This window comes from Flavobacterium sp. TAB 87, from assembly GCF_001529295.1.
In the GTDB taxonomy this organism is placed as follows: Bacteria; Bacteroidota; Bacteroidia; order Flavobacteriales; family Flavobacteriaceae; genus Flavobacterium.
In genome coordinates this window covers 57,672-115,342 of sequence record NZ_LLWK01000037.1, presented here as the reverse complement: position 1 = coordinate 115,342, position 57,671 = coordinate 57,672, and the positions used below count along the sequence as shown (strand labels likewise).

54 protein-coding genes (2 of these 54 cut by a window edge) are annotated in these 57,671 nt (G+C 33.8%); 23 read left to right on the top strand and 31 right to left on the bottom strand.

Translation table 11 applies throughout. The features are described from left to right. From gatB/aspS to AP058_RS09725, 8 genes are all read left to right on the top strand, one after another. On the top strand, nt 1-1,374 hold the 3' end of the coding sequence (gene gatB/aspS / locus AP058_RS09755; protein ID WP_066309886.1) for a bifunctional amidotransferase subunit GatB/aspartate--tRNA ligase AspS. 1,956 nt of this gene lie to the left of the window's left edge; only the last 1,374 of its 3,330 coding nucleotides appear in the window; its start codon lies beyond the left edge, outside the window; its stop codon occupies nt 1,372-1,374. A gap of 301 nt (nt 1,375-1,675) precedes the next feature. Then, nucleotides 1,676-2,893 (top strand): ABC-three component system protein, encoded by a 1,218-nt coding sequence (locus AP058_RS09750; RefSeq protein WP_066309883.1) that lies wholly within the window; start codon nt 1,676-1,678, stop codon nt 2,891-2,893. Further along, entirely contained in the window at nt 2,890-3,330 is a 441-nt protein-coding gene (locus AP058_RS09745; RefSeq protein ID WP_066309880.1) for a three component ABC system middle component, read from the top strand. The genes AP058_RS09750 and AP058_RS09745 overlap by 4 nt, the downstream gene beginning before the upstream one ends. Continuing rightward, on the top strand, nt 3,327-3,974 hold the full coding sequence (locus AP058_RS16690) for an AAA family ATPase (protein WP_082706626.1): 648 nt from the start codon (nt 3,327-3,329) through the stop codon (nt 3,972-3,974). Before AP058_RS09745 ends, AP058_RS16690 begins: the two co-directional genes overlap by 4 nt. A gap of 59 nt (nt 3,975-4,033) precedes the next feature. Then, nucleotides 4,034-5,173: a DUF3732 domain-containing protein gene (locus AP058_RS09740; RefSeq protein WP_197413398.1), complete on the top strand. Its 1,140-nt coding sequence runs from the start codon at nt 4,034-4,036 to the stop codon at nt 5,171-5,173. Between the two features lie 383 nt (nt 5,174-5,556). After that, nucleotides 5,557-5,784, top strand: coding sequence for an addiction module component CHP02574 family protein (locus AP058_RS09735; protein ID WP_066309878.1), 228 nt, complete (start codon nt 5,557-5,559; stop codon nt 5,782-5,784). Next, nucleotides 5,781-6,065, top strand: a complete 285-nt coding sequence (locus tag AP058_RS09730; protein WP_066309875.1) for a type II toxin-antitoxin system RelE/ParE family toxin — start codon at nt 5,781-5,783, stop codon at nt 6,063-6,065. Before AP058_RS09735 ends, AP058_RS09730 begins: the two co-directional genes overlap by 4 nt. A gap of 97 nt (nt 6,066-6,162) precedes the next feature. Continuing rightward, nucleotides 6,163-6,531, top strand: a complete 369-nt coding sequence (locus AP058_RS09725; RefSeq protein ID WP_066309873.1) for a type II toxin-antitoxin system HigA family antitoxin — start codon at nt 6,163-6,165, stop codon at nt 6,529-6,531. Between the two features lie 66 nt (nt 6,532-6,597). On the opposite strand, the gene AP058_RS09720 is transcribed toward AP058_RS09725, so the two are convergent. Beyond that, entirely contained in the window at nt 6,598-7,056 is a 459-nt protein-coding gene (locus AP058_RS09720) for an RNA methyltransferase (RefSeq protein ID WP_066309871.1), read from the bottom strand. A gap of 472 nt (nt 7,057-7,528) precedes the next feature. Between AP058_RS09720 and asnB the strand changes: the two genes are divergently transcribed. From asnB to secDF, 4 genes are all read left to right on the top strand, one after another. Next, on the top strand, nt 7,529-9,142 hold the full coding sequence (gene asnB / locus AP058_RS09715) for an asparagine synthase B (RefSeq protein ID WP_066309869.1): 1,614 nt from the start codon (nt 7,529-7,531) through the stop codon (nt 9,140-9,142). Nucleotides 9,143-9,432: 290 nt separating this feature from the next. Continuing rightward, the gene (gene gyrB, locus AP058_RS09710) at nt 9,433-11,376 is read left to right on the top strand and encodes a DNA topoisomerase (ATP-hydrolyzing) subunit B (RefSeq protein WP_066309867.1); all 1,944 of its coding nucleotides are present in this window, start codon (nt 9,433-9,435) and stop codon (nt 11,374-11,376) included. 48 nt (nt 11,377-11,424) lie between these two features. Beyond that, complete coding sequence (mdh, locus tag AP058_RS09705) at nt 11,425-12,360, top strand: malate dehydrogenase (RefSeq protein WP_066309863.1); 936 nt, start codon at nt 11,425-11,427, stop codon at nt 12,358-12,360. Nucleotides 12,361-12,586: 226 nt separating this feature from the next. After that, complete coding sequence (gene secDF / locus AP058_RS09700) at nt 12,587-15,562, top strand: protein translocase subunit SecDF (protein ID WP_066309861.1); 2,976 nt, start codon at nt 12,587-12,589, stop codon at nt 15,560-15,562. A gap of 643 nt (nt 15,563-16,205) precedes the next feature. Here secDF and lgt read toward each other — a convergent pair. The 5 genes from lgt to AP058_RS09675 form a co-directional block, all read right to left on the bottom strand. Further along, a complete protein-coding gene (gene lgt, locus AP058_RS09695; protein WP_066309858.1) occupies nt 16,206-17,135 on the bottom strand; it encodes a prolipoprotein diacylglyceryl transferase in 930 nt (309 codons plus the stop codon). Nucleotides 17,136-17,200: 65 nt separating this feature from the next. Next, nucleotides 17,201-17,449, bottom strand: a complete 249-nt coding sequence (yidD, locus tag AP058_RS09690; RefSeq protein ID WP_066311093.1) for a membrane protein insertion efficiency factor YidD — start codon at nt 17,447-17,449, stop codon at nt 17,201-17,203. Nucleotides 17,450-17,527: 78 nt separating this feature from the next. Continuing rightward, nucleotides 17,528-19,009 carry a cysteine--tRNA ligase gene (gene cysS / locus AP058_RS09685; RefSeq protein ID WP_066309856.1) on the bottom strand — a complete coding sequence of 494 codons (1,482 nt, stop codon included), beginning with the start codon at nt 19,007-19,009 and terminating at the stop codon, nt 17,528-17,530. 77 nt (nt 19,010-19,086) lie between these two features. Continuing rightward, nucleotides 19,087-19,758 carry a GTP cyclohydrolase I FolE gene (gene folE, locus AP058_RS09680; protein WP_066309854.1) on the bottom strand — a complete coding sequence of 224 codons (672 nt, stop codon included), beginning with the start codon at nt 19,756-19,758 and terminating at the stop codon, nt 19,087-19,089. Between the two features lie 191 nt (nt 19,759-19,949). Continuing rightward, on the bottom strand, nt 19,950-21,143 hold the full coding sequence (locus AP058_RS09675; protein ID WP_066309852.1) for a pyridoxal phosphate-dependent aminotransferase: 1,194 nt from the start codon (nt 21,141-21,143) through the stop codon (nt 19,950-19,952). Nucleotides 21,144-21,254: 111 nt separating this feature from the next. Between AP058_RS09675 and AP058_RS09670 the strand changes: the two genes are divergently transcribed. Further along, nucleotides 21,255-22,583: a PDZ domain-containing protein gene (locus tag AP058_RS09670; protein WP_157492679.1), complete on the top strand. Its 1,329-nt coding sequence runs from the start codon at nt 21,255-21,257 to the stop codon at nt 22,581-22,583. Nucleotides 22,584-22,625: 42 nt separating this feature from the next. Here the strand turns inward: AP058_RS09670 and AP058_RS09665 are convergent, their stop codons facing one another. Then, the gene (locus AP058_RS09665; RefSeq protein ID WP_066309849.1) at nt 22,626-23,012 is read right to left on the bottom strand and encodes a DUF1573 domain-containing protein; all 387 of its coding nucleotides are present in this window, start codon (nt 23,010-23,012) and stop codon (nt 22,626-22,628) included. A gap of 163 nt (nt 23,013-23,175) precedes the next feature. Here AP058_RS09665 and AP058_RS09660 point away from each other — a divergent pair, with 163 nt between their 5' ends. Beyond that, nucleotides 23,176-25,809, top strand: a complete 2,634-nt coding sequence (locus AP058_RS09660; protein WP_066309848.1) for a valine--tRNA ligase — start codon at nt 23,176-23,178, stop codon at nt 25,807-25,809. A 64-nt stretch (nt 25,810-25,873) separates the two neighbouring features. Here AP058_RS09660 and AP058_RS09655 read toward each other — a convergent pair whose 3' ends face one another. The 5 genes from AP058_RS09655 to AP058_RS16680 all read right to left on the bottom strand — a co-directional run bounded on the left by AP058_RS09655 (nt 25,874) and on the right by AP058_RS16680 (nt 33,078). Continuing rightward, nucleotides 25,874-27,196, bottom strand: coding sequence for an APC family permease (locus AP058_RS09655; RefSeq protein ID WP_066309846.1), 1,323 nt, complete (start codon nt 27,194-27,196; stop codon nt 25,874-25,876). A gap of 113 nt (nt 27,197-27,309) precedes the next feature. After that, nucleotides 27,310-27,537: a hypothetical protein gene (locus AP058_RS16685; protein WP_157492677.1), complete on the bottom strand. Its 228-nt coding sequence runs from the start codon at nt 27,535-27,537 to the stop codon at nt 27,310-27,312. A gap of 292 nt (nt 27,538-27,829) precedes the next feature. Continuing rightward, complete coding sequence (locus tag AP058_RS09650; protein ID WP_066309843.1) at nt 27,830-28,309, bottom strand: DUF6265 family protein; 480 nt, start codon at nt 28,307-28,309, stop codon at nt 27,830-27,832. A 206-nt stretch (nt 28,310-28,515) separates the two neighbouring features. Next, entirely contained in the window at nt 28,516-30,807 is a 2,292-nt protein-coding gene (locus AP058_RS09645) for a type IA DNA topoisomerase (protein WP_066309840.1), read from the bottom strand. A gap of 420 nt (nt 30,808-31,227) precedes the next feature. Further along, entirely contained in the window at nt 31,228-33,078 is a 1,851-nt protein-coding gene (locus tag AP058_RS16680; protein ID WP_231739625.1) for an ATP-binding protein, read from the bottom strand. A 410-nt stretch (nt 33,079-33,488) separates the two neighbouring features. Between AP058_RS16680 and prfA the strand changes: the two genes are divergently transcribed. Together prfA and AP058_RS09630 are read left to right on the top strand one after the other, a co-directional pair. Further along, nucleotides 33,489-34,565 (top strand): peptide chain release factor 1, encoded by a 1,077-nt coding sequence (gene prfA, locus AP058_RS09635; protein ID WP_066309837.1) that lies wholly within the window; start codon nt 33,489-33,491, stop codon nt 34,563-34,565. Nucleotides 34,566-34,699: 134 nt separating this feature from the next. Then, a complete protein-coding gene (locus tag AP058_RS09630; protein WP_066309835.1) occupies nt 34,700-36,031 on the top strand; it encodes a DUF5723 family protein in 1,332 nt (443 codons plus the stop codon). 288 nt (nt 36,032-36,319) lie between these two features. Here the strand turns inward: AP058_RS09630 and AP058_RS09625 are convergent, their stop codons facing one another. The 11 genes from AP058_RS09625 to AP058_RS09580 form a co-directional block, all read right to left on the bottom strand. Beyond that, entirely contained in the window at nt 36,320-36,655 is a 336-nt protein-coding gene (locus tag AP058_RS09625; protein ID WP_066309828.1) for a hypothetical protein, read from the bottom strand. A 30-nt stretch (nt 36,656-36,685) separates the two neighbouring features. Further along, entirely contained in the window at nt 36,686-37,045 is a 360-nt protein-coding gene (locus AP058_RS09620; RefSeq protein ID WP_066309826.1) for a phage holin family protein, read from the bottom strand. Between the two features lie 39 nt (nt 37,046-37,084). Continuing rightward, entirely contained in the window at nt 37,085-37,375 is a 291-nt protein-coding gene (locus AP058_RS09615; RefSeq protein WP_066309824.1) for a YtxH domain-containing protein, read from the bottom strand. A gap of 54 nt (nt 37,376-37,429) precedes the next feature. Continuing rightward, nucleotides 37,430-37,582 carry a lmo0937 family membrane protein gene (locus AP058_RS16900; RefSeq protein ID WP_157492675.1) on the bottom strand — a complete coding sequence of 51 codons (153 nt, stop codon included), beginning with the start codon at nt 37,580-37,582 and terminating at the stop codon, nt 37,430-37,432. 38 nt (nt 37,583-37,620) lie between these two features. Then, nucleotides 37,621-38,253 (bottom strand): porin family protein, encoded by a 633-nt coding sequence (locus AP058_RS09610; RefSeq protein ID WP_066309822.1) that lies wholly within the window; start codon nt 38,251-38,253, stop codon nt 37,621-37,623. Nucleotides 38,254-38,275: 22 nt separating this feature from the next. Beyond that, nucleotides 38,276-38,848, bottom strand: coding sequence for a hypothetical protein (locus AP058_RS09605; RefSeq protein WP_066309820.1), 573 nt, complete (start codon nt 38,846-38,848; stop codon nt 38,276-38,278). Between the two features lie 149 nt (nt 38,849-38,997). Further along, nucleotides 38,998-40,782, bottom strand: coding sequence for a sensor histidine kinase (locus AP058_RS09600; RefSeq protein WP_066309818.1), 1,785 nt, complete (start codon nt 40,780-40,782; stop codon nt 38,998-39,000). 27 nt (nt 40,783-40,809) lie between these two features. After that, nucleotides 40,810-41,259, bottom strand: a complete 450-nt coding sequence (locus AP058_RS09595) for a response regulator (protein WP_066309816.1) — start codon at nt 41,257-41,259, stop codon at nt 40,810-40,812. A 16-nt stretch (nt 41,260-41,275) separates the two neighbouring features. Continuing rightward, entirely contained in the window at nt 41,276-41,830 is a 555-nt protein-coding gene (locus tag AP058_RS09590; RefSeq protein WP_066309813.1) for an AraC family transcriptional regulator, read from the bottom strand. Nucleotides 41,831-42,004: 174 nt separating this feature from the next. Further along, nucleotides 42,005-42,190, bottom strand: coding sequence for a CsbD family protein (locus tag AP058_RS09585; protein ID WP_066309810.1), 186 nt, complete (start codon nt 42,188-42,190; stop codon nt 42,005-42,007). Between the two features lie 97 nt (nt 42,191-42,287). Next, on the bottom strand, nt 42,288-42,761 hold the full coding sequence (locus tag AP058_RS09580; protein WP_066309808.1) for a Dps family protein: 474 nt from the start codon (nt 42,759-42,761) through the stop codon (nt 42,288-42,290). A gap of 155 nt (nt 42,762-42,916) precedes the next feature. On the opposite strand from AP058_RS09580, the gene pyrF reads away from it, so the two are divergent. From pyrF to AP058_RS09565, 3 genes are all read left to right on the top strand, one after another. Beyond that, complete coding sequence (pyrF, locus tag AP058_RS09575; RefSeq protein WP_066309807.1) at nt 42,917-43,735, top strand: orotidine-5'-phosphate decarboxylase; 819 nt, start codon at nt 42,917-42,919, stop codon at nt 43,733-43,735. Nucleotides 43,736-43,792: 57 nt separating this feature from the next. Beyond that, nucleotides 43,793-44,599, top strand: coding sequence for an ABC transporter substrate-binding protein (locus AP058_RS09570; RefSeq protein ID WP_066309804.1), 807 nt, complete (start codon nt 43,793-43,795; stop codon nt 44,597-44,599). A 313-nt stretch (nt 44,600-44,912) separates the two neighbouring features. Beyond that, nucleotides 44,913-46,391, top strand: coding sequence for a catalase (locus AP058_RS09565; RefSeq protein WP_066309802.1), 1,479 nt, complete (start codon nt 44,913-44,915; stop codon nt 46,389-46,391). A 120-nt stretch (nt 46,392-46,511) separates the two neighbouring features. Here AP058_RS09565 and AP058_RS09560 read toward each other — a convergent pair whose 3' ends face one another. Then, nucleotides 46,512-47,456 carry a LysR substrate-binding domain-containing protein gene (locus AP058_RS09560; protein ID WP_066309799.1) on the bottom strand — a complete coding sequence of 315 codons (945 nt, stop codon included), beginning with the start codon at nt 47,454-47,456 and terminating at the stop codon, nt 46,512-46,514. 110 nt (nt 47,457-47,566) lie between these two features. Here AP058_RS09560 and AP058_RS09555 point away from each other — a divergent pair, with 110 nt between their 5' ends. Continuing rightward, a complete protein-coding gene (locus AP058_RS09555; protein WP_066309796.1) occupies nt 47,567-48,046 on the top strand; it encodes a Dps family protein in 480 nt (159 codons plus the stop codon). A gap of 387 nt (nt 48,047-48,433) precedes the next feature. Further along, the gene (gene can / locus AP058_RS09550; RefSeq protein ID WP_066309793.1) at nt 48,434-49,069 is read left to right on the top strand and encodes a carbonate dehydratase; all 636 of its coding nucleotides are present in this window, start codon (nt 48,434-48,436) and stop codon (nt 49,067-49,069) included. A gap of 29 nt (nt 49,070-49,098) precedes the next feature. Here the strand turns inward: can and AP058_RS09545 are convergent, their stop codons facing one another. Both AP058_RS09545 and AP058_RS09540 read right to left on the bottom strand, forming a co-directional pair. Further along, nucleotides 49,099-50,301 carry an LETM1-related biofilm-associated protein gene (locus AP058_RS09545; RefSeq protein WP_066309791.1) on the bottom strand — a complete coding sequence of 401 codons (1,203 nt, stop codon included), beginning with the start codon at nt 50,299-50,301 and terminating at the stop codon, nt 49,099-49,101. 106 nt (nt 50,302-50,407) lie between these two features. After that, on the bottom strand, nt 50,408-50,935 hold the full coding sequence (locus AP058_RS09540; protein WP_066309788.1) for a superoxide dismutase family protein: 528 nt from the start codon (nt 50,933-50,935) through the stop codon (nt 50,408-50,410). A 221-nt stretch (nt 50,936-51,156) separates the two neighbouring features. Between AP058_RS09540 and AP058_RS09535 the strand changes: the two genes are divergently transcribed. Both AP058_RS09535 and AP058_RS09530 read left to right on the top strand, forming a co-directional pair. Then, complete coding sequence (locus AP058_RS09535) at nt 51,157-51,579, top strand: META domain-containing protein (RefSeq protein ID WP_231739623.1); 423 nt, start codon at nt 51,157-51,159, stop codon at nt 51,577-51,579. A 21-nt stretch (nt 51,580-51,600) separates the two neighbouring features. Then, entirely contained in the window at nt 51,601-52,113 is a 513-nt protein-coding gene (locus AP058_RS09530; RefSeq protein WP_066309782.1) for a DUF4251 domain-containing protein, read from the top strand. Nucleotides 52,114-52,196: 83 nt separating this feature from the next. Here the strand turns inward: AP058_RS09530 and AP058_RS09525 are convergent, their stop codons facing one another. The 5 genes from AP058_RS09525 to AP058_RS09505 form a co-directional block, all read right to left on the bottom strand. Further along, on the bottom strand, nt 52,197-53,291 hold the full coding sequence (locus AP058_RS09525) for a glycoside hydrolase family 18 protein (RefSeq protein WP_066309780.1): 1,095 nt from the start codon (nt 53,289-53,291) through the stop codon (nt 52,197-52,199). 152 nt (nt 53,292-53,443) lie between these two features. Next, nucleotides 53,444-55,237 (bottom strand): acyl-CoA dehydrogenase family protein, encoded by a 1,794-nt coding sequence (locus tag AP058_RS09520; RefSeq protein WP_066309777.1) that lies wholly within the window; start codon nt 55,235-55,237, stop codon nt 53,444-53,446. A 38-nt stretch (nt 55,238-55,275) separates the two neighbouring features. Continuing rightward, nucleotides 55,276-55,623, bottom strand: coding sequence for a four helix bundle protein (locus tag AP058_RS09515; RefSeq protein WP_066309774.1), 348 nt, complete (start codon nt 55,621-55,623; stop codon nt 55,276-55,278). A 38-nt stretch (nt 55,624-55,661) separates the two neighbouring features. After that, nucleotides 55,662-56,843, bottom strand: coding sequence for an acetyl-CoA C-acyltransferase (locus AP058_RS09510; protein WP_066309771.1), 1,182 nt, complete (start codon nt 56,841-56,843; stop codon nt 55,662-55,664). A 97-nt stretch (nt 56,844-56,940) separates the two neighbouring features. After that, nucleotides 56,941-57,671: the final stretch of a 3-hydroxyacyl-CoA dehydrogenase/enoyl-CoA hydratase family protein gene (locus AP058_RS09505; RefSeq protein ID WP_066309769.1), read on the bottom strand. Its footprint extends 1,660 nt past the window's final position; 731 of the gene's 2,391 nt are visible here — the last part of the coding sequence; its start codon lies beyond the right edge, outside the window — the gene reads right to left on this strand; its stop codon occupies nt 56,941-56,943.

Genomic DNA, 57,671 nt, shown 5'->3' with positions numbered 1-57,671 from the left:
GTTCGTAGAGCGATCGTAAACCGTCATAAAGTAATTAAATTATTGCGTGACATTTTAGATACAGAAGAATTTTTAGAAATTGAAACACCAATTTTAAGTGCAGGAACCGATGAAGGCGCACGCGAATTCATTGTTCCAACTCGTAAAGGTTCAGGGTTGTTTTATACGTTACCACAAGCACCACAACAGTTCAAACAAATGCTGATGGTGAGTGGTTATGAGAAATATTTTCAGATTGCACGATGTTTTAGAGATGAGGATTCTCGTGGAGATCGTCAGCCTGAGTTTACCCAGTTGGATATTGAAATGGCGTATGCAAGTATGCAACAAATTATTGATTTAAATAGTAAAATGTTTAATGAAATAGTGACTAAGATATACGGTAAAAAATGGATCTTACATCCGTTTGAAGTAATTACCTATAAAAACGCCATGGATTTTTACGGTTGCGACAGACCTGATTTACGCTATGGTTTAAAAATGCAAGACATCACGGAGATTGTCAAAGAAACGACTTTTCAGGTATTCAGCAAGCCAATTGATGAAGGTGGAATTGTAAAATGTATTAAAGTTTCGGCCCAAGAGCAAGGAAACAAACGTATGTCTAAAGGTCAGATCGAAACTTTGACTGCGGTTGCACAACAACACGGTTTAGGTGGTTTGGCTTATATTATTGTAAATGAAGGAGAGTTGCAATCGCCAATTATTAAGTTTTTAGGTGAAGAAATTGCAGCAGGAATCATCAAAGCAACGAATGCACAAGTTGGGGATATTGTATTCTTCTCGGCAGCAGATTATGCTACGGCAAATAAAGCTTTGGATGCGGTTCGTCAAGAAATGGGTAGAATGTTGAATTTGATTAATCCGAAGGAATTGCGTCCGGCGTGGGTAGTTGATTTCCCTATGTTCGAAAAAACAGAGGAAGGAAGATGGACGTTTACGCACAATCCGTTCTCTATGCCAGCAATTTATGATTTGCAAAAACACATGAATGGTAAAGAAGAAGAAATCGGATCCATTATCGCGCAGCAATACGACATCATCTTAAATGGGTACGAGATTGGTGGAGGTTCTGTTCGTGCACACAAATCGGAAATTCTAGAAGCAACTTATAAAAATATGGGTTACAACAAAGAAGAAATGATGAAGAGTGTAGGAACCATGTACAAAGCTTTCCAATACGGAGCGCCACCGCACGGAGGAATCGCTTGGGGAATTGACCGACTAATGATGATTTTAGAGAAAAAAGCATCCATTAGAGAGGTAATGGCTTTTCCAAAAACAGGAAGTAGTGAAGATTTATTATTCGGAGCGCCATCTCTTTTATCTGACAAAAAGGTAGAAGAAATGAATGTGAAGATAATGAGGAAATAAGTTTTAATATCTAAAAATAATTAAAAAAGGCGGATTTGTACTGAAAAGTTGAATTCGCTTTTTTTATGGGGTTGATAACAGTTTGGTTGTTGTTTCTAGGGATATTTCAATAATCCAGTTTCAACAAATTAAAAATTCATTTGAATGTTCGTAATGTTTTTTTCATATTTTAGTGAATAAAATAAAGTCTGAGTATTGTTAGACTTATACACCTAAATTTGGGTAGATAAGCTTGGTATTGTGCTAGATATATACAAGTTAGGGCTTATAAAAAAATACTGAGTCGCAACAATTTAATATTATGAGTAATAATAAAACACATACCGAAAAAACTGCTGCAGAATCAAAATCAATTGGTTTTGATTACCAGTATTATTTCTTCTTGTGGAAAGTCCTTTTGTTGCAACCGAATGAATCTGTTGGATTGGAAGTTAAAGACGATGTACATACTGATTTGAGCAACAATTATCAAGTACTTTATCAGTTAAAGCATACTATAAAGAAAAATGCAGGTGGCTCTATTGCGAATCTGGCTACCTCAGATTTAGACATGTGGAAAACATTCTCAAACTGGTCGAAGGTCATTAGCGATAAAAATGACTCAAGAGGCACAACACAAGCTCAACTTAGCTTTGTTGTGAAGACAAGTTTTGTTTTGGCAAGCAACAAATCGTCCAATGAATCAAATATAGTTGTCGCTAGAATTAATGAACTTCAAAGTGGAACTAAGAATGAAAGCGTTGTTAGGACTTATTTCGAAAGCTTAGCTAAAAGTACTACCAACCAAGATTTAAAAGGTTATATTAAAGATGTATTGAATCTGGACAAAAAGGTTTTAGAACAATTTTTATTGAATACGTTTTTTCACTTGGATGATAACGATATCATAACAAAGTGCAAAGTGGCTGTTAAGTCTAAAATGATTCCTCAGAATAAGATTGAGCAAGCATTTACAATGATAGATTCGACTTTACGCTCCGACAATTTTCTTCAAATCAAGGATAAAGTTAAAATTGAAATTTCATTTGATACATTTTATGAAAAATATAGACGCTATTTTGACATTTTCAGAAATGACACATTAATTGTACAAGAATACAAAGGAGTACTTCCAGATAAATTGGAAGATCAGATTTTCATCAAACAACTGCTAGAAATTGGATTTGTAGAAAGTGATGACTTTGAACACATAAGCCGATTAACTCTATTCAAGCTTAAATTATTAAATAATCTTGAGGACTGGAAACGTGAAGGTGAAATCACAGATTTAGAGATAAAGCGTTTTAAAGAAAACGCTTATAATTTATGGGATACTGAATTTCGTTTACAGCATATGGGAACTTTTTCAGAAGAAGAATATAATAATAAAGGTATTGAGGTTCTGCGTTCTGTGTTAAAACATTCCTTAAATCTAAGTGGGCAAGAACTTGATGTTGATATGTGCAATGGGAAGTTTTATTCACTTTCGGATGAGGCAATAATAGGTTGGCGGAAGGATTGGAAAAAGTATAATAAATGAAAGTAGACTATAATAATATTGGTATCGGAGCTCTAGCTATTGGCTCTGTATTAAGCATAAATAATGAGTTGTCACTGGCTAAGACAACTTTAATATTACCATTTATCACTCACACTGAATGTCTAAATTATTTGGCTAGAGCTACCACTCAGGCAAATAGTATTGAAAAACTAATTGCGGAGAGAATTAGTTATTTTTCAAATTTTAACATTAGATATTATGATTCATTATGTCTGTCATTTTCATCGATCCAATACTTGACCGAAATGGGTTATGCTCAGCTCCAAGGAGACTTACTTGTAAAGATAAAACCATTAGAATATAACGCAAAAATGGGTAAAAGAGCTAAAAAGATATTTCAAGCTGCCAATAATGTCTCAGAATTACTCATGGAAAATGACAATAAACTATACTTAAATTTAAGAGTTCAATTATGAATTTTAATATAAATAAAATCGTCCTGTGGCTTAACAACGGAAAAATTAGAGAGATTGAATTCAAGCCAAACAAAGTTAATTTAATAACAGGTGGAAGCCATACAGGTAAAAGTGCTATTCTTGAAATAGTTGATTATTGTTTTTTCTCAAGTAAGTCTCGGATTTCAGAAGATACGATAAACGAGAATATTTTATGGTATGGAATAAATATTTCGGTGAATGATAAAAACTATACAATAGCAAGGGAATCTTTGACAGAGGGGAAAGTTTCTAATAACTACTATTTTTCTTCCTTTGGTGAGGTACCTTTAATTGTGGTCTCAAACAATTCGGAGAATGCTATAAAATCTATTTTAGAAACAGAATTTAAAATAGATAGAGATGCAAAATTCCCAACAAATTATGGGAGTAATTACATTAAGGCAGGTACTAAGATTTCACTACGGTACTTTTTAATGTTTAATACTATATCTGGTAATATTATTGAAAATGATGAAGGTGTATTTTTTGATAAACAAAATGATATCAGATATAAAGAGGCACTTCCTCGAATTTTCGATCTAGCGGTAGGTATAGAAACCATTGAGAATATCCTTAAAAGCGAAAAAAAAGCGGAACTAGAGAACCAATTAGCTCCCTTATAAGGAAAAATAAAGCTATATCATCAAAAGCGTCAGACTTTAATCAAGAGCGTGTTGAAATTTTGCAAAAAGCCAAGGAACATAACGTGGTCAGGGAGGATGCTAAAGTTGATGAAGTAATCGTTGAACTCAACAAAGCAATTCAGGGATTTGAAACTGAACCAACTACAAATTCGGATAAAGAAAAATTAGAATCATCATTTTATTCCCTTCAACGAAAAATACGAAACCTAAAACAGTTCTCTTCGGAGTACAATAAGTATAAGAGTTCTATTAAGAACCTTGATGATAGTCTTAAACCAATTGAGTTTCTTAGAGAAAAAGATTCTGAAATAATAAAAACCTCAATATTTGAGCAGCTTGTAACTGCCTACACTAAAGATTTAAATACAATCCGCAAGTCATATAGCAATAATACTCCAATAGACAGACAGGTTAATGATAACGTCAAGGATTTAGAAAAAGAAAAAGAAATAATAAAATCAAAATTAGACCTACTACCTAAAGAAAATAAAAGTTTTGAAAGTGAAAGAGAAAAATATTTCTTTTTAGGTCAAGTGAAATCAAAACTCGAAATATTTTCATCAGAATCTTCACCTATTTTAACATCATATGATGAAGAAATTGGAGCTTTAGAAGCAGAAATAGAGCAGTTAATTGTCTTAAATACTGAGGAAAAAAGAGAGCTAACAATAAAGTTGACTGAAGAAATTATAAGTGAATACATAAAAGAATCTGATAAAGCTCTAGCAAATTATTCAACCTACCAACCTGTCTTTGACTATAAAAACAAAACATTGCTTTTACGGAAACCGAAGACCTCATACATAGAAAATGTGGGTAGCAGTTCTAATCATATGTTTCTTCACTTGTTTTTCTCGCTTGCAATGCATGAAGTCATATTTCAAAACAAGTCACCATTTGTTGCTCCTTTCCTAATCATAGACCAGCCTAGTAGACCATATTATGGTACGAACGGAAAGAGAAAAACGGATGATCCTGAGAGCGATGACTACAAAATCAAGAAAGCATTTGAATTACTTGACAGATTTATAGAAACAAGAAAAAGTAATAATGGAGATTTTCAGATGATTGTTTTAGAGCATATTCCTATTGAAACGGTAACAAATCTTAAAAACATTCATATTGTTGAAGAGTTCTTTAATGGTAATGCATTAATCCCAAAATCATATATTGAATAGGGACAAACCGAACGACCTAGATTTATCTTTAGGGATAGCGTAGAATTGTATGCTGTTACCGCTCCAATTGGTAACTAAAACAAATTAAAAAGAGGGATTTGTATCGAAAGATATAAATCGGAGTATTGAGGGGAAATGAATGTAAAGATTATGAGGAAATAAAGCTTCAATGTTAAAAATCAAAAATCAAAAATCAAAAATCAAAAATCAATTTCAAGAAGAATTGATTTAAGAGCAAATTTTCAAAATGGGCATTTCGGTGTTTGTTTTGAAAATTTGTTTTTATAAGGGTTTTAGGTTTTGAAATTGGTATTGATTTTTGCAATTGTCATTGAAATTGATTTTTTTGTATCTTTGAAAAAAGCTATTTAAATCTAATTATTATGAATGTCCAGTATATATCCGATAATTTAGGAAATAAGACCGCTGTTGTTGTTGCAATAGAAGATTGGGAAAGTATTAAAAAAAGCTACCCAAGTATTGAAAAAGTAAACGAAGATTTGCCTCAATGGCAAAAAGATATTTTAGATACTCGTTTAGCTGATTTAGACAATCCTGATAAGTTTAAATCTATTGAATACTTATTCGATGTGCTAGACGAAGAAATATGAAATACCAAATAATTTATCATACTGATGCCGAAAACGACATTAGAAGCAATAAAAAATGGTACAAAGAACAACAGATAGGTTTAGAAAAAAGTTTTGTTTTAGCTTTAAAGAAGACTATTAGTTATATTATTGAAAATCCACTTTTGTTTGAAGTCAAATACAGAAACACAAGAGTGGCATTTACGGAAAAATTCCCATTTGGGGTACATTATCAATTTGATAATATTAGCAAAATTACAATTTTCACTATTTTACATACCAGTAAAAATCCTTTCGTTTAAATAAAAATTCTCAATTTTCGAGTGTTTATTACTTTGATTAATACTTATACTTATTTCTATTGGTGTGATAAAATAAACATTAATACAATTTAGAATTATGGTAATAGCTCCTGTTAAAACAGAAAATGATTACAAGAAAGCATTGGAGAGACTTGAAGTGATTTTTGATGCTACTCCTAATTCTATCGAAGGTGATGAAGCGGAGATTTTAAGTATGCTAATTGATAATTATGAAAATCAATATTTTCCTACCGAAGCTCCAGACCCGATTGAAGCGATAAAAATTAGAATGGAAGAGATGAATATCAAGCAAAAAGACTTGGTTGGGATTATTGGAGGAAAAAGCAGTGTTTCTGAAGTTTTAAACAAGAAAAAAAGATTAATTGTTGATATGATTAGAGAACTTGAGACAATATTAAATATTTCCGCTTCTGTATTAGTGAGTAATTACAAATTGAGTAAATAAGAGAATCAATTTCAATGGTGAAGTTTATTTCTTTATTCTCATTGTAATTGAATTTTGCCATTGATTTCAAGACCTCGGCTTAATAAGTCCTCTATCATAAAGAACGATCGATCCTGCAACCGACACATTCAAGCTAAAGTGCGATTTGAATTTTACTAAAAAATGACATTTTTCAATAGCCTGTTTAGTAAGTCCATTGTCTTCAGCGCCTAATAAGTAAACACAACGTCTTGGATGTTCAAAAGTTTCTAAGTCCTCCGCATTTTCATCCAATTCAACGCCAACCAAACGTGCTCCTTTGGGTAAGTTTTTATAGAATTCGTCAAAAGACTCGTAGTGAAAGTAAGGAATAGACTTTACGGCATTGTGCGTGTCGCAAGCTTGTTTGGCGTACCGATTTCCGATGGTAAAAATAAAGCTGGCGCCTAAATTTTGTGCAGAGCGCCACAAAACGCCTAAATTTTCAGGAGTTTTGCCATTTTGAATCCCAATACCAAAATATTCAGTTATAAAATTATCATTCATACTGCAAAAATACAAACTGTTAGTAGCATTGTCAATTTTTTGATTTATTTAAAATATTTTTTTTTAGGAGCAAGAAGAGTAGGTGTTTTCAAGAACTTGAGTTTCTGCTATTCATTATATCTTTATCTTTTTAAAGCAAAAACGCAAAAGGATAGCACTGCGATCGAGGCTACAAACAAATAGTTAATCTTTTTAAATTCTGGCAAGTAGATGACTAAAAGTAAATTGAAGTTTGCGAAAATGGCGCAATTCAATGGGGGAAATAATCTCAAAAGACATGCAGATTAAAATTAATGTCTGATGTAAAATTAGGTAATGTATTTGCTATCGAGAAGTAGATAAGTACGGCCATTTATTTTAGTTTTAACTATTTGAAAATAATGGTGTGAAGTTATAATTTATTTTTAAATTTGAGTTTTATAGTAATAAGTTGTAAAAAAATACCGAACAAAGTAGTAAAATTTAAATTGATATGGGTGCAGTTTTAGCCATTATTGGAAAAGGAAAAGATCCGCAAGTAGTGAAAGAACTTTCGAAGAGAATGTCACACCGCGGACCTGACGAAAGTGGTTTAAAAGTTACCGAGAAAGGATATATTTTAAGTCATGAAAGACTTTCGACCATAGATCTAGTAACGGGTCAGCAACCCATTCAAGGAACAAGTACTGCTTGGATGGTTAAAGATGGTATCATTTACAACCATCAAGAACTCAAAGACTGCCTTTTGAAAGATTGTGTGTTTAGAACGCAAACCGATTCGGAGGTAATTGTTCATTTATATGAAAAATTCGGCTATGATTTCTGCAATAAATTAGACGGCTCATTTGCTTTTATTGTTATTGACGGCGAAGATTTTATTGCGGCGCGTGATCCAATTGGAGTTAAGCCATTGTATTACGGTTTAGACGAGAGAGGCCGCATTTACTTTTCCTCCGAAATGAAGGCTATTGCAGATCAATGTAAAACTTTTTCTACTTTTCCGCCTGGCCACTATTACACACCAAAAACGGGATTTGTAAAATATTATTTGCCAGAATACGAAGATTTTGAAGCAGCAGACCAAAATTTAGATTTAAAATTACTTCGAGATATGTTGATCGAGTCGACTCGCAAACGGTTAATTAGCGATACACCAGTAGGCGTTTTACTTTCGGGAGGTTTAGATTCTTCCATTACATCTTCTATTGCCTCTCGACTAATGAAGCAGCAAGGCAAAAAGCTAAAATCATTTGCAATTGGTTTAGATGCCAATGCGCCTGATATAGTGGCGGCGAAGCAAGTTGCTAAATTTTTAGATACCGATCATCATGAATTTTACTTTACTGTTGAACAAGGAATTGCTATTTTGAAAGAATTAATATGGCATTTAGAAACTTACGATATCACTTCGATTAGGGCCAGTGTACCACTTTATTTTTTATCAAAATGTATTGCACAATCAGGAGTGAAGGTGGTGCTTTCGGGAGAAGGAGCAGACGAGATTTTTGGAGGTTATTTGTATTTTAGAAATGCACCTTCGGCAGAAGAATTTCAAAAGGAAACAATCGAGAGAGTTCAAAAATTATTTACGGCAGATTTGCTGCGTTCTGATAAAGCAACAATGGCAAATGGATTAGAAGCTAGAGTTCCGTTTTTGGACAAAGGTTTTCTAGATGTCGCCATGCGCATTAAATCGTTTGAAAAACAACCCAAAACCTATGATGGAAAAGAAAAATATATTTTAAGAAAAGCTTTTGATACGCCCGAAGATCCATACTTGCCACAAGAAGTTTTATGGCGTCAAAAAGAACAATTTTCGGATGGAGTAGGTTACAATTGGATCGACGAGTTGGTAGCTTACTGTGCTACACAAGTGACTGATGAGCAGTTGGAAGCTGCGGCGGCTAAATTTCATTACAATGTACCTACAACTAAAGAAGCATATTTGTATCGATCTATTTTTCATGATTTTTTCCCTCAAATTAGTGCGGCACAAACCGTTCGAAAATGGATTCCGAAATGGCAAGAAAGCTTAGATCCGAGTGGAAGAGCCAATAAAGCGCATATTAAGACTTCGTTATTAACTAAAAATGAAGCGACTATTTAAAAATGACTGTCGAAATAAATATAAAATCCGAAATGAGCGTAAAATCTTGTTTCGGATTTTTTGTGTGAAGTTGATACTTTCAATTATTGCTTTTAACCAAAAAAAAGAAGATTTTATTTTAAACCGATAGGAATTACTGTTAATACTATTTTTTGTGTTCAAAATACCTTCATTTTTTGGATAATGTGTTAATAACTTAAATAGTTATAAACAGATTTTAATGGGTATATAGGCTACGATTTTATATATTTGCGTGTTAGACAAATATTACATTTTTTAGAATAAAACATATGAGCGAAGAAATCAAGAACAACAATTATTCAGCAGATAGTATTCAGGCACTTGAAGGGATGGAGCACGTAAGAATGCGACCGTCGATGTATATTGGAGACGTAGGTGTTCGTGGACTCCATCATTTGGTTTATGAAGTAGTCGATAACTCGATTGATGAGGCGATGGGAGGACATTGTGATACGATAAGTGTTACAATCAATGAAGATGGATCAGTAAGTGTTGAAGACAACGGTCGTGGTATTCCAGTAGATATACATAAAAAAGAAGGCGTTTCTGCACTTGAGGTTGTAATGACCAAAATTGGAGCTGGAGGTAAATTTGACAAAGATTCGTATAAAGTTTCTGGAGGATTACACGGAGTTGGAGTTTCTGTTGTAAATGCACTTTCTATTCATTTGCGAGCTACGGTTCATAGTAGCAACGGAAAAGTCTACGAACAAGAATACGAAAAAGGAAAAGCACTATATCCGGTAAAACAAATTGGTGAAACTACAAAAAGAGGAACCATTGTTACTTTTTATCCTGATCCAAGTATTTTTACGCAAACTGTTGAGTTTTCGTATGAAACATTATCAGGACGTATGCGCGAATTGTCTTTCTTGAATAAAGGAATTGTAATCACGTTTACAGACAAAAGAGAAGTCGATGATAAAGGTGAATTTAAACAAGAAATATTTCATTCTACAGAAGGATTAAAGGAATATATTAGATACTTAGACGGAAATCGTGAACCAATTATTGCGCATGTAATAAGCATGGATAGTGATAAAGGGGAGATTCCAGTTGAGGTAGCCTTGATTTACAATACCAGTTACGGAGAGAATATTTTCTCATATGTAAATAATATCAATACGCACGAAGGAGGAACGCACTTGCAAGGTTTTAGAACGGGTCTTACGAGGTCGTTAAAGAAATATGCAGATTCGTCTGGAATGCTAGATAAATTGAAGTTTGATATTGCTGGAGATGACTTCCGTGAAGGCCTTACGGCAATTATATCAGTAAAAGTTCAAGAGCCACAATTTGAGGGGCAAACCAAAACGAAATTAGGAAATAGAGAAGTTGTGTCGCCAGTAAGTCAAGCTGTTGGAGATATGATTGAAGCTTATTTGGAAGAAAATCCTAATGATGCACGAATTATTGTTCAAAAAGTAATTCTTGCAGCGCAAGCACGCCACGCAGCTAAAAAAGCGCGTGAAATGGTTCAACGCAAAACCGTAATGGGTGGCGGTGGATTGCCAGGAAAATTATCGGACTGTTCTGAGCAAGATCCTGCAAAATGCGAAGTATATCTTGTCGAGGGAGATTCGGCAGGTGGAACGGCAAAGCAAGGTCGTGATCGTGCCTTTCAAGCTATTTTGCCTTTACGTGGTAAGATTTTGAACGTAGAGAAAGCAATGCATCACAAAGTTTTTGAAAATGAAGAGATTCGAAATATTTTTACAGCACTTGGTGTAACAGTAGGTACTGAAGAAGATAGTAAGGCGCTAAATATTTCAAAGCTACGATACCATAAAGTAATCATTATGTGTGATGCTGATGTCGATGGTAGTCATATTTCTACTTTAATTTTGACATTCTTCTTCCGATTTATGAGAGAATTAATCGAAGAAGGACACGTGTATATTGCTGCTCCACCTTTATATTTAGTTAAAAAGGGAAATAAAAAAGAATATGCTTGGAATGACTTACAGCGCGACCAAGCAAATGAGAGAATGGGCGGAAGCGCAGGAATTCAGCGCTACAAAGGTCTTGGGGAGATGAACGCAGAACAATTGTGGGAAACTACCATGGATCCAAGTTTTAGAACGTTGAGAAAAATAACAATTGACAGTCTTGCAGAAGCGGATCGTGTGTTCTCTATGTTAATGGGAGATGAGGTTCCGCCTCGTAGAGAATTTATTGAAAAAAATGCAGTTTATGCTAAAATAGATGCGTAAATTAGGAACTCAATTTTAATAATTAAAAACCTAAAAACACAGTATAATATGAAAGTTACCATTGTTGGAGCAGGAAACGTAGGAGCAACTTGTGCAGACGTCATTTCGTATAGAGGAATTGCAAGTGAAGTAGTATTATTAGATATCAAAGAAGGTTTTGCACAAGGAAAAGCTTTAGATATCATGCAATGTGCTACAAATACTGGTTTTAATACAAAAGTTACAGGAGTTACAAATGATTATACTAAAACCGCAGGAAGTGCAGTAGTAGTAATTACTTCAGGAATTCCAAGAAAGCCAGGAATGACTCGTGAAGAGCTTATTGGTATCAATGCAGGAATTGTGAAGTCGGTAGTGGAGAGTGTTTTACGACATTCACCAGATGCTATTATAGTGGTAGTTTCTAATCCAATGGATACCATGACTTATTTAGCTTTAAAAGCAACAGGATTACCAAAAAATAGAATAATTGGTATGGGTGGAGCTTTAGATAGTTCTCGATTTAGAACCTACTTATCTTTAGCTTTAGATAAACCATCAAATGATGTTTCTGCTATGGTTATTGGTGGACATGGAGATACAACTATGATTCCTTTAACTAGACTGGCGTCCTACAACGGTATTCCGGTTACACAATTTTTATCAGAAGATGTTTTGCAAAAAGTAGCTGCTGATACTATGGTAGGTGGAGCAACATTAACAGGACTATTAGGTACTTCTGCTTGGTATGCGCCAGGAGCTTCAGTTGCATTTTTAGTGGACAGTATTTTGAACGATCAAAAGAAAATGATTGCTTGTTCAGTAATGGTAGATGGAGAGTATGGCGAAAGCGATATTTGCATCGGTGTTCCATGTATTATTGGTAGAAACGGAGTGGAAGAGATCGTTGAAATTGAATTAAACGAACAAGAAAAAGCGCTTTTCGCAAAAAGTGCAGTAGCAGTTCGCAACATGAATGAAGCATTAAAAGACATATTGGCGTAATATTTTAGGCCTTAATTTAAAAAGACTGCAAAATAGCAGTCTTTTTTTTGATATTAATTAAAAAATTAATTGGTTAATATTTTCGTTAATTATATATTTGCTCGGTTCAAAAAAAATCATGAGATTAGCGGCCTTGTTTTTTAAGAAATTTTACTAGCTTAAGGCTAGTGTTCTAAAGGAATTAAAAACAGTAACAAACACAAAACATAATTAATTTTTAGTAATAATGCAGAATAAAGGACTTATTAAATTTTTCGCAATTCTATTTGCATTGGTAAGTATTTACCAATTATCCTTCACTTTTATGGCTAGTAAAGTCAAAGGTGATGCAAAATCTTTCGCAGCAGGAAACTCTGATAAAGAATTAAAATATTTAGATTCTATTAGTAAAGAAAAAGTTTTTAGTCTTGGATTTACTGATTTTACTTACGACGAAGTAAAAGACAAGCAAATCAACAAAGGTCTTGACTTAGAAGGGGGAATTAACGTAATTCTTCAGATTTCTGTAAAAGATGTTTTAAAAGGATTATCAAATAATTCTAAAAACCCAGTTTTTAATAAGTCATTAGCAGATGCTACTACTAATTTAAAAGGGAATCAAACGTATTTAGATGCTTTTTTCGATGCTTTTGAAGCCAATTCAAAAGGAACAGTAAAACTAGCTTCTCCAGATATCTTTGCAAACAGAAGTTTACAAGGTGAAGGTGGAATCGATTTTCAAATGACAGATGCACAAGCTAAAGTTGTTATCAAAAGAAAAGTTGATGAGTCTGTAGAAAGTGCTTTTGGAGTATTAAGAAAACGTATCGATAAATTTGGTGTTTCACAACCAAATATCCAAAAATTAGGAGAAACAGGTAGAATCTTGGTTGAATTACCAGGAGCAAAAGATGTAGATAGAATTAAAAAACTATTGCAAAGTACGGCTCAATTAGAATTTTGGGAAACGTACAAAATCGAAGATATGGGTAATTTCTTAATGGCTGCAAACGACGCCTTAAAGAAAACCGAAATCAAAAAAACAGAAACTAAAACTGTTGCAAAAGATTCTTTAAGTGATTTGTTAACTGGAGGAAAAGATTCAGCGAATGCTGCAACAGGAAACAATCCTTTATTTGATAAATTAATTGGTCAAGGTGGTGGTCCTGTTTTAGGATTATTTGCTCCTAAGGATACAGCAACAATCAACGGTTATTTAAAAAGAGCAGACATTAAAGTTTTATTGCCTGCAGACTTACATTATGCAAAATTTGTTTGGGGTAAACCAACAAAATTGAGCGATGCTAAAGGAAAACAAATTGAAGCAGTTGAATTATATGCTTTAAAAGGGAACAGAAACAATGAAGCTGCGATGAGCGGTGGAGTCGTTACAGATGCAAAAGATACTTTTGATCAGATGGGTAAACCAGCTGTGTCAATGCAAATGAACAGCCAAGGCGCCAAATCTTGGGAAGAATTAACCGGTAGAGCTTACTCTCAAAAAAGCAATATCGCAATTGTTTTAGATGACATCGTTTATTCTGCGCCTGGAGTTTCTAGCGGTCCAATTTCTGGAGGTAGATCTGAAATTTCTGGAGTGTTTGATGTAACAGAAACAAAAGATTTAGCAAACGTTTTACGAGCAGGTAAATTACCAGCTGCAGCAGATATTGTACAATCAGAAGTGGTAGGACCATCTTTGGGTCAAGAAGCAATTGATAATGGAACAAATTCAGCGTTGATCGGGTTGCTTTTAGTATCCCTTTGGATGATGATTTACTACGGTAAAGCAGGTTGGTATGCTAATATTGCATTAGCGGTTAACTTACTTTTCTTATTCGGAATTTTAGCAAGTTTAGGTGCGGTTCTTACTTTGCCTGGTATTGCTGGTATCGTATTAACGATGGGTACTGCGGTAGATGCAAATATTATTATATTCGAACGTGCAAAAGAAGAATTACGTCTTGGTAAAACACTAGACGAATCGGTAAAAATCTCCTATAGTTGGAGAGGTGCAATGTCATCTATTACAGATGCCAACGTAACGCACATTTTAACTGGAGCCGTTTTATTTATCTTCGGATCGGGACCAATTAAAGGTTTTGCTACAACATTATTGATCGGTATTATTACCTCTTTATTTACTTCTATTTTTATCGCTAGAATTTTCATTGATAGAAATATTAATAAAAAGAACGATTTAACTTTTGTTACGTCAGTAACCAAAAATTGGTTTACAAACTTCAATTTTGATTTCCTTGGAGTTAAAAAATGGACATACAGTTTCTCTGTGATTATTGTAATTTTAAGTTTAGTTTCTATTTTCACTAATGGTTTTGACCAAGGTGTTGATTTTGTTGGAGGTAGAACTTTCCAAGTTCGTTTTGAAAAACCGGTTAAAGCTGAAGAAATTAAAGATGAACTAGTTGCTGTTTTTGGAAGTGTAGAAGCGAAAGTTTTTGGTAGCGACAATCAGTTAAAGATTACTACGAAATACAAAGTAGAAGAGCACGGAATCGAAGCTGACGAAGAAGTCAATAAATTAATGTACGAAACATTAAAACATCACTATGCTGCAGGTTTAACTTACGATCAATTTATCAACTCATACAGTGGTAAAAAAGTAGGTATTTTACAAGCATCTAAAGTAGGACCAACAGTTGCAGAAGATATTAAAACCAATGCATATTGGGCAGTTCTTGGAGCTATGATTATAGTAGGTCTATACTTAGTTATCAGTTTTAGAAAATGGCAGTACAGTTTGGGAGCTATCGCAGCAGTTGCGCATGATGTTATCTTTGTATTAGGAATTTATTCTTTCTGTTACAAATTCATGCCATTCGGAATGGAGATTGACCAACACTTTATTGCAGCAATTTTGACTGTTATTGGGTACTCGATGAATGATACCGTTATTGTGTTTGACAGAGTTCGTGAATATTTAGCAGGAAACATGAAAGGTTCATTTGCTGATATCGTAAACTCGGCTATTAATACAACGATGTCAAGAACGATAAATACGTCATTAACAATGATTATTGTATTATTGATCATGTTTGTTTTCGGTGGAGAATCAATTAGAGGATTTATTTTCGCGATGCTAATTGGTATCGTCGTAGGAACCTACTCTTCATTATTTATTGCAACTCCGGTATTAGTGGACACGATTTCAGAAGACGCAAAACACGTTGTTGAAGATCATCACAACGAGTTGAAAGCATAATTTCAAAAGATATATTGCATACAAAAGGGATTCAGCGTAAGTTGAATCCCTTTTTTTTTGTTTTGCAACTTCCATTTTCTAATTTATAATATGTTAGGACCAAAAGTTTGCTGAATCTTTTATGCCTGCAAAAACAGTCAAAAAAGGATGTCACTTACATCCGTGTTAAGTCAGTTTTTCTGGTACTTTTAAGCACGAGTTGATTGGTTTCTTTGTAGTTATCACATCTCTACCAAAGGTGCTTTACCATCCATCTATGAAATAAAATAAGCTATTTCTCTTATTATAATCATCATGAAGTCGCAATCTCCAATGGTATTTCTTTAAAGTTCTATTTCTTGGCTTTACTATTCAGTACGATCTCAAGTCTACTTAATTAACCTAGTCCTTCTGATGAAAGAATATTCTCGGGGAAAATATCCGTTAATTTTTCGTCTATTTGATCTTGATTATTTGTTTAACCACCTTATTTTTAATATTTTGCTAGTTCTGTAAAGCTAAACTTTTCAAAAGTAGTTCCGAAACATTTTTACTTGATAATCTTTAAAACGATAATTATACAATGCCAATTAGACGTAAAAAATCCGAAACCACTTATAAACGGTTTCGGATTTCTATATTAATAGTAGTGTTTAATGCTTGATTAAAGGTCTCTAGGAACGTTATTAGCGCGAATCATAAAGTAGATACCTACAATAATAAACGGGATGCTTAGCCATTGTCCTGTCGAGAATATGCCTAATTCATTCTCAAATCCGCCTTGACTTTCTTTTACAAATTCAACTATGAATCGAACGACAAATAATAACACTAAAAACAAACCAAATAAAAATCCTGATTTTTGTCTGATATTAGTTTTCCAGTATAGAAAAAATAACAGAGCGAATACAAAAATATAACAAAATGCTTCATACAATTGTGTCGGATGTTTTGCTGGCACTTGTTCTAATAGCGAAAAGAATTTCGGATCATTAGCTATGGCACTATAAGCCGCCTTAGGATTTGGAATCTGAGTAGCATTGACTGCTTCGCTTGGATTAAATTGATCGTGTAAAAATCGAATTCCAAATACCGAATCTGTTTGTTTTCCTATAATTTCAGAGTTAAAGAAATTTCCCAAACGAACAAAAACAGCTCCACTTGAAACAGGGATTACAATGCGATCTAGAATCCACAGTAAAGGGCGTTTCAATATTTTTTTACTAAAATAATACATTGCAACAATTACAGAAATGGCAGCTCCATGGCTCGCTAATCCTTGGTATCCAGTAAATTCAAACTTTGGTGAGAAGCGGAAGGGTAAGAAGATTTCCGCAATGTTATTTCTAAAGTATTCCCAATCATAAAAAAAGACATGACCTAAACGAGCTCCAATTAAGGTGGCTAGAACAGACCAAATGAAGAGCGAGTCTAATTTTTCAACCGATTCGCCTTCTCGAACAAATATCTGCTTCATAATGTACCACCCTAGTCCAAACGCGATTACAAACATTAGGCTGTAGTAGCGAATCATAAAAAAGCCTAAATCTATTCCTTCAGAAGGGTTCCAAACCATGTGTAAAGCTGTATTCATTAAGTAAAATATTTTATTGTATTGTAAAAATAGAACTTTAAAATAAAGAATATCGTTAAATAAAGTTAATCTTTTGAATCTGCCTGTTTCTCTGGAACGGGGTCATACCCTTTTCCGCCCCAAGGATTGCAGCGAACAATTCGTTTGAGTCCTAAATAACCACCGTAAAACAAACCATGGTTTTGTAAAGCGCCAATCATATAACTAGAACAAGTAGGCTCGAAGCGACAGACCGAAGGTGTAAAAGGAGAAATAGCGACTTGGTAAAAACGCACCAATAGTACAAAGGGATAAATTAGAATTTTTGATACCATAAAAGGAGAGTGTTCGGTTTTCATTCTATCAATAGCTAATGCAATCAAACTTTATTGGTCTAACTGAATAAAGCGAAATTAGTTAACGCTAAATGTAGTTCCTTCTTTACCGTCTTTTAATTGAATTCCTAAGCCAATCAATTGATCTCTAATTTGGTCAGAAAGAGCAAAGTTTTTATCTGATCGAGCTTGATTTCGCATCCCGATAAGCATGTCAACCATTCCTTCTAATTTGTCAGTTGTTGCATCGGATGCTTTTTCATCTTTCAATCCCAAGACATCAAAAACAAAAGCATGTATGGTTTTGGTGAAGTCCGCTAAATCGTCAGCAGTTATCGTTTCTTTGCCTTCATTTAGCAAATTGATATATCTAACGGCATCAAATAATTGCGCAATCAAGATCGGCGAATTAAAATCATCATTCATCGCATCGTAACACGCTTGCTTCCATTCCGCTAATGGGAATGAGGTAACTGTAGTTGGAGAAATAGTTGGTAATGTTGCAAGGGCTTCCATTAAACGTTTGTATCCTTTTTCGGCTGCAACAATCGCATCATCAGAAAAATCTAATACGCTGCGATAATGTGCTTGTAGCATGAAAAAACGAGTAACTGAGGCAGAAAATGGCTTACTTAAAATAGAATTTTTTCCTGATAAAATCTCACCTGGAAGAATATTATTTCCAGTAGATTTCGCCATCTTTTTACCGTTTAAAGTTAGCATATTAGCGTGCATCCAGTAATTTACAGGTGTCTGACCGGTACAAGCTTCATTTTGTGCAATTTCGCACTCGTGGTGCGGAAATTTTAAATCTAATCCACCGCCGTGTATGTCAAAGTGGTTTCCAAGATATTTGGTGCTCATTGCAGTACACTCTAAGTGCCAACCAGGAAAACCATCACTCCAAGGCGAAGGCCAGCGCATAATATGTTGCGGCTCTGCTTTTTTCCATAAAGCAAAGTCTTGTGGATTTTTTTTATCCGATTGACCGTCCAAATCGCGCGTATTCGTTAACATATCCTCAAGATTACGTCCACTTAAAATACCGTATTTTTTGGTTTCGTTGTATTTTTTTACATCAAAATAAACCGAGCCGTTAGATTCGTACCCGATTCCTGTAGCTATAATTTTTTTAATGATTTCAATTTGTTCTATGATATGTCCAGTTGCCGTAGGTTCAATACTTGGAGGTAAAAAAATGAAAGCTTTTAAAATTTCATGAAAGTCAACGGTATATCGCTGAACTACTTCCATAGGTTCCAACTGCTCTAAACGCGCTTTTTTTGCGATCTTATCTTCACCTTCGTCTACGTCATCAACAATATGGCCGACGTCGGTAATGTTGCGAACATAACGAACTTTATAATCGAGATGTAAGAAGTATCTAAAAATTACGTCAAAAGACATAAACGTACGCACATTTCCTAAGTGTACATTGCTGTACACAGTGGGACCACAAACATACATTCCAATATTTCCTTCATGTACAGGAGTAAAAACTTCTTTTTCGCCCGACAGTGAATTGTATATTTTTAAGTGTTGAGTGGTATATAATGGCATGTTTATGTTTTGTTTGACTTTAAATCGAATGTTTAGATTCGATTACTAAGAATAAAAAATAATCGTTTTGTAAATTTTTAGAACTTCGTCTCTAATTTGATATAATCTAAAAATTCACGTCTAGTTTGCGCCTCTTTAAATTTACCACCAAATTCAGAGGTAACAGTACTACTTTCGATGTCTTTAATTCCTCTAGAATTTACGCATAGGTGTTTGGCATCAATGACACAAGCAACATCTTCTGTACCTAATGCTTGTTGTAATTCCTGAACAATTTGCATCGTTAAACGCTCTTGAACTTGCGGTCTTTTACTATAATGTTCAACAATTCGGTTCATTTTTGAAAGTCCAATTACGCGGCCTTTTGAGATATAAGCTACGTGAGCTCTACCAATTATTGGTAATAAATGGTGCTCGCAAGTTGAATAAAGTGTAATGTTTTTTTCTACCAACATTTCACCATATTTGTAATTATTTTCAAAAGTAGAAGCTTTTGGTTTCTTAAGCGGATTTAATCCACCAAATATTTCTTTAACGAACATTTTAGCTACTCTATTGGGAGTCCCTTTAATGCTGTCATCGTTCAAATCCATTCCTAGAGTTTGCAGAATGTTTTCGACGTCTTTTTTTATTTTTTCTATTTTTTCATCATCAGATAAGTCAAAAGCGTCTTCTCTAACTGGGTTTTGTGCGTTGGTGGCAATGTGATTGTCACCTATTTCATCTGAAAAATCGTTAGCGTTTATCATTAAAAATCAATTATTGTGGGTATCTATTTTAAGCTTGTAAAGGTAATTAATTAATAGGAAACATTAGTCTCCCTATTTACTTTTAATACTTGTTTAAGCTTTGAAATAAGTTTTTTATCGTGATTATTTAATCTAAGCTAAAAAAGGCAATAACTTTTAAGTGTTATTGCCTTTGTATAAGTTTGAAATTACTACTTTTTGGTGTAGACTAATAAAGCTTCTTTTAAAACAGTAACCGCTTTTTTTAATTCCTCTCTATCCAATACGTAGGCAATCCTAATTTGATTCATTCCCATTCCTGGTGTCGAATAAAATCCAGACGCAGGAGCAACCATCACGGTTTCTCCATTGTAATCGTAACTTTCTAGTAACCACTTTGCAAAATGTTCTGCATCGTCAATTGGCAATTGTACGATACAGTAAAAAGCTCCTTTTGGCTTGGTAACGACTAAACCTTCAATTTTATCCAACTCAGTTATTAACGTGTTGCGTCTTTGTCTGTACTCATCAACTACTTTTTCAAAATATCCATCTGGAGTGTCTATCGCTGCCTCACAAGCAATTTGCTCAATGGTTGGCGGACTTAGGCGAGCCTGCGCAAACTTTAAAACTGTAGCAATTATTTCTTTATTTTTAGAAACCAGACAACCAATACGTGCGCCACACATACTGTATCGTTTCGAAACGGAATCAATCATTATGACATTGGGCTCTACATCTTTTAAATTCATTACAGAATGGTGAACATCACCATCATAAGTAAATTCACGATAGACTTCGTCTGCAATTAAAAACAAATTGTATTTTTTGACTAAAGTAGCCAATTGTAGCATTTCCTTTTCAGAATACAAATAACCAGTTGGATTTCCCGGATTACAAATTAAAATAGCTTTTGTCTTCGGTGTAATTAAATCATCAATTGTATCAAAACTTGGTAAAGCAAATCCACTTTCAATTGAAGAAGTCAAAGGTACTATGGTAGCGCCTGTGGATGTAGCAAAAGCATTGTAATTGGCGTAGAAAGGTTCCGGAATAATGATTTCGTCGCCTGGGTCTGTAATAGCCGCTAATGCAAATAGCAATGCTTCTGAACCGCCGGTAGTGATTAGAATATCTTCAAAATTTACGTCTACATCTTGTGATTGATAGAGAGTTGCAAGTTTACGTCTGTAACTTTCATAACCTGCAGAAGGACTGTATTCAATAATATCTCCATCAAAATTTCTAATGGCAGCAAGCGCTTTTTCAGGTGTCTTAATATCGGGTTGGCCTATATTTAAATGATACACTTTAAGACCTTTTTCTATCGCAATATCAGCGTAAGGAGCAAGTTTTCGTATCGGCGACTCTGGCATGTTTTTGCCTTTCTTTGAAATTGTTAGCATTTTAGAATTTTTGAAGTGCAAATTTGCGTATTTTTTCCCAAATTAACACCAGTTTTATTGATATGTGTAATTTTGTGTCAATTAGTGATATTTTTAGTAATTTTATAAGAAATGACCAAAATCAAAACGTTTTTTTGTCTCTTTTTTTTATTATCAGCAACAACAACTTTAGTTGCACAAGAAAATTTTATCCTGCCTAAACAGCAAGATAAAGCTATTATTCCTTTTAAGCTAATTAATAATCTGGTTTTTATTCCGATAAAAGTAAACGGAGTAGAGCTTAATTTCTTATTAGATTCGGGTGTAGTTGAAACAATTTTGTTCAGCCTAGAAGATAAAAAAGAGGTCAGTTTTTTTAATTCTGAAAAAATAAAATTAAAAGGTTTAGGTAGTGACGAATCTATCGAGGGTTTAAAATCGACTAACAATATTTTAGAAACGCACGGCTTAATGTCTAAAAATCACACGATTTTTATCATTCTTGATCAATCTTTTAATTTGGCAGCACACATCGGCATTCCCGTAAATGGTATTATTGGTTATAAATTGTTTCAAGATAATGTGGTTGAAATCGATTATCAAAAAAGAAAGATTTATGTCTATACTAACGATGCAAAAGTTAAAGCTAGAAAACTCTTGAAATTTGATAAAATTCCGATTACGATTGAAAGATCGAAGCCGTATTTAATTGCAGATATTTCGGTAAATGAGAGGCAGCGGAAGTCAAAATTATTAATAGACATTGGTAACAGTGATGCTATTTGGTTGTTTCAAAATGACAGTTTACTATTGCCTGCTAAAAAGTTTGAAGATTTTTTAGGTAAAGGCTTTAGTGGTGATGTTTTAGGATATCGCGCCAAAATTGCTCAGTTTAAAATTGGAGATTTTGAGTTCAATAAACCCATAACCGCATTTCCTGACACAGCTTCTGTGCGAAATGTTAATATGGTGTTGGATCGTGTAGGTTCTGTCGGCGGAGAAATTTTATATCGTTTTACCGTGATACTAGATTATCAAAAAGAATTATTGTATTTGAAAAAGAACAGTAATTTTAAAAAACCATTTCAGTACAACCATAGCGGGATTGCCGTTCAACACAACGGTTTGCAGTGGATCAAAGAGACTGTAGGTTTAAAAGCTCCTGCAGCTGCTTATGTTGCAGAAGAAGAATCAAAAAGTAAAACAATTAATTTTAAGTATGAATTTAAATTAAAGCCAATTTTTGAAATAGCCTCTATTCGAAAAAATTCTTCTGCCGAGAAAGTAGGACTGCGATCAGGAGATATTATTTTAAGCATTAATAATCAAAGTATTCATCGCTTTAATTTGCAACAAATCAACAACCTTTTAAAATCTGAAGGGAGTAAATACATTGTTATGGAAGTAGAACGGAACAATAAAATTCTGAAATTTAAATTTGAATTAATTGATGAGCTCTAAAATAAAAAAAAGCCTCTTGATTATCAAGAGGCTTTTTTAGTTTTAGTTAACCACTTCGCCTTTAATTTTTAAAGCTACTCGGCCTTCGGGACAGTTTGTAGCATTCGACTCCACCGTAATAGTTTTTCTAATGGGACCGGGAGCCATATTGTACTTGATTTCAATTTTGCTTGATTTTCCTGGCATAATTCCAACTGACGGATGAGAAACAATCGTTATACCACTAGTAGATTGTACCGATGTAATCATTAAAGGTGCATCTCCAGTATTGGTGAATTCAAAAGAACGAATGCCGTTGTCTCTACTTTTTTCCACTTTTCCGTAATCAATTGTATTGTCTGAGGCAGCAAAACTAATCTTCGGATTATTTTGAGCAAATCCTATGGCGCTAACAAGTAAAATTGTTAGTAATGTGACTGCTTTTTTCATCATTTTTAATTTTGTAGGTTATTTAGTAAATGTACTTTGTTTTAATTAATACACAATTTATTAATTCTCTTTTTATAGTGTACTTTAATTATTTACTTTTGCTAACAGTATAAATTACAAAAATCAAACCAAATATTTTTTGGTTCTAAACCGTTGCTTTTTTATGAGTATTCCAGCACAATTTGACGCTAAAACTATCGAGAATAAATGGTACGACTATTGGATGAAAAATAATTATTTCCATTCAGAACCGGACCATAGAACACCATATACCATTGTAATTCCTCCGCCAAACGTTACGGGAGTTTTACACATGGGACACATGCTAAACAATACCATTCAAGATGTTTTAATACGCAGAGCACGTTTAAAAGGATTTAATGCTTGTTGGGTTCCAGGAACCGATCATGCCTCTATTGCGACCGAAGCCAAAGTGGTAGCGAAATTAAAATCGGAAGGAATTAACAAGAATGACTTAACTCGTGAAGAGTTTCTGAAGCACGCTTGGGATTGGACCGATAAGTACGGAGGTGTAATTTTAGAGCAACTTAAAAAATTAGGCGCTTCTTGCGATTGGGAACGTACAAAGTTTACTATGGATGCTGACATGTCGGCATCTGTTATTAAATCGTTTGTTGATTTGTATAATAAAGGATTGATTTACCGTGGATACCGTATGGTAAACTGGGATCCAGAAGCAAAAACAACTTTGTCTGATGAAGAGGTTATATATGAAGAACAAAACGGGAAGTTGTATTTTCTGAATTATAGAATTGAAGGTTCGGAAGAATTTTTAACTATTGCAACAACACGTCCTGAAACTATTTTTGGAGACACAGCTATTTGTGTCAATCCAAACGACGAGCGTTTTGTGCATTTGAAAGGCAAAAATGCAATTGTGCCAATTTGTGGTCGTATCATTCCGATTATCGAAGATGAGTATGTAGATATTGAATTTGGTACAGGTTGTTTGAAAGTGACCCCTGCACACGATATGAATGATAAAGCACTAGGAGAAAAGCACAATCTTGAAATCGTTGATATTTTTAATGAAGATGCTACATTAAACAGTTTTGGCTTGCATTATCAAGGAAAAGACCGTTTTGTAGTTCGTGACGAAGTAGCCAAAGAGTTAGAAGAAATTGGCGCTTTGGCAAAAACCGAGATCCACTTAAACAAAGTAGGGACTTCAGAAAGAACTAAAGCGGTAATCGAGCCAAGATTATCAGATCAGTGGTTTTTGAAAATGGAAGACTTAGTTAAGCCTGCAATAAAATCGGTACTAGAAGATGGTGCCATAAAATTACATCCAGCACGTTTTAATAATACCTATGCACACTGGCTGAACAATATTCGCGATTGGAATATCTCTCGCCAATTGTGGTGGGGACAACAAATTCCTGCGTATTTCTATGGCGATGGAAAAGAAGATTTTGTCGTGGCTGAAAATATACAAGACGCTTTGGTTATAGCTAAAGAAAAAACGGCAAACTCAAATCTTACTACTGCAGACTTACGACAAGATGTGGATGCTTTAGATACTTGGTTTTCTTCTTGGTTGTGGCCAATGTCTGTTTTTGGAGGAATAATGGATCCAGAAAGCGAAGATTTTAAATACTATTATCCCACAAATGATTTAGTAACTGGTCCAGATATTTTATTTTTCTGGGTAGCGCGAATGATTATTGCAGGATACGAATACACTGGTAAAAAACCATTTACTAATGTATATTTAACTGGTTTGGTTCGCGACAAGCAGCGTCGTAAAATGTCTAAATCATTAGGTAACTCTCCTGATCCATTAGATTTAATCGAAAAATTTGGAGCTGATGGAGTTCGTGTTGGTTTATTGTTGAGCGCATCCGCAGGAAATGACATTATGTTTGATGAAGAACTATGCAACCAAGGAAAAGGATTTACCAATAAAATATGGAATGCCTTTAAATTGATAAAGGGCTGGGAAGTTTCGGAAACGATTCCGCAGCCAGAATCATCAAAAGTAGCGGTTGAATGGTATGAAGCTAAATTGCAACAAACTTTAATTGAAATTGAAGACAACTTCGAAAAGTACAGAATTTCAGAAGCTTTAATGGGAATTTATAAATTGGTTTGGGACGATTTCTGCTCTTGGTTTTTAGAAATGATTAAACCGGCTTACCAACAACCCATTGATAAAATCACTTTTGATAAGGCGATTGAGATGCTCGAAAACAATCTAAAATTATTGCATCCGTTCATGCCTTTCTTAACCGAAGAAATTTGGCAGCACATTGCTGTAAGAACGGCTGAAGAAGCATTAATTGTTTCTACTTGGCCAGAAATAAAACCTTTTAATGCCAGTTTAATTGCTGATTTTGAGTCGACTATCGAAGTAATTTCTGGAATTAGAACCATTCGTAAAGACAAGAACATACCTTTTAAAGATGCAATCGAGTTGAAAGCAATCAATAACGATAAGGTGTCGACTTATTTTGATACCATTGTAACAAAATTAGGAAATATTTCGAACTTTGAATATGTTGCAGATAAAGTTGATGGCGCACTTTCTTTCAGAGTAAAATCAAACGAATATTTCATTCCGATTTCTGGAAGTATTGACGTAGACGCTGAAATTGCAAAGTTGAACGCTGAGTTGATTTACACACAAGGTTTCTTAAAATCGGTTCAATCAAAATTAGCAAATGAAAAATTTGTTGCCGGTGCACCAGAAAAAGTGCTGGCCAACGAAAGACAAAAAGAATCGGATGCTTTAGCAAAAATTGCTACAATTGAGCAAAGTTTAGCCGGATTAAAATAAGCAAATTAAAATATTGGTTTAAATACAAAACCCGACCTCTTTTATAGTGGTCGGGTTTCTTTTTTTAGTTTCCTCTATTTCTTGATTTTAAGATCAAAAACAAAGGATAGGAAATAAGCACCATTGCTAGAATGATAACAAAGCTTTTAGTGTCACTATAAATAAACCCGAGTAATAAAGCGATAGAAACAATAATTACAATGATAGTGCTCCATGGATACCAAATAGAACGATAGGGTCTCGGTAAATTGGGTTCTTTAGTTCTTAATTTCAAAAGAGAGAAGTAAGCTAATAGCCAAACAATTATAGAAGTAAAGGCAGCAAATGAAAATAAAACTTCAAAAGAACCGATAAAAATCAGACACAAACTAAATAAAGATGAAACTAAAAGAGCCACAATTGGCGTTCCGCCTTTATTAACTAACGTCCCTTTTGTAGTAAAAAAACCATCTCTACTTAATCCGTATAAAATTCGTGGAGGAATCATCATAAAAGCATTTAAGATACTCAGCAGAGAAAAAATAGAAATTACAGTGACAATTATTGCCTCTTTTTTTCCAAATATAATATTAGCTACATCTCCAGCAGCAAGGTTTGATTCTGCTAAAGTCTCTACTGGTAAAACATAAAAAAAAGCAATATTTAATAAAGTATAAATCGCGATTACTAGTATAATACCACTATATAAAGAACGCGGAATATCTTTACTTGGGTTGTCGTTTTCTTCTGCAAAAAAGCAAACATTATTCCAACCATTGTAGGTGCCGATGATGAGTTGTAATGATTTAAATAACCCAAACAGTAATCCAATTTGAAAAAAAGAATTGTCTTTTTGGATAGGAGGAAGCTTAGCACCAGAATACAAGAAACAAGCGATAACCAAAGCGACAAAACAAATAACTTTTATAAAACTTGTTATCTTTTGAATAGAGCTACCATTTTTTACACCACTCAAATGTATTAGAACAAAAATTAGTAATAGCGCAATCGAGATTTCAGCCGAATAATTGTACAGTTGAGGAAATAAAATAATAAGATATTCGCTAATGACAATGCAATAAAACGCTGGCGGAATTGCATTGGTTATATAATCAAACCAGCCAGACAAAAAACCAGCATACTCACCAAAAGCTCTTTTGATGTAATTGTAGGAACCTCCGGCTTTAGGCAACATGGTCGCTAGTTCTGCGTAGGAGTTAGCACCAATTAAAACAAATATTCCGCCAAAAACCCACGAAGCAATAATAAGCCAATAGTTTTCTAACAGACCGGCTATTGTTCCAGGAGTTCTTAAAATTCCAACTCCAATAGTTCCGCCAATTAGCATCGCAATATTAAAACTTAGCCCTAATGTTTTGCGCAATTGGTTCTTGTTAGTAATGGCCATTATTTGATTTTATTTTAATGAAGCTATAAATTTGAGTTTGCAAAAGTAACTATCTTCTATGTTCTTTTGCAAAATAAAAGCTTTGGACTTATTTAATTCAAAAAAAATAAAATTTAGATTTTATATCTCAGTATTGCCATAATTTGTCGTGGCGCAATTGGGTTTGCGCTGTAATTTTCGTGAATAGTGTAATTCAACTCATTGGTACTGTTAGATAATTTACATAAAAGCGAGAATTTTTGCCAGTCGTAACCAGCACATACATCTAGAGTGACGTAGTTATCAACAGCAATTATCTGATACAGCAAACAAAAAGGAAGGGTTAATGTACTATCGTTCATTTTTAACAACATCTCTAAAACTTTGAGTTTTCGTAAGAATATCTAAAGCTTATTGATTTATATTTTTAATCCTTTATTTGATAATCTGTTTTAAGAATTAAAACATAATTTAACCCGTGGTATCTTTTCCATTTTAAAAAGCTACTTCGAGTTTTTTTTCATCTTCGTTTACGCTTGACTTGCATGCGCTATAGAAATAAAAAGTTCTTTTTGAATTATTTTAATAAAAAAACCTGCACCAAATTATTTGGATGCAGGTTGTATTTGAGGTTATATTTTATGAAAGTTTGAGTTATTTTTTTATCAGAGTAAATTCTTCATTACTTTCTTTTCCTTGTTGTCTACCCGAAATTAAGGCAACAATTGAAGTTGGGCTTTTTTTGATGTACGTTATTTTTTGAGGATATTCATTGTTTTTATTTTCAAAAACCAATGTATTTTCAGTCAAAGAAACCAACGGAAATGAAATGGGCTCATCGTCGTTTTCTCCCTTAATTATCGTTTGGTACATTAATTTTTCATTTTTTTCACTTAATACGATACTTTCATGATGAACCGTGTCTTTAGTATTATTTATAAAATGCGATTTTCCGCTGAAGGTACTGTCATTTATCTTTTTCCAAGACTCAGACAACACACCAAATTCGGTTTGAGTTTCCCAGTTTCCAATAAGCCATTCTACTTTTTTTATTTCATTCTGATCAAATGAAACTTCTTTTTGGCAAGCCACGACAAGTACTGACAATGCAAGCCATGAAACTGTTTTTTTCATATTTTTTCGGAGTTAATTCAATAACGAAAACCAGAGCAAATGTAGAAAAAATAGTAATAGTGTTTCTTTTTAGTTTATCCAAAAATTAAAAATAAAACCAGTCAGTAATTTTATCGATCTATGGTGTGATTTAGAGGTTTTACGATTAGAATTACTGATGTAGAATAAGTTCAATTTATATAAATTAGTGAATTTGTAAGTCGAATTTAAAGGCTTTCAAGCAAAATGGCATGCACCAATTCTTTGGTCGGTTTTTGATCTTTTATTTTTGCGCGAACGACATCAAAAGTCACTTTAAATTCACAGCCTGTTTTGTAGTTGCTGCAGCCGTAAGCCGTTTTTCCTTTAAGAACTGTTCCTTTTTTGCACTTTGGGCAGATTAATTGATCTGGAATTATTTTAGCTGCAGACTTTTTTGGTTCTAGTACAAGTTCAAAATTTTCATCAAATCGAAGCAGACCTTCTACAGCACCATTTTTGGTTTTAAAATCTTTTAAATTTACCGTCGACCCTTTTTGAAGCAATCTCAAATATTGGTTTTCGGATATTTTCTTTTCTGCAAAAGTATAAGGAAGTACAAATGTGCAACCTAATTTGTAATTGCCACAACCATAAGCAGCCTTGCCTTTGATCAGCGTATTTTTTTGACATTTGGGACAAACTTCGGCCAAAATTCCGGCTGCTTTCTTTTTCTCCACTTTAGCAACTTCTTTTTTACTAGTTCCGGCATGGGAAATATTAGCATGTCTGGTTTCGCTTCGTACTTCCAAAACTAATGCTTCAATCATTGCTTTCATATTTTTAATGAAAGCGCCAGCGGTAAAGGTGCCCTTTTCGATATCTTTCAATTGTTTCTCCCAAGAACCTGTAAGTTCGGCCGACTTGATCAATTCATTTTGAATGGTTTCTATAAGTTGAATTCCAGTTGGCGTTGGTAGAACTTGTTTTTTGTTTCGAACGGTATATTGCCGTTTGAATAGCGTTTCTATTATATTCGCTCGAGTTGACGGACGACCAATGCCATTTTCTTTCATTAACTCACGCAAATCTTCATCGTCGATTTGTTTTCCAGCCGTTTCCATAGCACGCAATAAGGTCGCTTCTGTAAACTGATTCGGTGGTTTGGTTTCTTTTTCTAAAAACGATGGTTCGTGAGGACCTTTCTCTCCGACAACAAAACTGGGTAGCAAATCGGCTTCTTTTTCTTTGGCGTTTGGATCTTCAAAAACGACACGGAATCCTTTTTTTAAGATTTCTTTTCCTGTAGTTTTAAAAGTAACATCGGCAGCTTTACCAATTACAGTAGTATTTGCGACCAAACAATCATCGTAAAAAACTGCAATAAAGCGTTTTGTGATTATATCATAAACTTGCTGCTGATTGTACTGCAAATTACTTTGCACACCCGTTGGAATGATCGCGTGGTGGTCCGTTACTTTTTTATCATTAAAAACCTTAGGAGATTTTTTAATCTTTTTCTGTAAAAGCGGTGCTGTTAGTTGGGCATAATTGGTTAAATTTTTCAGAATACCAGCAACTTTGGGATAGACATCATTTGGCAAAAATGTGGTATCTACTCTGGGATACGTAACTACTTTTTGTTCGTACAAAGTCTGTACAATTTTAAGTGTTTCATCTGCAGAGAATCCAAATTTGGTATTGCAATACACTTGTAATCCAGTTAAATCAAATAACTTAGGTGCATATTCATTTCCGTTTTTTTTGTCAACGGAAACAATTTCGAATTCACTTTCTTTGACTTTATTGGCCAAAAGAGCGCCGTCTTCTTTATTTAAAAAACGACCTTCTTCATAGCTAAAAAGTGTTTCTCTGTATAAAGTTTGTAATTCCCAATAGGGTTGGGGTCTAAAATTTTCGATTTCCTTGAAACGTTCCACCACCATCGCGAGCGTTGGTGTCTGAACGCGACCAATAGACAGCACTTGTTTGTAACCGCCATGTTTGACCGTGTACAAACGCGTAGCATTCATACCCAATAACCAGTCGCCGATCGCTCTAGAAAAACCGGCGTAGTATAGATTATCGTAATTGGCGGATGGTTTTAAGTTTTGAAAACCTTCCTTTATCGCTTCAGTGGTTAGCGATGAGATCCACAAGCGTTGCACTTCGCCTTTGTATTTGGCTTCGTTCATCACCCATCTTTGGATGAGTTCTCCTTCTTGTCCAGCATCCCCGCAGTTGATGACCAAATCTGCTTTGTCAAATAGCTTTTTGATAATTTTAAATTGCTTTTCGATGCCTGCATTTGGAACCACTTTGGTTTCAAATTTTTCTGGAAGCATGGGTAAGTTGTTCAAATCCCAGCTTTTCCAATGTGGCTTGTAATCATTCGGTTCCTTAAGGGTACACAAATGTCCAAAAGTATAGGTAACTGCATAACCGTTGCCTTCGTAATAGCCATCGTGTTTGGTATTCGCTCCCAAAACGGATGCAATTTCGCGTGCTACACTTGGTTTTTCGGCAATACAGACCTTCATTTTTTTCGTTTAAATTTGAAGTTGCAAATTAAGAATTTAGAAATTGGTATGGAAACTTTTGTTGAGAGGGGAAATGTTATTTAGCTTTAAAAGTAAATGATAACAAAGGGCGAAAGAATTACAGTTGTAACGTTGTAAAAATAGTAGTAAATAAGGCAGCAGATGCAATGCCTTCTCTCTATCATTCTCGAACACGCAGAAATATCTCGGAGTAGATTGACAACGTTACTTATAATATCAATTTTTAAAACTTATTTATAAATGCCTTGCAAAGTTAGAAGACTTTGCAAGGCATTTAAAATTTAAAAAATTGATTATTGTAGAATCAAATATTTAGTAAAAACAACGATCAAAAAGTATACATTTAAAAAATAACTGTACCAGTACAACCAGATTAAATTTGATAATTTTTTGTAAAAATTACTGTTGTGCAGGAATATAAATATCAAATTGAGCGCCTTCATTTACTTTACCGCTACCAGTAATAATTCCGTGATGATTTTCAACAATTTTTCTTGCAATAGTTAGTCCAATTCCAGTTCCAGGATATTCTTTCTTATCGTGCAGACGCTGAAAAATTTCAAAAATTCTGTCTTGATATTGATTTTCAAATCCAATTCCATTGTCACTTATCGTAATGTGGTAATGGTCTGCCTTTAGTTTAAAATCAGAATTACTGTTGGTGTCGTATTTGACAAAATTGCTTTTAATAGCTATTTGCGGCTTTTGTCCTGGAATAGAAAATTTGAGTGAATTGCTAACTAAATTTTGGACCAATTGGCGGAATTGAAACGGAATGATATTTACCTCGCACAAGTTTTGAATTTCTATGTCGGCGTCTTTATCAAGTAAGTCTTCTTTTAACATTTCTAGCGCTTCACGCACAACTTCGTTTAGATCACTAACGATAAATTTCCGTTGCGTTGTATTGGTTCTAGAATAGGCAAGTAGGTCATTGATGAGTGTTTGCATATGCAATGCAGAAAGTTTTGTTCTTTCGACATAATATTTACCCATGGCAGATAAATTATCATATTCTTCGACAAAAATTCTTCCAGAGAAAGATTGAATTTTTCGCAACGGCTCTTGTAAATCGTGGCTAGAGATATAGGTAAAGGATTGAATTTCTTTATGTGCAATTAACAATTCGTTCGCTCTTTTTTCTTTCTCCTTATTTTGAAACTTAAGTTCTTTATTGGCAATAGCTAATTCGTTAGCTCGCTGTTGCTTTTCTTGATTTTGATAAGCTAGTTCTTGATTTGCAATGATCAATTCAGCTGCACGTTTTTCTTTTTCTTGATTTTGAAATGCTAGTTCTTTATTTGCTATAATTAATTCAGCAGCGCGCTTTTCTTTTTCATTATTTTGATATTCAAGTTCAGTGTTCGCGACAATAAGTTCTTCGGCTCTTTTTTGCTTTTCTTGATTTTGGTAGGCTAATTCTTTATTTGCAATGATTAATTCCGCTGCACGATTTTCCTTTTCTTTGTTTTGAAATTCCAGTTCCGTGTTCGCAACAATTAATTCTTCTGCGCGTTTTTGCTTTTCTTGATTTTGGTAAGCCAACTCTTGGTTTGCAATGAGTAATTCGGCTGCCCGATTTTCCTTTTCTTTATTTTGAAACTCAAGCTCAGTATTTGCTACAATTAATTCTTCTGCGCGTTTTTGCTTTTCTTGATTTTGGTAGGCTAGCTCTTGATTCGCAATGATTAACTCGGCTGCACGATTTTCCTTTTCTTTATTTTGAAATTCCAGTTCCGTGTTCGCTACAATTAATTCTTCTGCTCGCCTTTGCTTTTCTTGATTTTGGTAGGCTAGTTCTTGGTTTGCAATGATTAATTCGGCTGCACGATTTTCCTTCTCTCGGTTTTGTAACTTGAGTTCGGTATTCGCTACAATTAATTCTTCTGCACGTTTTTGCTTTTCCTGATTTTGGAAGGCTAATTCTTGATTTGCAATGATTAATTCGGCTGCGCGCTTTTCCTTTTCTTTATTTTGAAATTTTATTTCGGTGTTTGCTACAATTAATTCTTCAGCTCTTTTCTGCTTTTCTTGATTTTGATAGGCTAACTCTTTATTGGCAATGATCAATTCAGCGGCGCGATTTTCTTTTTCGCTATTTTGCAACGCAAGTTCAGCATTAGCGATAACTAATTCTGCTTCTCGCTTTTTTGTCTCAATAATTTGTAATGCTAAATTTTTATTAGCAATTAATAATTCAGCAGCCTGATTATCGTTAGTATCAGTAGCAATAGCATTCATTTTAGACATAGAAACAATTTTTAAAAGGATGTCAAAGGTAGTATAAGTCGTTCCGTTATTTTTATATTTATTTTCGAAAAATGACGTACTGAATTTTAAGTATAATTACTTGTTAATTATATCGTTATAGTTAAAATATTAGGTATCTATTTGTTTAGAAATACGTTTTCTATTGCTGATTAGGATAGTTCAAAAACTAAATACTACTTGATGAAATAGTTCTTTTATAGCATTTAAAAACCCTCAACTTTAAGAAAGACCTATAGCCCTGATAGCAACGGTATCCTTTTTATTCGTTTTTTTGCGAATAAAAAGATACAAGTGGATAGCAGGATCTAGCTCCTAAAAAATTGGAAACTTGAAACTTAAATCTTTTAATAAAAATTTTGTAATTTTGCACTCCAATAAAGGAAATAAAGATGTTAGATAGACTTCAGATAGTAAAGCAACGTTTTGACGAAATTTCGGATTTGATTATTCAGCCCGATGTTATTTCAGATCAAAAACGTTACGTACAGTTGAACCAAGAATATAAAAACTTGAAAGCATTGGCTGGAAAGCGAGATGAATATGTGCTATTAATGGCAAATATTGAGGAGGCAAACGAAATAATTTCAGATGGTAGTGATGCTGATATGGTGGAGATGGCAAAAATGCAGATGGATGAAGCCAAAGATCGATTGCCAGAATTGGAAGAGGAAATAAAGTTTTTGTTGATTCCGAAGGATCCAGAGGATGCAAAAAATGTTATGGTTGAAATTCGCGCCGGAACAGGTGGGGATGAAGCGAGTATTTTTGCAGGAGATTTGTTTCGTATGTATACAAAATATTGCGAAAACCACGGTTGGAGAACATCCGTGGTAGACATGAATGAAGGAACTTCAGGTGGCTTTAAAGAGGTTATTTTTGAAGTTACTGGTGAAGATGTTTACGGAACTTTAAAGTTTGAGGCAGGAGTTCACCGCGTGCAGCGTGTACCGCAAACCGAAACGCAAGGTCGTGTGCATACCTCGGCGGCTACTGTAATGGTTTTGCCAGAAGCAGAAGAGTTTGATATACAGATTGACATGAACGATGTTCGTGTTGACTTTTTCTGTTCGTCAGGTCCTGGTGGACAATCGGTGAATACAACCAAATCGGCGGTTCGTTTAACGCACATTCCGACTGGTTTAGTGGCGCAATGTCAAGATCAAAAATCGCAACATAAAAATAAAGACAAAGCTTTAGGCGTTTTGCGTTCTCGTTTGTACGAGCAGGAATTGGCCAAAAAAGAAGCAGAAGATGCGACTAAAAGAACGTCGCAAGTTAGCTCGGGTGACCGTTCTGCAAAAATTCGTACCTATAATTATGCGCAAGGTCGTGTAACGGATCACCGCATTGGATTAACCTTATACGATTTGGGAAATATCATGAATGGTGATATTCATAAAATTGTAAGCGAACTTCAGTTGGTGAACAATACCGAAAAATTAAAAGAAGCTAGCGAAGTATTTTAAAAACATCGCTTTTGAATCATTAAAAAATCTTAATTAGTACACATTAATTAAGATTTTTTTTATGCCTTATAATTTTAAGTGCATTTAAAATACAATACAATAACAACCATTATAAACCAATTAAAACCTAACACATGAAAAGAACTTTACTACTAATGTGCTTCGTAGGAAGCTGTTTCGCTGCACAAGCACAATCGTACTTTGGATTTAGAGATGACGGTTATGCCGGAATACAGGCAGCATTGTTCAATCCTTCGGCTATTGTTGATTCTAAGTATAGGTCGGATATTACCCTTTTTTCGGTTAGTGGGAGCGGATCTAATGATTTGTATGGTGTGCAATTTGCTGACGTAATTGGCGGTGATTATGATTTTGAAAATCAAGCGAGTACAAATATTAAATTCACTAATAACGCGGTGATTAACCTAGATGTAATGGGGCCATCTTTTATGATGAATATCACACCTTTGCATAGTGTCGCTTTGTTTTCGAGAGTACGCTCGGTTACCAATTTTATCAATGTTAACGGAGAACTTATTGATGAACTGAATAACGACATCGAATTTTCTAATAACTTCCTAATTCAAGGCGGAAGTCCCAATGCGGTAACGAACTCTTGGGCCGAAATTGGTGCAAGCTATGCTACTGTTCTTTTAGATAAAGAAGATCACTTCGTTAAAGGAGGTTTAACTTTAAAATATTTAATGGCAGGAATCAACGGCTACATTCAAGGAAATGAAATAGAAGTGGCTTTTAATAAAAATGAAGTTAATCCAAGTTTAAGCGAGTTTTATTCGACAGGAACTTTAAAAACAGCTGCGAGTTATGATTATGACAATGGTGACGATCCTAAATTTGACGCTTCTTCGGCAGGAATTGGTTTAGACTTGGGTTTTACTTATGAATACCGTACCTTCTGTCACACGTGTAAAGGGAACAGATATAAATTTAAAGCAGCTATGTCAGTAACTGATATTGGAAAATTAAATTATAAAAATGCTGTTGAAAATAGTTATGATCTAACCGGAAGAATTACGCAAGATGATATTGATGAGTCAGATGATATCTTTAAATTTTTTGACTCATATTATACCAAGGTAGCAACTAGAAAAGGGGTAAAGGCCAATTTACCTACTGCTTTTCATACCAATTTCGATTGGAATATTAACAACAAATTTTACTTGAATCTGAGCGGTGATTTTGACTTAGTAGATGCTGAAAAATTAAATGGTACAACTTTAGGAAATTCAGTTAGTTTTACGCCTCGGTTTGAAATTAGACAATTTAGCTTTTATGTTCCAATTACTTGGATGGAATACAGCGGAACGCAAGTAGGTACTGGATTTAGAGCTGGGCCATTATTTATAGGATCTGGTTCTATTATTTCTAACTTACTTTCGAATAATTCTAAAGCTTTTAATATGTATGTTGGCTTAAAAATTCCGGTATATCAAAATTATAAGTAGTTTTGCCTACTATAAAAAGGGGCAATTTTCATTTAAAAATTGCCCCTTTTTTTGTGATTGATTTTAATACTACTTTATAAGTATTAAAAATTATATAGTGAAGGTTATTAACGCACCAACCGTTTTAAAAAGAACGTATGATGGCATTAGATACCTAAAAATACTCGTGTGAATTCAAAAAAGTTAAAATAATTTGAATATATAGCGACGCCACTTTTGATTACTATTTCATTAATAGATTTCATGACTGTTGTTTTATTGGTTGATAACTAGCTAACAGAGCTCCTTTTAGTGGTCTACAGCTGTCTTTTTGGTAACAAAATTAGCAACGGCTAATTGAACCATGCTTCCTAAAAAGCGTTTAAAAGTACTTTGGGTTTTGCCAACAACAAGTTTGCTGCTCAAATATCCCGCTCCGATACTTAGCACTGTGCTTAAAATATCTTTGCTTCCACTACTTTTAATATTAAATTCACCTAGACCTTTTTTAATTAAACGCATTGGTTTAAGGCTTTCTTTGGTCAGTTGAATTTGATCTTTTAGTTCGTCCCATTCTTGTCCTTGGCGCAATTCTAAAAGTTTAATATCAATATTTAAATCGTCTATTGAATAATTTGGTCTCATAGTTTTCACTTTTTAGTTTTAAAAAAAATATTACTTTTCCTCTTGATCTTCTTTCAATAAAATAGATAAGATTAGCTGTCCGATTGGAACTCGCAACCAAGCTCTTCTATTTAGAAAAAGCAAAACAGTAATTAAAAAATAAAAACCTCCTACAACTAGGAATCCTAAAAAGGGTTCTCCCAATTCTTTTCCTATCCATAAACTTAAACCAATGCTCAAAAAGAAACTAAAAAACACTGCAAGAACGCCAATGGCAATATGAGAAGTCAATGATGACAGTGCATCAGCAGATTTAGACACCAATTTAAGTTTAATTAATTCTAAACTTGTTTTGGCATATGTTTCTGCCTTGTCAAAAAGCAATTCGGTTCTTGAAGTGTTAGTTTCCATTTTTGTGCATTTTAATGATAGTTCTTATTTTGTAATCAATTAGTTCGTTGCGTTTTTGATATCAGATCTTGCATCGCTGATGTCTTGACGAACGTCACTTTTTAATTCATTATATTTTGCTTTTCCGCTAGCTAGCATTTCTTTTCCATTTTCTGAAAGTGAACCTACAAATTCGTTCAATTTTTCTTTCAAATCTTCTGAGCAATCTTTACTTTTATCAGCGATTTTTTTTCTTGTTTTTGATCCTTTTTCAGGTGCAAACAAAACTCCTACTACTGCTCCAACTGCTGCTGCTCCTAATATTCCTAATAATGTGTTACTTGTTTTCATAATGTATTTATTTAGTGATTGTTATTAAATTTTTATTATTGTTTTTTCTATTTTTTAGATTTCGCGTCCTTTAATCAATCTGAATAGGATTGCAATAATTGCAATAACTAATAAGATATGAATAATACTTCCTAAGCTATAAACAAAGAACCCAAGAGCCCATAGAATAATTAGGATTACTGCTACTGTGTATAATAAGTTTGACATGATGTTATGTTTTTAATTAATATTTATTGAATTGTTAATTATAGTTTATATGCTACATATAAGCTAAAACTACTATTTTTTGCGTCTTGAAATGCATTTGGTATTGCAGTGTTGCTTTCTTTACCAATAGCTGTTAATCCGTAGTTATAACGTAATCCTACACTTACTGGATTAAAGTCAACTCCAACTCCTGCAGCTAAACCTGCATCAAATTTTTGTAAATTATCAGTTACATCTCTTTCAAAGTTAACTGCTCCTTCACCTTTAACTTTCGAGTTTACCAGGTATGAAGCATATCCACCTGCTTGAATATTAAAGTTTTCAGTTAAATTGAATTTAAAAAGCAATGGTAATTCAATGTAATCTAATTTTAATTTTACATCTCCACTAGCAAAAGCATTGTTGTATTCAACTTTTGATCCTTTAGTTGTATAAAGCAATTCTGGTTGAAAAGCGATATTATCTGTAATAGGCAATCTTGCATATAAACCAGCATTAAAACCGACTAACATGTTTTCATCGTCAGCGTCTGTAGAATATAGATTTGAAGCATTGATTCCCCCTTTGATACCAAATTCTGGATTTCCGCTATCATAACTTTGAGCCATAACTACTCCTAAATTCAAAGATAATAGAGCTGCTAACGCATATTTAATGTTTCTGTTTTTCATAATGATAATTATTTTATAGTATTTATTTAATTTGGGTATTCTCGTTGTTTAATATTATTAATTTAAATCGTCTTATAATTTCTAAAATTCTATTCTGTTTTTGTAAACTCGTAAAAGCAAATAAACTGATTTCCTTGTCTGTCGTTTCTCGTTTTATCGTTTGTAAAAGCGAAATTTCCTTTTCTATATTTCTTTCGATCAAATCGAAATACAAAGCATCTTTATTTAATGTATCTGTACTTTTTTCGTTCTTAAAAATGCCGTTTATAATAATTAATTTTGAACTGGCTGTTTTTGTAATCTCTTCTAAAAATTCAGTTTGGTTTTTTATAATCACCGTACTAAAATTAATTACTCTATTATTTGAACTCTCTAAACCTAACTCTTTATTTGTCTCGAGTGTTTGTTTACTTATTCGCGCCAATTCTACCAAATTACCTGCATCAGCTGATTTTGAATTTCTAAAATTTTGAACGTGCCTTTTTATGTCAGCGGTTTTAGTTTCTTCCTTTTTATAAGAACTTAAACAAATAAGAACTGTAAACACAAACTGCGAAATCAATAATTTTTGAGATTGTTTATTAGCTAATGACATTCTCTTTTGCTTTGTTGATTATTACATTACAAAGATGCGAAGAGAAGGGAAGAATTCCTTTACAGCATAAAAAAGAAACGTTATATAATTTCCATTGTGGGTTTTATATAACGTTTTGAGAAGATTTTGAAAGACCTTAAAATGAGCCTTTATTCGGGGAGAAATACCGTAAAAGACGCGCCTTCGCCTAGTTTACTATCGGCCGTAATGTGACCGTTGTGGTTGTCAACTATTTTTTTACAAATTGCTAAACCAATTCCAGTTCCAGGATAATCGTTTTTAGTATGTAGTCGTTTAAATAAAACAAAGATGCTGTGTTTAAATTGTGGGTCAAATCCCATTCCGTTATCGGTAAAAGTAATTTTATGATACTTCTTGATACTATGATTTAGGAAATTGGGATAATCACTGGAGTTTGTTTTTGTATATGAAATTGAAATAACAGGATCTATTTCAGCTTTATTATACTTTAACGAGTTTCCAATCATATTAATAAACAATTGTTCTATTTGATAAGGTATGACTTTTAACTTCGGCAATTTTTCTGAAGATATAGTTGCCTTCTTTTCGTCAATTACTTCTGCAAGTTCTGCCTTTGCATTTTTTAGTACTAGATTCAAATTGGTTTTTATAAATTCTTTCTTGGTAGTGTTGGTTCTTGAGAATAAAAGTAAATCATCTATAAGTACACGCATTCTTTTAGAAGAAGAATCAATTTTGCTGAGATATTCATTTGCTCTAGCTGATAAAGCAGCCTTGTCTTCTTCGGAAAAGCGGGATATAAAAGTTTGAATTTTACGCAGAGGTTCTTGCAAATCGTGGCTGGCAACATGGTTAAAGGAGGCTAATTCTTGATTACTAGCTTCTAATTCTTTATTGCGTTGGTATAATTCAATATTCTGATCATGTTCATCAGTTATATCAAACGAGATTCCAAGAAGTATTTGACCTTCTTCATTTTCTACCAAAAGTCTACCAATAGATTTAAAATGTCTTATGGCTCCGTCTTGACGTATAACCTTATAATATAGTAAGGGTAATTTTTTCTTTTTAACAATTTCAATCATCGATGCTTGCACCGCTTGCTTGTCGTCTTGGTGCACAAATTGAATAAAGGTTGTTTTTTCGGGCACAAAAGCGCACGGTTTAAACCCCAATAATCTAAACTGATTGTCAGAATAGTGAACTCGATCACTCTTAAGGTCCCACTGCCATGTGCCAAAATTACCAATTTTCTCGGCATCGTCCATTAATCGAGTAGAAATTAGCAATTTCTTGTTCGACACTTTCAAGCGTTCGATGTCGCGATTAATTTGTCGGTACGAAAGTATTATTAAAACAAGTGCTACCAGAAATACAGAAATAGAAAAGAGAGGTGTGAGTGAAATTTCGTTATCGTAATTCTTTTGGCTCTGCTCTAAAAATTTCTTTTCGATGTCCTTCATGGAATCTACTTGAAAACGAATATTTTCCATTAAAATTCGTCCTTTAAAAAGAGAATTTTCAAGTCGTCGTTTATCAAAGTTTTCGGCGCTGTTATATTTTAGTGTTTCTTCAAAACAATCGTAACGCTTATTGATCAGCACAAAAAGGTTTTTTAGATTTCGTTCTTGCGTGGCATTGTCGGTATTTAGCTTTTGCAATTCGATAAAGGTTCTATTGACTTTATCTCTGGAGAAGTTGTACGGAGCAAGATAACGCTCATTTTTGGTAATAATAAAACCTCTTTGTCCAGTTTCGGCATCTTTAACATTAGAAATTAAACGCTCTAACTGAATGTTTACTTCGTACGCGTGCATGAGCAATTTACTTGACTCATGCGTATCGCGATTGTGTTTGTACGAAATTGAAGAGATGAATAACAAAATGAAAACGGCTATTACAAAAATAACTCGCAGCAAATTGAAGGAATTAAAATTGAGTATGCGTCTCATTGGTAAGTCAGATTTTAATAAGCTAAATTATTTTAAACGTAACAAAAAATTATCACGGTTCAATCCCGACGTGTGATAATGCCAGTTTAGAGTAATTACCTCGTTGATCAATTTTTTTAGTGTATTAAAATCACTTGGTTTTTTAATGTAAATGTTGGCGCCTTGTACAAATGTGTCTTCAATATCTTCTTCAGAAGACGAAGTAGAGTAGATGGCAATAATCAGATGCTTTAAATGAGGTGTTTTCTTGATCTCGATTAAACATTCTTTTCCTGTTTTTTTAGGCATGTTCAAATCCAGAAATAATACGTCGGGCAAGACCACATCTGGCTGTAGTAAATGCTCCATTAATTGTAAACCGTCGTGAACAAAATTTACTTTTGTTTGCACTTTTATATCCTCAAAAGCGTCCTTGAAAAACAAACGATCGTCTTCGTCATCATCAGCAAGTAAAATGTGTAATGCGTCCTTTTGCATCTAATATAAAATTAAGTTAGTTTAAATTTTCGCGACGTTTCTTGATAATTCGTTGAAAAGCCGATGGTGTTATTCCAGTGGTATTTTTAAATTGAGTACTTAAATGAGCAACGCTCGAATAGTTTAGTAAAAACGCTATTTCTGTTAAACTCATTTCGCCAATTAAAATAAGATGTTTGGAACGCTCAATTTTTTGAATAATAATAAAATTTTCTATCGAAGAATAGGTTACTTCGGAAAACACATTAGACAAATACCCATAACTGTGGTTTAATTTTTCAGACAAATATACGGAACTTTTTAAGTTGTTCTCATTTTCATCCATAAACACCATCTCTATAATGGCATCTTTTATTTTTTGAACCAAAACACTTTTTTGATTCTCTACTACTTCAAAACCAAAAGGCTCCAATTGTTTTTTAATAGTATCAAGTTGTTCAGTTGAGACAGATTGATTAAGTTCAATCTCGCCAAAACCAATTGTAGAAAAATCCACGTTAATTTGTTCTAACTTTTCCTTTAAGAAAAGTGAGCAAATCGTGTTAATATCAAACTTTATAAATAGCTTCATAGTGTACAAATATGGATAAAGATAATTAAAATATTTTTTAGAATAGTGTTAATGAATTTATAAGAAGTATTATACTTCTCAAAGGGATTAATTTTCAGGTATTTTAAAAAAAAAACAAAAAAATACCGCCTGGGATATTTAAACCAGACGGTATTTTATTGGAACAAAAAAGGCCTACAAATCTGAAATCAGCTTTTGTACTTCGTCTTTAGATTTTCCTAATTTTTGCTGAAGTCTTCCGTATAATTCATCTTCTTTTCCTTCAGCGTACAATAAATCATCATCTGTAAGATCTGCATATTGTTGTTTTAATTTTCCTTTCAATTCATTCCAGTTTCCTTTGATTCCTGTAGTATTCATGATAATATATATTTAGTGTTAATTGATATAGTAAAGCTACTCATTGAGAAGTTGAAGAGCGTTACATTATTTTAATAATAGATTGTAAGATTTGCATTTAGCTTAAATAACGTCTAATAATCCAAGCCATCATTTCGTGCTGCTGCATGATTCCAGTAACGAAATCTGTTGTACCTGCATCATTCGCTTCATCTTCATAAACAGGAAGAGATTCTCTGATTTCAGTAATTATATGTTCGTGGTTGTCTAGCAATTCAGCAAGCATTTCTTTTTGCGAAGGATAAACGTTTGGTGATTCTTTTAAAGTTGCATTATCCGCAAACTCTTTCATTGTACCAATTGTTTTTTCACCTAATTGATTAATTCGTTCTGCAACTTCATCAATCACCTTTTCTAATTGGCCGTATTGTCCTTCAAACAATTTATGTATTTCCATAAAACTATTTCCTGAAATGTTCCAGTGAAATTTTCTTGTTTTTACATATAATGTCATTTCGTTTGATAATAATACAGTTAAATGTGATGCACTTTTTTTAAGATCTTTCGGTGCTATTCCAATATTTGGCTTCATAATATTTATTGTTTGAATGTTGTTTTTCAAAGGTAGAAATACATAACACTTAATGCTTTACACAATTTAATCTAGATGTTATAGGAATTCAATATTGATCCTTTTTCATTACTTATATTTTTGTAATTTTGCTAAACAATTTTTTATAGTAAAACATGACTACACAACAACTTCACGAACAAATACTTCAAAAAAAATCATTTTTATGCGTTGGATTAGATCCTGATTTAACTAAGCTTCCAACTCATTTATTACGTACAGAAGATCCTATTTTCGACTTCAACAAAGCGATAATCGATGCGACGCATGATCTAGCAGTAGCCTACAAACCCAACACTGCGTTTTTTGAAGCGTATGGGTTAAAAGGTTGGATGTCTTTGCAAAAGACGATTACCTATATCAACGAAAATTATCCTACTATTTTTACCATTGCCGACGCCAAACGTGGTGATATTGGCAATACATCAAGTATGTATGCCAAAGCATTTTTTGAAGATCTAAGTTTTGATAGCGTTACGGTCGCACCTTATATGGGTAAAGATTCTGTAGAACCTTTCTTGGCATTTCAAGATAAACATACAATTATGTTGGCATTGACTTCAAACGAAGGAGCATTTGATTTTCAGACGAAACTTATTGACGGAAAAGAACTGTATAAACATGTGTTGGAAACCTCTAAAACATGGAATAACAGTCAAAATTTAATGTATGTCGTTGGTGCAACCAAAGCAGAATATTTTGCAGAAATTAGAAAAATTGTTCCCGATAGTTTTTTATTAGTTCCAGGAATTGGCGCTCAAGGCGGAAGCTTGGCTGAAGTGTGTAAATACGGAATGACTGATAAAATTGGCTTATTAGTTAATTCAGCGCGAGCGATTATATATGCTTCAAATGGAACTGATTTTGCACAAAAAGCAAGAGAAGAGGCATTGAAAGTGCAGCAGGAAATGGAAATGATCATGAATTATAGATAGATTAAATATTGGTTTTAAAATCAAAATTTAAATTACAGATAAAATTAAAAAATACTCTTGAAAGAATTAACAGATCAAATCGGTACTTTACATACTTTCGATAAGACGCCAAAACGAATTATATCATTGGTTCCTTCTCAGACAGAGCTGTTGTATGATTTAGGTTTAGAAGATCAAATTGTCGGCATTACTAAGTTCTGTGTACATCCCTATCACCTCAAATCGACCAAGAAAAGCGTTGGTGGAACAAAAAAAATACATTTAGAAAAAATCAGATTGCTACAGCCTGACATCATCATTTGTAACAAAGAAGAAAATACCAAGGAAATTGTTGAAAGTCTGAGAGAAATTTGCATCGTTTGGGTAACCGATGTTTTGACTATCGAAGATAATTTTCAGATGATCAGTGATTTTGGTCAAATATTTAATAGAAGGACCGAAGCGCAAAAGTGGAATGATAAAATTGCGTACGGATTAGAAGATTTTAAGAAATTCATTGAAGACTTTCCAATTCGAAGATCTGCTTATTTTATTTGGAAACAGCCGTACATGGTCGCAGGTTCTTCTAATTACATTACTGAATTACTAAAATTAAATCACTTTACTAATATTTACGAGAACAAAGGCAGGTATCCTGAAATAGATCTCGAAAAAATGGAGAAAGAAGGTGATCCTGCAGTTATTTTACTTTCGTCAGAACCGTATCCATTTAAGGAAGAAGATGCTATAGAAATTGGACGCTTTACGCATCACGCCAAAACTATATTTGTAGATGGAGAAATGTTTTCTTGGTTTGGGAGTCGTTTAGTAAAAGCACTTCCATACTTTAAGCAAATGCATCAGCGACTGGGACTAGAAGGTTAAATGTTGGGGTTTTCACCAAAAAAAAGCCCGCAATTCTGTGAAGATTTGCGGGCAATCATTTAACTAACCAAAACCAAAATAATAAATAACCAGTTTATTACACTGCAAATATCCAACTATTATATATGTCTTGCTGTTAAGGTTATGTTATTAGTTTGTTGAAGATTCGTTAACAATTATAATTTGATGATTAAATACTTATACACGAGCAATAATAAATTTTTACTATCAAAATATAATAATAATCAATTTTATTTATTAATAGCGATCAAATATCTAACTACATTTGATACAACAGTAAAAAATCAATATTATGAATACGAACGACAAACTTACTACAGCAACAGGAACGCCTGTTCCTGACAATCAAAATACGATGACTGCTGGCCCTCGTGGACCAGTTATGTTACAAGACTTTTGGTTTCTAGAGAAAATGGCTCATTTTGATCGTGAGGTTATACCTGAGCGACGCATGCATGCCAAAGGTTCTGGTGCGTATGGTACTTTTACCGTTACTCATGATATTACCAAATATACTAAGGCAAAGATATTTTCGGAGATTGGTAAAAAGACCGAAATGTTTACTCGTTTTTCAACCGTAGCAGGAGAGCGTGGAGCGGCAGATGCCGAACGTGACATTCGTGGTTTTTCTATGAAATTTTATACCGAAGAAGGTAATTGGGATTTAGTTGGAAATAACACACCAGTTTTCTTTTTTAGAGATCCAATGAAATTTCCCGATTTGAATCACGCAGTTAAAAGAGATCCACAAACTAATTTAAGAAGTGCCGACAATAACTGGGATTTCTGGACTTTGTTGCCCGAAGCTCTGCATCAGGTTACTATTGTAATGAGTGATCGAGGTATTCCGAAATCCTACCGTCAAATGCATGGTTTTGGAAGTCACACGTTTAGCTTTATAAATGCACAAAACGAGAGACACTGGGTAAAATTTCATTTTAGATCACAACAAGGAATTGAAAATTATTCGGATGAGGAAGCTGCAAAGTTAGTGGGTAGTGATCGCGAAAGCCATCAAAGAGATTTATTTGAAGCAATTGATAAAGAAAATTTTCCAAAATGGAAAATGTTTGTTCAAATCATGACCGAAGAAGAAGCGAAAACGTATAAGTTTCATCCTTTTGACTTAACTAAGGTTTGGTTAAAATCTGATTTTCCTTTAATTCCGGTTGGTGAATTTGAATTGAACAGAAACCCGCAAAATTATTTTGCCGAAGTAGAACAAGCCGCTTTTAATCCCGCACATATTGTTCCTGGTATTGGTTTCTCTCCTGATAAAATGCTACAAGGACGTTTGTTTTCATACGGAGATGCACAGCGTTATCGATTAGGAGTTAATAATTACCAAATTCCAGTAAATGCACCTAAATGTCCGTACAATACTTTTCATCGAGATGGAGCCATGAGAGTAGATGGAAATCAAGGAGCTAAAAAGCATTACGAACCTAATAGTTTTGGATTGTGGAACGAACAACCAGAGCACAAAGAGCCGCCATTAGAATTAAGTGGAGATGCGTACGCGTACAACTTCCGTGAAGATGATGCTGATTATTTTACACAACCTGGTTTGTTATTTCGTTTGTTAACAGAAGAGAAAAAACAATTGTTATTTCACAATACAGCCAATCAAGTTGGAAATGCACAAAAATTTATTCAAATACGTCATATCAGAAACTGTTGTAAAGCCGATCCTGCTTATGGTGAAGGCGTTGCAAAAGCGTTAGAAATGACCATGGATGAGGTAAATAACTTTACAGATCCAAGATTATAGTTGTAAAGAGTTACTATTTGGAGATGTAAAACTAAAAATTACAGCTCTACATTTAATAGCGAACCCGATAATTTTAGGATTATCGGGTTTATTATTTTATAAATGTTATGAATAAATAATTTAGTTTTTCTTCGGCAAGGGACTAATGATTTGAACATTTTGAAATACAATCGCACCTTTAACCACGCCAGCAATTGTACTTCGTAAAGCATCAATAATGTGCATTTTTAATTCACTTTTAGGGTAAATTAAACTTACTTCTCTTGCAGGTTTTGGCTCTGCAAAATGGCGGAGTTTTAATTTGTCTTTTTCCTTGAGGTCTAATGTATGTAAATACGGTAACAACGTGGTTCCTAAACCTTCGTCTGCTAATTTTATTAAAGTTTCAAAACTTCCGCTTTCAATTTGAAAGGAACTTTTTTCGTTTGCAGATGCATTTTTGCATAAATTTAAAATACCGTCTCTAAAACAATGTCCATCTTGCAGCAGCAAAATTTCGCTTACATCTAAATCATTAATGGTAATTTCTTTTTTCTGAAAGTTTGAATGATTTTCGGGTATGTAAGCTACAAATGGTTCAAAATACAATACAATTTCTTTGATCTTTTCATCTTCTAACGGTGTGGCTGCTATTGCAGCATCCAAATGTCCGTTTTTAAGTTTTAGAATTATTTCGTCGGTATTTAATTCTTCGATTAAGAGTTTTACCTTCGGATACTTTTTTACAAAATTACTTAGAAACATCGGTAGCAGTGTAGGCATGATTGTTGGAATTATTCCTAGCCGGAAGTCACCACCAATAAAACCTTTTTGTTGTTCTACAATATCTTTAATTCTATCGGCTTCACTAACTATCTTCTTCGCCTGATTTACAATTTTTTCCCCGATCTCGGTTACTTGAATGGGCTTTTTACTTCGATCAAAAATTAAGATACTTAGCTCTTCTTCGATTTTTTGTATTTGCATACTTAATGTCGGTTGTGTAACGAAACATTTTTCGGCAGCCAACGTAAAATTTCTATGTTCAGCAACAGCTAATACATATTGTAATTGTGTAATAGTCATTTTGATAGTATTTTGTGATACAAAAATAAGAAAATATAACTTTTATTTATAGTTTTTTCAAAGGGGTTTCGTTAAATTTACTATTATTAATACAAAATAAGTGAAATACTATGAAAACCAATATTTTAGGGTTACCCGTTAAAGAATCAGAAGAAATGGTAAAAGAGCTAAATGTGCTTTTAGCTAATTTTCAAGTGTATTATCAAAATTTAAGAGGAATTCATTGGAATATTAGAGGGAAACGCTTCTTTGAGTTACATGTAAAGTTTGAAGAATTATACGGTGATGCGCAACTAAAAATTGATATGATCGCAGAGCGTGTACTGACTGTAGGTGGTACGCCGTTGCATACATTTGAAGATTATATGTCAAACAACAAAATGGCAGTAGGTAAAAATATATCTCAAGACGAAAAGGCAGTGCAGTTAATTGTTAACTCTCTAACTGACTTATTGAAGATAGAACGAACAATATTAAATAAATCGGACGAAATTAACGACGAAGGAACGAACTCTATGATGAGTGATTTTATTGCTGAACAAGAAAAAACAGTGTGGATGATGAACGCTTGGTTGGAAAAAGATTTGTAAAATTTCCAAAAATAGAAAAAAACTCGACTGATATAAAATGTATCAGTCGAGTTTTTTTTGCATAATAACCATAATTTTGCAGAACTTTTTTTCTGCTAATCAGTAATAATACAGCAGCTTTAAAAATTAATTAGATAAAAATAATTGGTATGTATGTCTTTTTTAGTAACTCTTATTGCTATTGTTGTTACAGATTTCTAAAAATAAGCACTGTGTGATGTTGTAATAAGTATTATTTTTGCAACAGGGCTAAATTACTAATCGACGATTTCTTTAGAAAAAGGAGAATATAAAAATGTATATGTTTTTTCTTTTTATTTTGTCCTTTTATAAGTCCTATTGATACAAGATAAAACTTCAATTAAAAATAAATAATCAACTGAGCCAATGATCGATTTTTATAAGAAAATGTTAGATAACAATAAACAGTGGGTTTTAGAAACACTTGAAAAGGATCCTGATTTTTTTTCGCATTTAGCAAAAGGACAAACGCCACCCTTATTGTGGATTGGATGCTCGGACAGTCGAGTTCCTGCCAACGAAATTATCGGAGCTAAATCGGGAGAAGTTTTTGTACACCGAAACATTGCCAATATGGTGATACATACCGATATGAATATGTTGAGTGTGTTAGATTATGCGGTTAATGTTTTAAAAGTAAAGCACGTTATTGTATGCGGTCACTATGGTTGCGGTGGCGTAAAAGCTGCTATGGGAAATCAATCTATTGGCATTATTGACAACTGGATCCGCCATATTAAAACTGTATATCGTTTGCATGATAAGTTTTTAGATGCTATCGAAGATGAGACTGAACGATTTAATGCGTTTGTAGAAGTAAACGCAAAAGAGCAAGTTTTTGATTTGGCCAAAACTTCAATTGTGCAAAACGCTTGGAAGAATGGGCAAGATTTGATGTTGCACGGTTGGGTTTACGGATTAAATTCAGGTTATGTAACCGATTTAGAAGTAAATATTAGTTCAAACGACGAACTAGATGAAGTGTATCAGCTAAAATTATAAATAGAAAAATCGCCAATCGGCGATTTTTTTTATTCTGAATCATCTAGATTTTCATTGAAAGAAGACGGTAATAGCTGCGGAATAAATTTTATTAAAATCGGTAGTAATAAACTCCCGCCTGGTAATAAAAATATGGTGAGTGAGGGGATTGTTTTGCAAATGTCAAGCAATTGTCTTCTCACTTTTTTCTTTTCTTTGGGATCCAGATCGCGAACTGTAGAGTAAGCAAGAAGCACCATAAGTTCTTTACTTTCCATAACTTCTTTTACTAAACGATTTTTATTGCGTGTCACCAGCGTAATAACATTTTTGGTGGTTTGATCGTAAAAGTGTTTAACTGGATTAGAATAATTAAAATATGGAATTTTTTTGCGATGCTCTGTTATAAAAGCGTCGGTATCTGTGATACTTATAGCTGCAAATTCGTCAGATACCTGTATAACTTTTGCTAAGGAATATAAAAAGTAAGCTTCTTCGTTTTCTACTTTTCCATCGCTCCATAACGCCATTCCGGCCATGTCTATAAAATAATAATATTCTAATTCATTAGTAAAATAATCGAACTGCAACGTTTCTATTGTTTCTACTGTTGCTTTAGAAAATTTGCTGTATCGAATAGACGCTTCAAATAATTTAATCAATAAATCATCATGAATTGATTTTATTGTTTTTGTTTTTAAAGCAATGGCGACTAAGCTCATTACTGTTTCTTCTATTTTCTTAAAATATTTTTCGGGTAATTCGCCATGAATTAAATAAGAACGAAATGCCAACACATCAATAAATAATAAGGCATTAGTCACTAAGTGTGAGAAACTTTTATTAATTAAACTATCATTGGTTTGAACGCGCTCATTAATAATATTCTCTAAAGTTAATGCATCCGAATTCTTGGGTAAAATAAGTTTGAACAAATTAAATCCTTCGGGATTCATCTGCTGATAAAAATGCAATGCTTTTGTGATAAAATCTTTATGGTCAACGCTTTTTTCTGTCAGCGCATACATTCCGAACAACGTATTTAATAACGCTATTTTAGAGATTTCAGTTTTAAACCAACCTTTTGCAATTATTGGTTTAGGGGTTTCAAAACCAATGATGTGTCCGTAAATAAAACCCGTACTTCTAACTTTTAAGTAGTAAGAGAGCGGCGTTTCCTTGAGAAAATCTGCAGTAAACTTTTGTTCGCTAAAAAATTTGTCAATCCAGCCAAAATTAGAAGGGTTAATCATTAATTTTAATTTAAGACTACAAAGTTATAGTATTTTATGGTTTTGCAATTCAACTAAAATAAATAACCGTTTTATTTTTGAGAAATAAAACGGTTAAAATTATAATTTATTTTATGATTGCCGAACAAGCTACTCTCGCTCCTGCGTTACCTGCAGGCTGCGATGTAAAATCATCTTGTTCTTCATGTACAATTAGACCTTTACCTAATATGTCTTTTTTCTCATCCCCGCAACCAATACACCATTCGTCTGTAATTAGAGTTATCTTTCCGTTTCCATTTGCGTCAGCAGTAAAGTTTCCTATGTCTCCTTTATGGTAAGAATCAGATCCCCATTTTCCATGATTTTGAAAAGTTGGGTTCCAATGTCCGCCAGCAGAACTTCCGTCGGCCGCAGAACAGTCAGATTTTTCGTGTATATGAATAGCGTGAACACCAGGTGTTAATCCCGAAATGTTTGCTTCAAAAGTAACTTTTCCGTCTTTTTCTGTAAAAATAGCAGTACCAGTAACGATACTATTACTTTTTGGTTCTAGCGCTATTGTTAGTTTTTTGGTGTCATTAGATTTTGTACTGGTCTTACAGCCAGTCATAAATGCCCCTAAAATAGCAATCGAAACTAATATTTTTCTCATAATTACAAGTTTAAAAAATGAATAATAGGTAAAGTTAGTTTAAAATTTTTACAAGAGTTGACGCAAAAAAATAAATAATGTGCCCAAATAGTATTTAAAATTTTTAAGTTTATTTTACAATTAACCCAATATATTATGTGTAATTTAGATTAGGTTTTCGACGAAGAAGACGATTTATTAAATATTTAATTTTTTTTATTATGTTAAAAAACAGCCTTAGAATGATATTGTTATGTGTAGTATTGGCTTCTTGTACAAGTACTAAAAGCACAAGTTCAGATGCTAAACCAGTTACACAGTTAGATGGAACTTGGGAACTTAATTACATTACAGGTCCAAGAATTGCTTTTCAAGGTTTATATCCTGAGCAAAAACCAGAAGTGTTTTTTGATACGAAGCAAAATCTAGTTTCGGGTAATGACAGTTGCAATTTATTTAGCAGTGAATTGAAATTAAAAGCAAGCGCAATTGATTTTACAGGTCCAATGGCTATGACCAAAAAAATGTGTATGGAAGGTCAAGAAGGGCAACAACTTTTTATGAGTACGATTAATAAAATTGACCATTATGAGGTTTCTGCTGATGGAAAAACCCTGACTTTTAAAACAGGAGAGATGGCGATGATGCGCTTTACCAAAAAGTAATTTCTTTAGAATTATTTGCTGATGAAAAATAAATTTCGACTGTTAGTTTTCGTGTTTTTTATTTTGATTAATTCAAACAACGCGCAAGAGAAAACAAAGAGAGTACTGAAAGACGAACAAAGAGGAATTACAGTCAATCAAATAACAGATTTAATTAATTCACAAAACTTTGTTTTTTATGCTCGCTTTGTGGAGCCTATGGCAAGTAGACATATCAATGTCGAAGGTGAAAATTATACGGTGACTTACACAACAGATTTGGTTGAGAGTTATTTGCCGTATTTTGGACGAGCGTATAGCATTGGATATGGCGGAGATGGAGGTTTAAAATTTAAAGGAAAATCCGAAAGCTATACAGTCGAAAAAAAGAAAAAGTATTACTTAATTAGTACTACGGTGAAAGGTGAGAACGATACATTCAGACTTACTTTATCTGTTTATTTTGAAGGTAGTGCCACTCTTGTTGTTAGCAGTAATAATCGAAGCACGATAAGTTACACTGGTGAGATTCAAGCTTTATCGAAGTCGGAGTAGTTGTCAGATAGAAATACTATTTCTTTATTGGAAATAAAAATAAAAAAAAATCCGAATCGTCTGCGATTCGGATTTTTTTTACGTTACTTTTTTACTTTTTCTTTATAAATAGCATCCAGCATCCCGTCTTGTGGACTATCTAAGACCAATTCCCAAAACATGATTCCGCCTAATTTTTTCTTTTTAGCGTAAGCTGTTTTTTCAATTATCGAAGAAATATCGTCTCCAGTTGCAAACTTTTTCTCATTTGCGTTATACCAATATCCTGCCTTAGCATTTTTATCCCAAAAGTATTTCCAACCATTAGCTTCTGTGAACGTCGTAGCATAATTTTTAAAAGTTATACCGGCAACATGATTTCCAGCTTGATATAAACCATTATTTACGTTGGCTACATTTTCCCAAATTCGAGTGTAAAAAGCACCACCAATAACTAATTTGTCACTAGGAATTCCTAATTTCAGTAAATATTCTACAGCTTTATTTGTAGATTCAGCTGTTTTATTTCCACTATATAAGGGAGCTTGGTGTCCTGTTACGGTTGCATAGCCGTTTACTAAATCGTAACTCATAATATTAACGCGATCTAGTAATGGCATTATAATTTTCCATTCTACAGATTCATCCAGGAACTTTTGAAAACCGCCCGCTGCAAAACTTAGTTCGTTTGTATTTCCTAATGTTGTACGCAATATTTTAACTAATTCAGTGAAATTGGTACGATCGTCCGCTTTAAAGGGATGTCCAGGCATTCCTTCGATAGCAGGATATTCCCAATCTAAATCAATACCATCCGTTTTAAAATAATCATTTACTTCTTTTACCGATTTGGCAAAAAGACTGCGGCCTTCAGCTGTAGAAAAAGCTTCAGAGCACGGTTCACAACCAGCCCAACCACCAAGAGATAGCATGATCTTTAAATTTGGATTTTTAGCTTTTAATCCAACCAAGTGTTTGATAGTAATTGAGTCCTTTGGAGAATCAACGCTTATTTTGCCGTCTTTTAAATGACAGAAACTAAAAATGATGTGAGTTAGTTTAGTAACATCATACTGTTCGATTACTTTGTCGTCGCCTGTATAGTAAGCAATAACATCAATAGATTTGGTTTTTTGGGCATACGCTTGTCCCAAAAATAAGCAGAAGAACACCAATGCAATTTTTTTGCAATTTTTCATTTTTTAAGAGTTTTTAGTTTTTAGAACCTTAAATATAGGTGTTTTTAATGTATTTAGCCGCATTACAAAGGTATAGGTGCAAAAAAACCGCATTGTTTTCGGGACAATGCGGTTTTAAACAAATTAAAATTAGCTAAAAACTATCTTTAACGTTAGAAACAGTATGTATTTTCTGCAACTAATTTTGATGTAATAATTTCTCGTAAACCAACTACGTTTGGCATATTGGCATATTTAGTAAAACGTTTTAATCCCATTAGCATCATGCGTTGTTCATCACCTTCAGCAAAAGAAACAATTGCTTCTTTACCTTTTTGTGTGATGATATCAACTGCTTCGTACAAGTACAATTGAGCCATTGCGATTTGTTCTTTCACTTTTGCTTCGCCGTCTTTTTTGGCTAGTTTTTCAGTTCTAAGAATAGTACTTTCTGCCATGTAGATTTCGATCAAAATATCAGAAGCAGCCATTAATATTTGTTGGTGCGAATCTAATTCTGTACCGTATTTTTGTACCGCACTACCAGCAACCATTAAAAAGACTTTTTTCAATTTTGTGATCATCTCTTTTTCTTCTGCAAATAATTCAGAGTAATCAGGCGTGTAAAAAGATGGAATTCCCATTAATTCTTCACCTACTTTTGTAGCAGGCCCTAATAAATCAACGTGACCTTTCATTGCTTTTTTAATCAACATTCCTACAGAAAGCATTCTGTTGATTTCGTTTGTACCTTCGTAAATACGTGCAATACGAGCATCTCTCCAAGCACTTTCCATTGGTGTGTCTTCAGAGAATCCCATTCCACCAAAGATCTGAATCCCTTCATCAGAACAGTTTTGAATGTCTTCAGAAACTGCTACTTTTAATATAGAGCATTCGATAGCATATTCTTCCACACCTTTCAATTCTGCATCTTGATGCGTTTCGCCAGCAGCTTCACGATCAGCAATTCTGTCTTCGATGTTTTTTGCAGCTCTATAAGAAGCGCTTTCGCCTGCGTAAGCACTAGTTGCCATTTCGGCTAACTTAGAGCGAATAGCACCAAATTGTGCAATTGGAGTGTTGAATTGTTGTCTTTCATTCGCATACTTAACCGATTCTGTGATTACTCTTCTTTGAGCATCCAGACAAGCAGCAGCCAATTTGATACGACCCACATTTAACGCATTCATCGCAATTTTAAAACCATTTCCTCTTTCAGACAACATATTCTCTACAGGAACTACGGTGTCATTAAAGAAAACTTGACGCGTAGATGAAGCACGAATTCCTAATTTATGCTCTTCTTCGTTCATTGTTATTCCATTACTAGGATCATTTTCAACGATGAAACCAGTAATATTTTTGTCATCTCCGATACGTGCAAAAACGATAAATAGACTACAGAAACCTGCATTCGAAATCCACATTTTTTGACCAGAGATGGCATAAGATTTTCCATCCTCCGATAAAACTGCTTTCGTTTTTCCAGAATTAGCATCAGATCCAGCACCTGGTTCTGTTAAACAATACGCTCCAAACCATTCACCTGTTGCTAGTTTAGGTACATATTTTTGTTTTTGCTCCTCGGTTCCGTACAACGTAATTGGCATAGTACCAATTCCTGTGTGCGCACCAAAAGCAGTCGAGAACGATCCAGTTGCGCCAGAAATGTAATCGCATACTAACATGGTAGATACAAATCCCATTCCTAATCCACCATAAGCTTCAGGAACGGCAACACCTAGCAAACCAAGTTCGCCCGCTTTTTTCATACATTCTTGTGTATAAGCGTAATCCTTTTTCTCAAAACGATCTTTGTGTGCCCATAGTTCTTTGTCAACAAACTCTTTTACAGAGTCACGCATCATTAATTGCTCTTCAGAAAAATCTTCAGGAGTGAAGACATCTTCGCATTTGGTTTCTTTTACAAGGAATTGTCCTCCTCTAGTTTGATTGTCGCTCATTGCCTTATTTTTTTAAATTTTGAATTTTAAATTTTAAATTATTTGGACTCTTGTGATGTTTTAATTATTTTGGTAATAATATTTATAATATGTTCAATTTCAATAATATATATATTCATTTCAATTGATGTAAGTTCAGATTTATCTAAAAGTCGTAACCAGTATTTTGTTTCTCGTGCTTCTTTGGAAGCAATTGACATTTTATGAATAAAATCGTTTCTCGATTGAGCAGCGATAGCTTCTTCGACATTGGCACCAATACTTGTTGCTGATCTTAAAATTTGCTTTGAGATTATAAATTCATTTTCCTTTTTAAGAAGAATAAAAAGATTTACAATTGAAAGTGCAAAATCAAATGTCTTTGTAGCAATTATGTTTTCCTTCATCTTAATTTGAAATTTAAAATTTAAAATTCAAAATAATTTTAAAGAACCTCATAAATCCCTGCAGCTCCTTGTCCAGTTCCTACGCACATAGTTACAATTCCGTATTTATTTCCTCTGCGTTTCATTTCATCAAATAATTGAACCGAAAGTTTCGCTCCAGTACATCCTAATGGATGTCCTAACGCAATTGCTCCACCGTTTACGTTTACGATATCAGGATTTAACCCTAATTCACGAATAACAGCTAAAGATTGTGAGGCAAAGGCTTCGTTCAATTCAAATAATTCGATATCATTCAAAGACATTCCAGCTTGTTTCAATACTTTCGGAATTGCTTTTACAGGACCGATACCCATAATTCTTGGCTCTACACCCGAAGATGCAAAGTTGACCAAGCGCGCAATTGGTTCAAGATTCAATTCTTTTACCATTTCTTCACTCATCACCAAAACAAAAGCAGCACCATCACTCATTTGTGAAGAATTACCAGCAGTTACACTTCCACCGTCAGCAAATACGGCACGCAATCCAGCTAAACCTTCAAGCGTAGTTCCTAATCTCGGACCTTCGTCTTTGCTGACTACGTACGATTTGGTTTCTTTTTTACCATTTGCATTGATAAAAGTTTGCTCTACAGTAATAGGAACAATTTGTTTGTCAAATTTACCATCTGCTTGTGCTTTTAACGCTTTCATTTGAGAGTTGAACGCAAACTCATCTTGATCTTCTCTTGACACGTTATACTGCGTAGCAACCGCTTCAGCAGTTAAACCCATTCCCCAGTAATAATCTTCATTTCCTGCTTTTGCAACTTTATAATCTGGTGTTGGTTTGTAACCACCCATCGGAATATAACTCATGCTTTCTGCACCACCAGCAATGATACAATGCGCCATTCCTGATTGAATTTTTGCCGTTGCCATACCAATAGTCTCTAAACCAGAGGCGCAGTAACGGTTTACAGTCACGCCAGGAACATCGTCAATCTTCAATCCCATTAACGAGATCAAACGAGCGACATTCAAACCTTGTTCTGCTTCAGGCATAGCGTTACCCACCATCACATCATCAATTCTTGTTTTGTCAAAATCAGGCAATTCATTCATCATATATTGAATGGTCTCTGCAGCTAATTCATCAGGTCTTTTGAATCTAAACACACCTTTAGGTGCTTTACCCACGGCTGTTCTGTATGCTTTTACTATATAGGCTGTTTTCATTTTTTCTATTTTAAATTTTGAATTTTAAATTTTAAATTTTGTTGAATTTTAAGTAATACGAAATCATTTAAAATTCATCATTTATAATTTAAAATAATTAATTTCTCAACGGTTTCCCTTTCGTTAACATGTGCTGAATTCTTTCTAATGTTTTTCTTTCTGTACACAAACTCAAGAAAGCTTCACGTTCTAGGTCTAATAAGTATTGCTCAGAAACAAATGACGCCTCAGATAAATCGCCACCAGCCATAACATAAGCTAGTTTATTGGCAATTTTTTTATCATGTTCAGAAATGTATTTTCCAGCTTCCATTTGGTCTGTTCCTACTAAGAACATTCCCAATGCTTGTTTTCCTAAAACCTTTACATCCGTTCTGCGAATTGGTTGTGTGTAACCAGCTTCAGCCATAATCAAAGCGTGCTTTTTAGCTTCAGCGATCTGACGGTCTTTGTTAACCACAATTAAATCTTTACCGTGTTGCAAAAGTCCAGTGTCAAAAGCTTCATAGCCAGAAGTCGACACCTTGGCCATTGCAATTGTTAAGAAATACTCTTGCAAAACGTTTAATTCCACGTCATTTTTATGAAACAAGTCAGACGCTCTTAATGCTAGTTCTTTAGAACCACCACCACCAGGAATCACACCAACACCAAATTCAACTAATCCCATATACGTTTCTGCAGCTGCAATAACTTTGTCAGCATGCAAGCTCATTTCGCAACCACCACCAAAGGTCATTCCGTGTGGCGCTACAACAACAGGAATTCCTGAGTAACGAACGCGCATCATAGTGTCTTGGAACATTTTGATCGCCATATTCAATTCAT

Coding starts and splice junctions, on each gene's coding strand:
- AP058_RS09750 (WP_066309883.1), top strand. CDS start 1,676: ATGAGTAATAATAAAACACATACCGAAAAAACTGCTGCAGAATCAAAA.
- AP058_RS09745 (WP_066309880.1), top strand. CDS start 2,890: ATGAAAGTAGACTATAATAATATTGGTATCGGAGCTCTAGCTATTGGC.
- AP058_RS16690 (WP_082706626.1), top strand. CDS start 3,327: ATGAATTTTAATATAAATAAAATCGTCCTGTGGCTTAACAACGGAAAA.
- AP058_RS09735 (WP_066309878.1), top strand. CDS start 5,557: ATGAATGTCCAGTATATATCCGATAATTTAGGAAATAAGACCGCTGTT.
- AP058_RS09730 (WP_066309875.1), top strand. CDS start 5,781: ATGAAATACCAAATAATTTATCATACTGATGCCGAAAACGACATTAGA.
- AP058_RS09725 (WP_066309873.1), top strand. CDS start 6,163: ATGGTAATAGCTCCTGTTAAAACAGAAAATGATTACAAGAAAGCATTG.
- AP058_RS09720 (WP_066309871.1), bottom strand. CDS start 7,056: ATGAATGATAATTTTATAACTGAATATTTTGGTATTGGGATTCAAAAT.
- asnB (WP_066309869.1), top strand. CDS start 7,529: ATGGGTGCAGTTTTAGCCATTATTGGAAAAGGAAAAGATCCGCAAGTA.
- gyrB (WP_066309867.1), top strand. CDS start 9,433: ATGAGCGAAGAAATCAAGAACAACAATTATTCAGCAGATAGTATTCAG.
- mdh (WP_066309863.1), top strand. CDS start 11,425: ATGAAAGTTACCATTGTTGGAGCAGGAAACGTAGGAGCAACTTGTGCA.
- secDF (WP_066309861.1), top strand. CDS start 12,587: ATGCAGAATAAAGGACTTATTAAATTTTTCGCAATTCTATTTGCATTG.
- lgt (WP_066309858.1), bottom strand. CDS start 17,135: ATGAATACAGCTTTACACATGGTTTGGAACCCTTCTGAAGGAATAGAT.
- yidD (WP_066311093.1), bottom strand. CDS start 17,449: ATGGTATCAAAAATTCTAATTTATCCCTTTGTACTATTGGTGCGTTTT.
- cysS (WP_066309856.1), bottom strand. CDS start 19,009: ATGCCATTATATACCACTCAACACTTAAAAATATACAATTCACTGTCG.
- folE (WP_066309854.1), bottom strand. CDS start 19,758: ATGATAAACGCTAACGATTTTTCAGATGAAATAGGTGACAATCACATT.
- AP058_RS09675 (WP_066309852.1), bottom strand. CDS start 21,143: ATGCTAACAATTTCAAAGAAAGGCAAAAACATGCCAGAGTCGCCGATA.
- AP058_RS09670 (WP_157492679.1), top strand. CDS start 21,255: ATGACCAAAATCAAAACGTTTTTTTGTCTCTTTTTTTTATTATCAGCA.
- AP058_RS09665 (WP_066309849.1), bottom strand. CDS start 23,012: ATGAAAAAAGCAGTCACATTACTAACAATTTTACTTGTTAGCGCCATA.
- AP058_RS09660 (WP_066309848.1), top strand. CDS start 23,176: ATGAGTATTCCAGCACAATTTGACGCTAAAACTATCGAGAATAAATGG.
- AP058_RS09655 (WP_066309846.1), bottom strand. CDS start 27,196: ATGGCCATTACTAACAAGAACCAATTGCGCAAAACATTAGGGCTAAGT.
- AP058_RS16685 (WP_157492677.1), bottom strand. CDS start 27,537: ATGAACGATAGTACATTAACCCTTCCTTTTTGTTTGCTGTATCAGATA.
- AP058_RS09650 (WP_066309843.1), bottom strand. CDS start 28,309: ATGAAAAAAACAGTTTCATGGCTTGCATTGTCAGTACTTGTCGTGGCT.
- AP058_RS09645 (WP_066309840.1), bottom strand. CDS start 30,807: ATGAAGGTCTGTATTGCCGAAAAACCAAGTGTAGCACGCGAAATTGCA.
- AP058_RS16680 (WP_231739625.1), bottom strand. CDS start 33,078: ATGTCTAAAATGAATGCTATTGCTACTGATACTAACGATAATCAGGCT.
- prfA (WP_066309837.1), top strand. CDS start 33,489: ATGTTAGATAGACTTCAGATAGTAAAGCAACGTTTTGACGAAATTTCG.
- AP058_RS09630 (WP_066309835.1), top strand. CDS start 34,700: ATGAAAAGAACTTTACTACTAATGTGCTTCGTAGGAAGCTGTTTCGCT.
- AP058_RS09625 (WP_066309828.1), bottom strand. CDS start 36,655: ATGAGACCAAATTATTCAATAGACGATTTAAATATTGATATTAAACTT.
- AP058_RS09620 (WP_066309826.1), bottom strand. CDS start 37,045: ATGGAAACTAACACTTCAAGAACCGAATTGCTTTTTGACAAGGCAGAA.
- AP058_RS09615 (WP_066309824.1), bottom strand. CDS start 37,375: ATGAAAACAAGTAACACATTATTAGGAATATTAGGAGCAGCAGCAGTT.
- AP058_RS16900 (WP_157492675.1), bottom strand. CDS start 37,582: ATGTCAAACTTATTATACACAGTAGCAGTAATCCTAATTATTCTATGG.
- AP058_RS09610 (WP_066309822.1), bottom strand. CDS start 38,253: ATGAAAAACAGAAACATTAAATATGCGTTAGCAGCTCTATTATCTTTG.
- AP058_RS09605 (WP_066309820.1), bottom strand. CDS start 38,848: ATGTCATTAGCTAATAAACAATCTCAAAAATTATTGATTTCGCAGTTT.
- AP058_RS09600 (WP_066309818.1), bottom strand. CDS start 40,782: ATGAGACGCATACTCAATTTTAATTCCTTCAATTTGCTGCGAGTTATT.
- AP058_RS09595 (WP_066309816.1), bottom strand. CDS start 41,259: ATGCAAAAGGACGCATTACACATTTTACTTGCTGATGATGACGAAGAC.
- AP058_RS09590 (WP_066309813.1), bottom strand. CDS start 41,830: ATGAAGCTATTTATAAAGTTTGATATTAACACGATTTGCTCACTTTTC.
- AP058_RS09585 (WP_066309810.1), bottom strand. CDS start 42,190: ATGAATACTACAGGAATCAAAGGAAACTGGAATGAATTGAAAGGAAAA.
- AP058_RS09580 (WP_066309808.1), bottom strand. CDS start 42,761: ATGAAGCCAAATATTGGAATAGCACCGAAAGATCTTAAAAAAAGTGCA.
- pyrF (WP_066309807.1), top strand. CDS start 42,917: ATGACTACACAACAACTTCACGAACAAATACTTCAAAAAAAATCATTT.
- AP058_RS09565 (WP_066309802.1), top strand. CDS start 44,913: ATGAATACGAACGACAAACTTACTACAGCAACAGGAACGCCTGTTCCT.
- AP058_RS09560 (WP_066309799.1), bottom strand. CDS start 47,456: ATGACTATTACACAATTACAATATGTATTAGCTGTTGCTGAACATAGA.
- AP058_RS09555 (WP_066309796.1), top strand. CDS start 47,567: ATGAAAACCAATATTTTAGGGTTACCCGTTAAAGAATCAGAAGAAATG.
- can (WP_066309793.1), top strand. CDS start 48,434: ATGATCGATTTTTATAAGAAAATGTTAGATAACAATAAACAGTGGGTT.
- AP058_RS09545 (WP_066309791.1), bottom strand. CDS start 50,301: ATGATTAACCCTTCTAATTTTGGCTGGATTGACAAATTTTTTAGCGAA.
- AP058_RS09540 (WP_066309788.1), bottom strand. CDS start 50,935: ATGAGAAAAATATTAGTTTCGATTGCTATTTTAGGGGCATTTATGACT.
- AP058_RS09535 (WP_231739623.1), top strand. CDS start 51,157: ATGATATTGTTATGTGTAGTATTGGCTTCTTGTACAAGTACTAAAAGC.
- AP058_RS09530 (WP_066309782.1), top strand. CDS start 51,601: ATGAAAAATAAATTTCGACTGTTAGTTTTCGTGTTTTTTATTTTGATT.
- AP058_RS09525 (WP_066309780.1), bottom strand. CDS start 53,291: ATGAAAAATTGCAAAAAAATTGCATTGGTGTTCTTCTGCTTATTTTTG.
- AP058_RS09520 (WP_066309777.1), bottom strand. CDS start 55,237: ATGAGCGACAATCAAACTAGAGGAGGACAATTCCTTGTAAAAGAAACC.
- AP058_RS09515 (WP_066309774.1), bottom strand. CDS start 55,623: ATGAAGGAAAACATAATTGCTACAAAGACATTTGATTTTGCACTTTCA.
- AP058_RS09510 (WP_066309771.1), bottom strand. CDS start 56,843: ATGAAAACAGCCTATATAGTAAAAGCATACAGAACAGCCGTGGGTAAA.